Source organism: Rufibacter roseus, assembly GCF_001647285.1.
Taxonomy (GTDB): Bacteria; Bacteroidota; Bacteroidia; order Cytophagales; family Hymenobacteraceae; genus Nibribacter; species Nibribacter roseus.
Map to the genome: position 1 here is coordinate 1 of NZ_LRML01000022.1, position 52,480 is coordinate 52,480.

Below are 52,480 nucleotides of genomic sequence, written 5' to 3' on the forward strand. Positions count from 1 at the left end.
AAAAGGCCCACGCACCATGAATGCAGCTCAGTGAGAGCTGTCTTCTGTTGTAGTGGCGAAAGTCGCTAATGAATTAGCTCTCTATTGTGCCTTTTATTCGATTTCTATAGAATGGGAAAGAGCTCTACTATAGCTCCCCATTTCTAATTTCTAATTCTTAATTTCTAATTAAAGCAAGTACTAATTGCCGGGCCATGAGATCCACGGAATACGGGCCAGAATTAAAATTAAGCCAAGACCATAGAAGATGGCAATGCTCTTAAATCCGTTTTGCGTACCCACCTGACGCTTTGCTTTAGAATAACCTACGGTGATCAAAATAACGGCTAATACCATCATGAGCGGGTGCTCCAGTACATACAGTCTGCTCACGGAATTCTTCATGAAGCCTTCAGAGGCACTTTCCATGCCCAGCGGCGATACAAAATACAGGATAATGCCAATCACCCACTGTAAGTGAGTAGGAATCAAGCCCAATAGGCCAATCTTCCGGTCTTTGGTTGAAAAATGCTTGTTGCCAAAATACCCTGCCAGAGCGGCTCCTAGAGAAATAAGTAATCCTAAAAGCACCAAATAAGCCAAGTAAGAGTGCAAGTGCTGAAGTCCTGTGTACATAGTGGTCGGTTATAGTTTGCGGGTAAAGATAAGCATTAGCACCATGCGTGGCTATATTTTGATGCAGGGAAGTGAGTCAAAAGCAGAAATGGGAATTTTAGAACGGTAATATGCAATCTAAAAATGGCAAGGGTAAGGAGTGAGTTCTACTTTATGTTCTTTATTTAGTTATATTCTAAATTAATGCTTGAGTAACTGAAAATGCAACAAATTTGAGGGAGTAAGAAGTATACATATAGACTTAATGTTGAATTTAAATTAATTTGATATGGAAGCGACTTGCAATCACTGCAGCCATTGGGTGCAGGACCAAAAAATAGTAGAAGTACAAAATAATCAATTTGGTGTATGCGATGAATTGTCGGGTAAACCAGAAATGAATCCTGAGTTTGTATTACCAGTTGTGCCTGACGCAGGGGCCACGCTGAACCAGCCCAAGCCATTTGAAATGGTGACTGGTGCTCAGTTTGGCTGCAACCACTTTGAAGGCCGCCGTAGCTGGATTCAATAACCACAGAATTGACTCCAACTTTAGGTTGGGGCAATGAACACAGGAGCACTGAAAATTACTTTCAGTGGCTCCTGTGTTTTTTAGGATTTGCAAAAGACAGAGTAGAAAAAAAGATGAAGCATAGTCAATAATGGCTAATAAAGTGTAGCGCAGACGCTTGTTCCATATTTTGCAAAGAAGCCAGCTGTAAAAGGTGAGGTAAGTCCTTTTGAAGAAATAGTAAGGTGTTTTTTTTGAAAAATTCATAATTTGTGGAACAAAGAGAGTGTGGAGAATCAAAATAGTTTCCCTATTTTTAAAAACTATTTTCGTTTCTCAACATGAATTTTTTCAAGCGCTTCTCCCTTTTTGGTGTCAGTCTGGGCATACTGTTTGCCACAGGTTGCCAAAAAGAATCTTCTGAGAGTGAAATAACGCAAGCTACTGTAGAAAAGGCGGCGCCTACTCTGTTTACCCTGCTTCCGGCAGATCAAACCCACATCAGCTTTAGCAACACACTCCAGGAAACGCCTTTTGCCAACATCATGGCCTACCAATATTTCTACAACGGTGGGGGCGTAGCCATAGGAGACTTAAACCAAGATGGCCTTCCAGATATTTATTTCTCAGGAAACATGGTGCCCAACAAGCTGTACCTGAACAAAGGGCAGATGCAGTTTGAAGAAATCACCAGCATGGCAGGCGTGGCCGGGCAGCCCAATTCATGGAAAACCGGTACCACCATGGCCGACGTAAACGGAGACGGTTTGCTGGATATTTACCTTTGTTATTCAGGAAATGTGCCAGGTAAGGCACGTACAAACCAACTGTTCATAAACCAGGGAACTGGAGCAGACGGTGTCCCTACCTTTGTAGATAAAGCCAGGGAAATGGGGCTGGCAGATTCTGCTTTCAGCACCCATGCCGTTTTCTTCGATTACGACCGCGACCAAGACCTGGACATGTTCCTGCTGAACCACAACCCAGTGCAGTTCAATAACCTGGATGATGCCACCATTCAGGAAATCCTGAAAAAGCCCGCCCGTGACATGCAGGCCAAACTGTACCAAAACAACAACGGAATTTTCAAAGATGTATCAGACAAAGCCGGCCTGCACAAATCGGCCTTCTCGTATGGCTTAGGAGCGGGCATTGCCGATGTTAACCAAGACGGATGGCCAGACATTTACGTGTCTAATGATTACTCTGCGCCTGACTTTCTGCTCATCAACAATAAAAACGGCACCTTCACTGACAAATCTAAAACCAGCATTCAGCATACCGCCATTTATTCCATGGGCAATGACATTGCCGATATGAACAATGATGGGCAGCCCGACATCATGACCCTGGACATGCTGCCCGAAGATAATAAGCGCCAAAAGCTGCTATTCGGCCCCGACAACTATGAGTATTTTGACATGCTGGTGCGTGCGGGGTTCAACCACCAATACATGCGGAACATGCTACAAATGAACAACGGTGACGGCACCTTCAGTGAGGTGGGGCAGCTGAGTGGTGTCTCCAACACTGACTGGAGCTGGGCACCTCTGTTGGCGGATTTCGATAACGATGGCTGGAAAGACCTGTTCGTGAGCAATGGCTTTCTGCGCGACTTCACCAACATGGATTTTATCAAATTCCAAAGTTCATACTTTCAGCAGCTGCGGGGCAAGGTAAGGCCAGAGCACCTCATGAACCTGCTTTCTAAAATGCCAGCCTCAAATGTGAACAACTACATGTTCAAAAACACCAACGGGCTGCAGTTCCAGAACATGGGCAAAGACTGGGGCTTCAACATAGCCTCTAACAGCAACGGCGCCGCTTACGCCGATTTAGACAACGACGGAGATCTGGATCTGGTGGCCAACAACGTGAATCAAGTAGCTTTTGTGTACCAGAACCAATCTGAGAAGAGACTGAAGAATCAACACCTGCAGGTAAAACTAAAAGGTGCGGGCAAGAATACTGACGGTTTGGGCGCGAAAGTGATGGTGTACCACCAGGGGCAGCAGCAGTACCAGGAGCAGATGACCTCGCGCGGCTTCCAGTCTAGCGTGCCGCCGGTGCTGCATTTTGGGTTAGGAGGCGTGGCCACGGTAGATTCTGTGCGGGTGGTGTGGCTAAGCGGTAAACAGCAGGTATTGGCTGGTGTAATGCCAAACCAGGTGCTTACGCTGGAAGAGAAAAACGCTACTTCTACATATAGGGCCCCAAACCCCGCAAAACCATACTTCACCCAAACCGCCGCTCCGTTCACCTTTGCCCATCAGAAAAACAACCTAAACGACTTTAAGCGTCAGCCGCTTATGGTGAACCCAATCTCGTTTTCAGGCCCTTGCCTGGTGAAAGGAGATGTGAACGGTGACGGCTTGGAAGATATTTTTGCCGGTGGAGCAGCCGGTCAGGCCGGAGCCATTTACCTGCAGGGCAAGAATGGTAAATTCCCCCTAAAGCCTGTTACAGCTCTTGCCGCTGATAAAGCGAGCGAAGACGTAGACGCTCTGTTCTTTGACGCCAACAACGACAATAAACTTGATTTGTACGTGGTGAGCGGGGGTTACCATACCTTCCTACCCGATGATGCCGCCCTGCAAGATCGCCTGTACCTGAACGATGGCAACGGCAACTTCAGCAAGGCTGTTACCTCTTTGCCAAATATGCGAACCAGCGGCAGTTGCGTGAGGGCATCTGATGTCAATGGTGACGGTGCCTTGGATTTGTTTGTGGGTGGCCGTGTGGTACCCGGCCGCTATCCAGAAACGCCCCGCAGCTATGTGCTGGTGAACAACGGCAAAGGTCAGTTCACAGACCAAACCGCAGCCGTGGCCCCACAGCTGCAAAACATTGGCTTGGTCACCGACGCTGCCTGGCACGACCTGAACAATGATAATAAGGCTGAGCTGGTGGTGGTAGGCGAATGGATGCCGGTTTCTGTTTTCAGCCTGAAAAACGGAAAACTAACCGAAAACACAAATGCCTTCTTCAGCAAGAAATACAGCGGCTGGTGGAATAAACTATATGTGGGTGATTTCAACCAAGACAGGAAACCAGATCTAATTATTGGCAATCTAGGCTTAAACACCCAGTGCAAAGCCTCAGAAAAAGAGCCAGCCCAACTCATTTTCAAAGATTTTGACGACAACGGAGCCATTGATCCTATCCTCTGTTTCTACATACAGGGCAAGAGCTACCCTTACGTGACGCGTGATGAGCTGCTGGACCAAATCAGTATGATGCGCACACGGTTCCCTGATTATACCAGCTATGCCAATGCCGGTTTAGAGCACATTTTCTCTGAGCCAGAACTAAAAGACGCAGGCCGTCTATCAGCCAATTACTTACAAACTGCTTATTTCGTAGGTGGGGAGGACGGAAAGTTCAAGGAAGCGCAGCTGCCGGTGCAAGCCCAATATGCACCCGTGTTCGCCATAGCCACGCTAGACTACAACCAAGACGGTGCCATGGATTTGCTCCTGGGCGGGAACGTGAACAAAGCTCGACTGCGCTTCGGAAAGTCCGATGCCAATTACGGACAGCTGCTGCAAAACGATGGCAAGGGTAACTTTACCTATGTGCCGCAGCAGAAGTCTGGCTTTAAAGTAGTGGGCGATGTGCGTTGCATTTTGCCAGTGAGCAACACGGTGCTGTTTGGCGTGAATCAAAAACCAGTAATGGCCTACAAACTACCCTAATGAAAAAGGTATTACCGCTCTTATGGCTCTGGGTTTTATGCGGAGCCTGCTCGGCTCCTCAACAAGAGAAAAAACAAAACCTGGATTTCAGCACCGAGCAAATTAGCCAGGTCATCAACCGCATGACCGACCTGATGGTGAACGATGTGACCAATCCGCCTTTGGCTGCTCGTTTTTTCTCCTACGCTACCCTGGCCGGATACGAGGTGGTTGTTCAGAATGACAGCAGCTATGCCTCTATGCACGGGAAGCTCAAAGACTATCCTCAAATAGCCAAACCACAAGGAGTTGAGGGGTATTCTGTGGAGCTGAGCGCAGTGCTGGCCATGTTAGAGACGGCCAAGAAAATGCAGCCATCGGGTGTGCTGTTAGACAGCCTGAAAGTGCAGCTGCTGGATTCCTGCCGACAAGAAGGGTTGGCCGAAGAAGTCATTACGTCTTCTCTTGCCTACGCCCAGGCTGTGAGCAAAGAGATTCTGGCTTATGCCAAAGCAGATAAATATAACCGCATCAGTAATTATCCGCGCTACACGCCTAAAGAAGGAGAGGGGAATTGGTACCCTACGCCGCCCGGCTATTTTGCTCCGGTAGAGCCATATTTCAACACCGTTCGCTCGTTTACCTTAGATACCTGTAGCCAGTTCAAACCGGATCCTCCGGTGGCTTTCTCCACCCAAAAAAGCTCACCCTTCTTCAAGCTAATGCAGCAGGCGTATGAGGAAAGCAACAATTTGTCGAAAGAGCACCAGGACATTGCCGCCTTCTGGGATTGTAACCCTTTTGCCCTGCAGGAAAACGGCCACCTAATGTCTGGACTGAAGAAAATTTCGCCGGGTGCGCATTGGCTAGGCATCACCGGTATTGCCTGTAAAAAAGCTAAGATTGACTTTGCCAAGGCCATGAAAGTGCATGCTATGGTGTCGGTGGGCTTGATGGATGGTTTTTTAGCTTGCTGGGACGAGAAGTTCCGCAGTAACCGTATCCGCCCGGAAACCGCCATCAGAAAATACCTTGATCCTAACTTTAAACCTTTGCTACAAACTCCGCCGTTCCCAGAGTACTTGAGCGGACACTCCACTATCTCCGCGGCCTCGGCAGTGATTTTAACTCACTACTTCGGCGATAATTTTAGTTACACCGACACGGTAGAAGAACGATTCGGACTACCCGCCCGGGAGTTTCATTCTTTTCAGGAGGCAGCCATTGAAGCTGGACTATCTAGATTGTATGGCGGTATTCATTTTATGGATGCCGTTGAAAATGGTCGACTGCAAGGCCTGCAGGTAGGGGAGTGGTTAATAAGAAAAGTAGAGGGCGGACCTAAGGTTTTGGCAAAGGTGAAATAACAAATTGCCCTTTCAATATAAAAAATGCGTTTTAGGGCTGCTTTTAGAAAAACAGCCCTAAAACGCAGCTTGCATAGAAAAAGCCAATGAAGACTAGAGCTGATTGTAGTATACTATTTTCACGTCAGGCATGGTCTTGAATATTTCTTCCATCCAGGAACGGTGCGAGGAGCCTACGGCTACCACTACTTTTTTAGCTCCTTTTTCGCGGGCCTGACGCACCACGTTTTCACACATGCCCTGGTTGCGCAGGTTCCAGTAATAGATCATTTGTTTTACCTCTTCGGTGGGGAAACCGGCGGAGCCGTAAAATGCGGGGCCGCCGTAAAAATTTTGGGCGGCATCCATACGCGCGTATTCAGCGGAGTTCATAAAAGCGTACCCGCTGAGCTTGTTGGTATAGGCTTCTTTCCAGCCGGTTTCAAAGAAAGTGTTGATGCGCTTAAAAGTCTGCCCTTCGGCCGAGGTGGAGTCTGCCTTAGCCTTTTTCTCTAGCTCCTGCATCTTCACCATGGCACTGCCCCAAGCTTGGTTCCAGTTGTTGTCATACTTCTGGCAATCCATAGGGTAAATTTGTGCATGCTTCAACTCGTAAACCAGCGGGAAATAGATTTTCTGATACTCACTGTTTACACGCACCAGCCCCTGTTTCTTGAGTGAATCTGAAGCACCGAACATATTTGTATAGGCTGACTGCTCTTTTTCCAAAAATCGCTCTTTCAGTTGCGTCTCGAGCACGTAGAGTTGGTACTCACCGTTGCCGCGGTCGTGGTTCAGGTAGAGGTCGCGGGCCAGTTGCATACGTATTTGGTGCAGGTTTTCATTCTTCGCCAGCGCTTGGTAAGCTTTAGATATTTTCTTTGAAGCGTTCTTACCGCGTTTATGGGTAAGGCTCAACAAATAAGCCATCCGTTTCTCATCATTCTTTTTGTTGTAGTACCCTTTTTCTAGCGCCGCTTTAAGATCTGGAGCTGACAGATATTCCCCGAACACCATGTCTGGGTTGTACTTCTTCAGTTTCTCTACGACGGGTCTTAGTTTCTCCGGTGCCTGGGTATTCTGGTGCGCCGATGCCACAATCACAATCTCCAGTGGCTCTTGTTGCGCCCAGCCGCGCAGGGTAGCGCAACTATAAAGGCACAGGAAAAGGAGAAATTTAATGAAGGGGGAATAAGAGGAAAATGTAAGCATAAAGGGTTGTAAGGTTGGTTTGGTTTTTAAAGCTAAGAAACACAAACGCGCTGCCCAAATTGCATGATCTTTTATATGAAAAAGAATAGGGGTAGTGAGAAATTTACTGGTCAAGTAAAGTATATAATGATTTTCCTATATTTACTTCATTCAAAATGCTGTGGGTGAGCTGATAACAACTTGAATTCCATTACCTAACTCTAAACCCCTTTACAACACTATGAAACTATTGATTAGCTTAGAGGAACTAGCCAAAATGGCGGCCGCCTACCTGTTCAGTTTATACCTGGGGTATAGCTGGTGGATGTTTTTTGCCCTGTTGCTATTACCCGACCTCAGCATGCTGGGCTACCTTTTTGGCCCAAGAGTGGGAGCATGGGTTTATAACCTGTTCCATCACCAGGGGGTGGCACTCTTGACTGCCGCAGTTGGTTTTATGTTACACCATCCTGAACTGCAATTAGCAGGAGTGGTTATGTTTGGCCATAGCGCTATGGACCGGGCACTTGGCTATGGCTTGAAGTATTCAGATAATTTCAAAAATACCCATTTGGGGTGGATTGGTGGAGAGGTGAAAAAAGTTAGTTGAGGCAGTCTATCGTATCAACTTATTTTTCCTCCAGAGATCTAAGGGATCAATCAACGGTCATTGCCAGCTTGTTTCTGCCTCCCCCTAAAATTGCGTTTCTTTGAGGTTCTTTACCCCCGCAGAGGTGCTGCAAAGACCTTTGCCAACAACCTTAAAGAGAAGTTATGCAATACAAAACAATAGCCGGGGGCAAATGTCCCCAACTGCTGATCATGCTGGCGCTGGTGGGCTGCACCTCTTCGCAGCCGCAGCAACCTGCTGCTACCGCACCAGCTCCTGGCGCTACTACCCAAATGAAACAGGAATTTGACAACCCATTGCTGGCCGAGTGGACTGGCCCGTACGGCGGGGTGCCGGCCTTTGATAAAATGGATCTGGCCTACCTGCAGCCAGCCATGGAGAAAGGCATGGCCCTGCATTTGGCAGATATTGATGCCATAGTGAACAATACGGCCGCGCCTACTTTTGAGAACACCATTGTGCCTTATGAGAAAGCGGGAGAGGCGCTGAACCGCGCCTTCACCTATTACGGCATTTGGAGCAGCAACATGTCTTCGCCAGAGTTCCGGAAAATTCAGGCGGAGCTGGCTCCTAAAATCTCCGATTTCCGTTCCAAGATCTCGCAGAACACCAAGTTGTTCCAGCGCATCAAAGCGGTGTATGAGAATGCACAGAAGAACCCGCTTCCAGCCGATCAGCAGCGTGTGGTGCAGCTTGTTTACGAGGACTTCGCCATGGAAGGCGCCGGCCTGAGCACCGCTGACAAGGAGCGCTACGCTGCCATTAACAAAGAACTGTCGTCGCTTTACACCTCCTTCGCTAACAATACTCTTGCAGATGAAGAGAAGTACGTGACCTACCTGACCAAAGACCAGTTGAGCGGACTACCAGAGAGCTTTGTGAAAGCCGCCGCCAAAGCAGCTGCCGATAGGGGCCAGGCCGGTAAATACGCCGTCACCAACACCCGCTCTAGCATGGACCAGTTCCTGACTTACTCTGATAACCGCGAGATGCGGGAGAAAGTCTGGAAAACCTACTACTCGCGCGGAGATAACGGCGATGCGAACGATAACAACCAGAACATCACTAAAATTTTGGAGCTCCGCGATGAGCGGGTGAAACTGCTGGGCTACGACACCTACGCCGACTGGCGCTTGCAGAACCGCATGGCCAAGAACCCAAAGAACGCGATGGATTTGATGGAAGCCGTTTGGCCCGCAGCCTTGGCACGAGTAAAGGAAGAGGTGAGTGATATGCAGGCGGTGGCAAACAAAACTGGCGCAAAGATCACCATAGCCCCATGGGACTATCGCTATTACGCCGAGAAAGTGCGCAAGCAGAAGTATGACCTTGATTCTGAGGAAGTGAAGCAGTACCTGGAGCTAGGCAACCTGACGCAGGCCCTATTCTTTACCGCCGGTGAGCTGTTCAACTACAACTTCAAGCCAGTGCCCGAAGGCTCGGTGCCCGTGTTTCACCCAGATGTGAAGGTGTGGGAAGTGACAAACAAAACCACCGGCGAACACATCGGCTTGTGGTACTTAGATCCGTTTGCCCGCACCGGCAAGCGTTCCGGCGCCTGGGCTACCACTTACCGCAGCCACACCACCTTTGACGGCAAAAAAACGGTACTGGCTTCTAACAACTCCAACTTTGTAAAGCCTGCCCCTGGTGAGCCTGTGTTGGTATCTTGGGACGATGCCACCACGTTCTTCCATGAGTTCGGTCATGCGCTGCACTTCTTTGCTTCTAACGTGAAGTACCCAACGCTCAACAGCGGCGTGCGCGACTACACCGAGTTCCAGAGCCAGTTGCTGGAGCGGTGGTTGTCTACTGACAGGGTGATCAACCAGTTCCTGAAGCACCACAAAACCGGTCAGCCAATGCCAGCTGAATTAGTGGCCAAAATCAAGAAAGCCTCCACCTTTAACCAAGGGTTCGCGACAACTGAATTTCTGGCCTCGGCGCTCATGGACATGAAATTCCACACCCTCAAAGACCCAGCTGGGTTGGACCCCGACAAATTTGAGCGTGAAACCTTGGCCGCCCTGAACATGCCCAAAGAGATTGTGATGCGTCACCGCTCGCCGCACTTCGGGCACGTGTTTTCCAGCGAAGGCTACGCCACCGGCTACTACGGTTACCTCTGGGCCGATGTATTGACCTCTGACGCTGCCGAAGCCTTTGAAGAAGCCCCCGGCGGATTCTACGACAAAGAAGTAGCGGCCCGCTTGGTGAAATACCTGTTCGCCCCGCGTAACTCTATGGACCCCGCTGAGGCTTACCGTCTCTTCCGCGGCCGCGATGCCAAAATTGACGCTCTCATGCGCGACCGGGGCTTTCCGGTACCCGGAGAGCAGAAGAAAAAGAAATAAGCGTAAAGCGTCCTCTTGATTTAACACCCCAGCTTCCGCAAAAAAAATCTTGCGTAGGTTGGGGTGTTTTTTTAGCGAAGACTTTCTGGAATAATCCATTTTAAATGTTGGTGAAACTGGCTGATACTGGCGCAAGCGTCCGCTTGTGCCTACATGCATACCTGATCTAATACACGTGCGGACACAAGCGGACGCTTGCGCCAGTTTTGGGAGCAGATGAAAAAAACATTGGAGTGGATGGTCATATCACAAGCAAACCTTTTCAAGCTATTTTTCAGAAATCAGGCCTAAAACAGGTTCAGAGTAAATAGTATATCTACCACCCGCTCAGACGCCTGTGTTGCGGTAAATATCACTTTTCTTCCAGTTTCTCCGTATGAGGCAATGACATGTAGGCACAGGGAATTAAAATGTGGCCCAACGGCAGGCATTCGCTATTTCCCGCCTCTTTATACACCACTCATGAAAACAATTTTTACCATTCTGTTTTGCCTTTGGTCGGTGGCGTTGCTGCAGGCCCAGGTTATTGAACAAGACACCATCAACCCAAACAGAGGCAACCGAGATCTGCAGCTGAAGCAAATAAAAGAGCGCAAAAAATCATTGCTCACAGATTCTGTGGGGGGCAGTGAACCCAATACCGCCGCTATCATAGACACCACACTCTACAACAAGTACGGAGACCTGCTCAATGATGACCCAGAGTACAACCCGCGTCAGCCTCTCTGGAAGCCAGCGGTGCAGGTGCTGGGCGTGAATGCGGTGTTCATGGGCTTTAACAAATTCGTGACAAAACAAGAATATGCCAACGTGAGCCTCAGCTCCTGGAAACATAACCTAACCTCTACACCCGAGTGGGACACCGATGGCTTTAGAGTGAATTTTATCGGGCACCCGTACCAGGGTACACTTTACTATAACGCCGCCCGGTCACAGGGCTACAATTACTGGCAGTCTTTGCCCTTTGCTGTGGGCGGAAGCCTTACCTGGGAGTACTTTGGTGAGACCACGCTGCCCTCTTATAACGACATGATCTATACGCCGCTGAACGGAGCGGCCCTTGGCGAAATTCTGTACCGCATCAGCTCAAATATTCTGGACGACCGCACCACAGGGGCTGAACGAACCGTGCGCGAGATTGCCGCCGGTTTGGTAAACCCCATGCGGGGCCTGAACCGCCTTTTGCAGGGCAAAACGCGGCAGGTAACCAATAAAGAAGTTTACGAGAAAGAGCCGATCAACATTACCATAGGGGCTGGACTGCACCGCATTAACAACGAGAAAGATGATGTCTTTGGCCCCGGCGGAAACAATGGCCTGCTAACATTTCAGTTAGACTATGGTAACCCCTTTGAGTTCCGGAAGAGAAAGCCCTTTGACACCTTCCGGTTCCGGGGCGAATTCAGCATGGGCCAAGATACTGTGGGGGGTGTAATCAATAATATTACCGGTTATGGAGTGTTGGCTGGCAAGAACCTGCAAGTGGGGAAAATGACACTGTTGGCTGGTGCTTTTCAATATTATGACTACTGGGATACCCGCAATTTTGAGTTGGGCTCCCTTAGTTTCGGGGCCGGTGTGTTAAGTCGTTTGCCGCTAACCAACCAGCTAAACCTTTACACCAACTTACACGCCGGTTGGATTCCGCTGGCCGGTAACGGCACCCGTTTCGGCCCGGAAGGAGAAGGGCTCCGCGACTACGTTTACACCACCGGCTGGCAAGGTAAAATAGAGACAACCCTTAGTCTAAGCCGTTATGCTACTCTGGCGTTTGTGTACCATCATTTCTGGCTAGATACTTTTGAAGGCATTGAGGGCAGTAACAGCGTAGGCATTGTGCGGCCTAAGGCCACGGTGCGCTTATTTAAGAACGTGAGTCTGGGGTACGAACATTTCGGCTACACCACCAACCGCACCTTAGTCAACTATCCGCGCCAGCGTTCCACTATCACCGACCAAAAAATCTTCCTGCAGATCTTCTTGGAAGATCCGCAGCGGCGGGGTAGGTACCAGTAAAAATTTGAGAGAGAAAACTAGAAAGCCGTTGCTGTTTCTGGAAAAACAGGCCCAAAACGGCTTTCTAGTTCTTACGGATTTTCATTCAGGCATCAGTCTAATACTCTCTGAGTTAATACAATAACGCAAGCCACATGGCTCAGGTCCGTCTGGGAAAACATGGCCAAGGTGGCTGCTGCAAACATTGCATTGCACTTCTACCCGCTGCATTTTGTAGCTGTCATCAAACAAATACCTTAAGGCGTTTTTGGCGGCAGGCTGAGTGAAACTGGGCCACCCGGAGATGGCGTGGTACTTGGTGCCGGAATCGAAAAGAAAGCTGCCACAGCCCACACAAACATACTTGCCGACTTCATAACTGCGGCAGTAGGCATTGCGGTAGGGGCTTTCGGTGCCTTTCCCGCGTAAGATGCGGTATTGCTGCGGTGTCAGGGCCTCCTGCCATTCCTCTTCTGTTTTCTCTACCCGGCGTGGCGGCTCCGGATTGCTGTATTTGGCATAAATGATGATGTCTCTCCAACGGATCATGAGCAGATGGGGCAGGAACTAAACAGACTAATTTTATTGTACAGGAGGAAGTTTTAGATAAGATGTATTACCTTATCTAATTACTAAGAACTAGATACTAACATCTAGTTCCTATCTTTGCTTCTTTATTTTCAAACACAAATGATTTCAGTTGATTCAGTAACGGTAGAGTTTAGCGGCGCGGCTCTTTTCAGCAATATTTCCTTCAACATTAACGAGACAGATCGCATAGCCCTGATGGGAAAAAACGGTGCCGGTAAGTCTACCCTGCTCAAGATTATTGCCGGGGTGAACAAGCCTACCCGTGGCAAGGTGTCAGCACCCAAAGACGCCGTGATAGCCTACCTGCCTCAGCACCTCCTCACCGAAGACAACTGCACTGTGTTTGAAGAGGCATCAAAAGCTTTCGGCCAGATTCTGGAAATGAAAGCGAAAATGGACGACCTGAATACCCAGCTCGAGACCCGCACCGATTACGAAAGCGACGAGTACATGAAGCTCATTGAAGACGTAAGCGAGCTGAGTGAAAAATACTACTCCATTGAAGAAATCAACTTCGATGCCGAGGTAGAGAAAACATTAATGGGACTTGGTTTCCTGCGCTCTGATTTCACCCGCCCTACCAGCGAGTTCAGCGGGGGCTGGCGCATGCGTATTGAGCTGGCCAAAATCCTGCTTCAGAAACCAGATCTTATACTGCTCGATGAGCCCACCAACCACATGGACATTGAATCCATTCAGTGGCTGGAGGAGTTCTTGATCAACAACGCCAAGGCCGTAATCGTGATTTCACACGACAAGACCTTTGTAGACAATATCACCAACCGCACCATTGAGGTAACCATGGGCCGTATTTACGACTACAAGGTTAACTACACCCAATATCTGCAGTTGCGCAAAGAACGCCGTGAGCAGCAGCAGCGCCAATACGACGACCAGCAGAAAGAAATTGCCGATATCACCGCTTTCATAGAGCGCTTCAAGGGCACCTATTCTAAAACTTTGCAAGTTCAGTCCAGGGTGAAGATGCTGGAGAAGATGGAGCTGATTGAAGTAGACGAAGTAGATACTTCTGCCCTGAGCCTGAAGTTCCCGCCCGCCCCCCGCTCTGGAAACTATCCGGTTATTGCTGAAAGCCTAACCAAACGCTACGGTGACCACACGGTTTTCGCCGATGCTTCCCTGACTATTGAGCGCGGCCAGAAGATTGCATTTGTAGGCAAGAACGGACAGGGTAAATCTACATTGGTCAAAGCCATTATGGGTGAGATTGATTTTGAAGGTAGCCTGCAATTGGGTCACAACTGCATGATTGGCTACTTCGCCCAAAACCAAGCCTCTTTGCTGGACGGGGAGCTGACTGTATTTCAGACCATAGACCAGATTGCCGTAGGAGATGTGCGTACCCGCATTAAAGATATGCTGGGGGCGTTCATGTTCTCCGGCGATACCATTGAGAAGAAAGTGAAAATGCTTTCAGGCGGGGAAAAAACCCGTTTGGCCATGATCAAGCTTCTGCTTCAACCCGTGAACTTACTTATTCTGGATGAGCCCACAAACCACTTAGATATCAAAACAAAAGATATTCTGAAAGACGCCCTAAAAGCATTTGACGGTACGCTTATTCTGGTTTCGCACGACCGCGATTTCCTTGATGGGCTGGCCACCAAAGTGTATGAGTTCGGGAACAAGCGCATTAAAGAGCACTTTGAAGATATCAATGGCTTCCTGCGGAACAAGAAAATGGATAACCTCCGCGAGATTGAGAGAACAACTGCTTAAACAATGAGTAATGATTAATGAACAATGGTTAATCATTACAATTTTCTTCTTTCTATTAATCATTACTCATTGTTCATTAATCATTGAATAGTATGAAAGTAGTAGGTAACCTCCGGAACATTGGCACCAAGCGAGATAGCAAAAATGCTGGCATTGAAATTCACCTGGATCAGGTAGAATATCTTACCAGTAAAAAAGACGGGCGCTATTTTCAGGAGTATGAATATATTGATGAATTGGAGTCTTCTATGGTTATCACCGGTGACTGTCTGGCTCTGGATTCCAGTAAGAAACTGGATGAAGGTGAGTATGAATTTAAGGTGTATGACAAAATAGGGGAGGAGTACGTGCTGAATGAGAACAAGCAGCTTACGCTTACCATGGTCTATGACTTTGAAGAGAACCTGCACATATTGAGCATCGCCTCTTACCACGTAACTCTTGCCCCTGATGATTTTAAGGAGCTTAAAAAGACGAAGGAACGGGAGAAACAGACGCAAAAAGGGAAAAGCAGAAAATAGATCTATACCTGTCGCCATTTGAAATTGACAAACCTGAACACTGGGCATGTGTTCAGGTTTTTTTTATGAATGAAGGTTTAGCTACAGCAACTTTCTGCCTTAATTTAGAGTATGGAGTATCTACAAATTCAGTTACCAGGCCAGAATCTATAATATCTGCAGAAAGAGGGGGGACGATGGAAAATTTATATTTCGAGAACCTTTATGAAGATGAAGTAGTGCGTCTTCAGTTGGAGAAAGCATATTCTGTGCTTCGGTTAACCTTTCTGCAGCATCCGGAGCCTGAGCAATTCCGAAACGCCTACCGTTTGGCTATTGACACAGCGGTGGTGAAAGAAATAGAATTCTGGCTAACTGACGCCCGCAAAATCAAATCAATGCTCCCAGAAAACCAAGCGTGGCTCGTGCAGCATATGTCACCTTTGTTCAAATCGAAACGTCTGCAGAAATTTGCCATTGTCATGGCACCGGAATGTTTTGTCATGACCAATCCGAACAAGGTGTACGAAAAGCCTATCGCCCAAAAAGAAGCGGCTCCCGCTAGTCCTATCAAAGTTCATTTTGATTTAGAGGCCGGTTTTGCTTGGCTGCTCAGCCATGTAGAAGCAGTGTAGTAGTTTGATTCCTGCTGTGCTTCTGTTTTGACCCTGATTTTAGAAAAGTAGCTCCAAAATAGCTTCACCTTTCTGGTATTCTTCTCTTCGGAGGCAAGTCATTTTTTCCTAGAAATCTCATTCAAGATTCTTCTCTTTAGCCAGTCATCCTGAGCAGCGCCGAGGGATCTAACGAAGATAATCCATAGCGGATGATATGGCGTTGGCAACCGCAGCGGCAGGTCAAGCCCTATCCGTACATTATCTGCAACGATCACTTTGGCCTCTAGCCCAGATATCTCCATGCCGTTGTTGCATTTTCTCACCAACAACCATGACAGCACAGGCCTTTCTGCTTTCAAACCCAATGGAAGAAGTTTGGAAGTCTCTGTTTTACGGTCTTAAACATGTCAAAAGCTAATTCTTGCTCTGGCTGTTATTTTATGGTTCTGGGTCTATAAGTTGCCGGAACGGAGTTCCTGCGGATGTATAGAAAATTGAATTCCTTCTACAGAAGGCTACAAACAGCGGCAAAATGAGTAGTAAAATAAGTACAATTCTTCATAGCCTAAAATAACTTCTGTTTTAGACTTGTTTTCCTTAAAACGTACCAAAAACAGAAAGTAAAATTGGGCTAAAAAAGTTTGAAAAAAATAGGTGACAGATGCAACGGTTACTGCATTCATTAGTCTTTACACTATAGCTGCATTACCACCTACCACACACTAATTCTAACAAACTTTTCTATGAAAAAAAGAGCCCTCTTTTTGCTGGGTCTGCTATGCCTTTGCCTTTTCTTTTCTATGGGCAGCTGGGCGCAAACCAATTCACCCGCACCTGCGGAGGCGCCTTCTAATGCTGGCGGCACAATTTCTGGAACCCTCACCGATTCTATCAGTGGCAAACCAGTTGAGTTCGCCACGGTGGCTCTTTTAAAAAGCGGCAACACCACTGCGGTAGCCGGTACCATGACCGATGCCCAGGGCAAATTCTACTTCCAGAACGTTCCTTTTGGCACCTACATAATGTCTTTTAGCTTTATTGGGTATAAAAGCAAAACAAGCCAAGCATTTTCACTAACTCCAAGTAAGCCAAATGTAAAACTAGGGAATGTTTCTTTTGCACAAGCCTCCACAAATCTAGATGAAGTGACGGTTACGAACCTACGGCCAACCATCACGCAGGAAGCAGATAAAATGGTGGTAAGCATAGAAGGCACAGCGCTGGCCTCCGGTAGAACTGCTTTTGATGTGCTGTCCAGAGCGCCGGGTGTTTTTGTGGATCAGGACGGGAACATTCAGTTGAATGGCCGTGGCGGCGTGACCGTGATGTTAGACGGTAAACTTACCTATATGTCGGCCTCTGATATAAGAAATTTGTTGCAGAGCATGTCGGCAGAGAACATTAAATACATAGAAATAATCTCTACCCCAAGCGCCAAGTTTGATGCCGAAGGTGCCTCTGGAATTCTGAACATCAACCTGAAAAAGAACGAACTGTATGGCATGAATGGCAGTGTTTTCACCACCGGAACTTACAATTTTAAGCAATGGGCAGGCACGGTAGGCGGAAACGTAAACTATAAAGCGGGCAAATGGAATTCTTTCCTGAGTTTGGAGCACCTGAAACGTGCCTACAACCGCGACGGCACCTTTACCCGCGTGTTTTACGACGGCAAAGAGGCCACCTACTATGACCAAACCGCCTATGGGAAAAGTAAGAATCTGGGTCCGCCCAACTTCCGCGTTGGCACCGACTACAGCCTAACTGATAAGCACAGCGTAGGCGCAATGGTGTACTTCAACCAGAACAAACGCTGGGAAAATTTTAACACCGCCACTTACATAGGAGACCAGCCCCAACTGCCTGAGCAGTATATCACGGCCAACAACTTCGTAGTGAATACCTTCCGGAACTTCACCAGCAACCTGCATTACGTAGGCAAGCTAGACACCTTGGGCACCACACTCTCCGCGGACATTGACTTTGTGAATATCTCTAACTGGGGCTACTCTAACTTTTATAACTACTTCGGGGCGGTTGGGGCAGCGCAACCCGCTAGAACTGACTTTCTGTATGCCGATTCAGAGAATGGGTTTGACATCTATTCAGGCAAAATTGACTTCGCCAAAACGTTTTCTAAACTGGGTAAAGTGGAGCTGGGGCTGAAAGCTAGCCATGTAGTATCAGACAACGACTCCCGCTTTTTCTTCAACAACGATGCTCTTGTGCTAGACCCCAGACGCACGAATCACTTCCTCTTTACAGAAAATATTTACGCTGGTTATGTGAACTGGAACCGGAAATTCGGAGAGAACTTTACCCTGCAGGCTGGGCTGAGAGCGGAGAATACAGTAAACAAAGGCGAATTGCTTACCACCGGCGCAGAGAACTCACGCAATTACCTAAACCTGTTCCCCAGTCTGTTTGTGCAGCAGAAAGTTAACGATAACTACCAAATCAGCTATAGCTACAGCCGGCGTATTCAGCGCCCCAACTACGGTCACCTGAATCCCTTTGTAATTTATCGTGACCCATACACGTATTGGGAAGGCAACCCCTATCTGCAGCCCCAACTCACCAATGCCATTGGCATAACACAAACTTTCAAAAAGAACTATAGTTTGGTGCTGAACTTTCAGCAACTGCAAAACGTGATTTCAGAACTTCCAAGAATTGTTCCGGAAGACACCTTGACGGTGTACTACATGGGCAACGTAGATGATTCCAAGAACTTCAGTCTATCGGCTATAGCTCCAGTCAAAATCACGAAGAAGTGGGACACCAATAACACTTTCACCGTTTCTTACAACGAGTTCAGAATGATGGTAACTGAGGGGCAGCGGTTGGTCAATAAGAACGTGCTGTACACTTTCCAGACAAACCAGAACATTCTGCTGCCCAAAGATTTTATGCTTGAAGTAAACGGGGTAGTGCGGAGCAGAGGAGTATCCGGACTTTACGTCATTCAGCCTATGTGGTGGGTGCACCTGGGGGTACGGAAGAGTTTCATGAACAAAAAGCTGGACGTGAACCTAAACGTGAATGATGTCTTCAGAACCTACCGCCTTCGTTTTGACACAAGCTTGGGCAGAAACGTTAACAACTTTGACCAATACTTCTTCTCTCAGAACATTGGAATTACCTTACGCTACCATTTCAGCCGTGGCCAGAAGTTCGACCCCAAACGCAGAAACAACAACCTGGAAGAATTGAACCGCACCTAACATTCGCGAAGACTAAAAAGAGTTGGTTTATTTGGTTTGCTCCCGTTTTAGGCTCATTTTCCAAAAAGTAGCCGAAAAACGGGAGTTTCTCTTTTTAAGGAAACATTATGTTAGAGGGTTAGATTCTTATAAATGGCTTTCTCGCACACGCATTCCCAATATTCCCCCTTTGATGGGGGCGAAGGGGGATGTTTACACAGAAGTGTCCACGCATTGGGGATGACATTGGCACAGACACTGGCAGGTCTTTTGAGAAGAAGGTAATGAAAGGGAGAAGTATAAGTTCTGTAGAGATCAGGCACAGCCTTGTTTTCCACGCTTAACTCAAATCTGTTTTTGACCTGTTTTTCAAATAAAAGGCTGAAAATACAAAGAAACAAACTTTGATAAGAGATACTAGATCTGCAAAGGCAACTCCTCGCCAGTCATCACGAAATAAAAGTTCTGAAGTTGGTGCACGTATTCAACTGGGGCGCTGGTGGCAATGTAGCCGCCGTTAAAGACTATTTCTTTATAGTCAGGGTCTAGCGCCCATTGGCTTAGTTCTGGGAAAGAATACTCGTGCTCTAATTCGTTGTAATTGGCGCCGGTGAGCCAGTCTTTTGTGAGCGGAACCGGAGTGTAGTGCGCCCCTTCGCCCTGAATGATGGAGATAAGTTTTTCTGCATCAAGAAGTACGGGAACCCCTCCCTCATAAATTACATTCCCTAACCGTAATTCACTCGCTTGCATGCCGCAATATACACCATTCTTGTTTAGAATTCCTGAAGAGCGCTAACTTACCTGTAGTGATAAAAGGGTTTCTTTAAGTATAACTGCTTGTGTCTAAATCTTCTGAATTGTAGAAACCAAAATTACCAGGTAGCAGAGAATCAATGAGTGGCTGCTGAGTTGGCTCATATATAAGTTCGCCCTTCAGAAGGAATTTATTCACGTCCAGCATTACCTCATAAATGGGTGTATGCACGTGCATGGGAATTTTGAAAAGGCGCTCGTCGCGTTTATCAAAAGGGGTGGCCACTTTAGAATCGAACAGGTAGGGCCATAAGGTTTTGGAGCAGCTAATAGCTATACGGTGAATTTGGTGGTCTTCAAAATATTCTTGCAACCGACCATTGATGTTATCAAAAAACTCAACTGTCTCGCCAAGTCTTACCCGTGATCCTGCTCTTGATTTACCTTTTGTTTTCAGATATTTAATCTGGCTTTTACCTTGTTTCTTCCGGACCATGTACGAACGGAAAACCTTATGGTCCAGGTTGTGGCCATCTTCGTAATAACCCATGGCGCAGTTTCCAGCCTGAATCAAAACAACCACATACTGCACCCCACCTTCAGGTAAATTTTGACCAGGAGGGGACAGTACTATGGGTAACCGGAAAAATACCTGCTCATTCCCTGCTTCGTCTAATAAGACTAGGCGGTGTTTCTCATAGTCGTACTGGTAAGAAATTCCACTGTCTTGAATATGTTGAAGCAGTTGTGCAGAGGAGTCTCTGGAAAGGAAACGGTTCATGTTTTTTGCATACGGATTTCCGTGGGTGCAAATACGGAAATTGCCTCCATATCTGTAGCAGAAGGGCAAACTGTCTGGCTGTTTTCAGGCTGTTTTTCTAAAAATAGGCCTAAAACAGCTATGGCGTGGAGCATACTTCAGGAACTTGTGAACCAGTATATTCTAAACTGAAGGAAAATTCAGCAACAGAAAACCAATAATCGCCCTCTATTGCTCATGTTGTAGAGAAGAAATTTAACCTGCCGCAAGCTTCCAGCTTGTGGCTTACATGGTGAAAGCTTTCAGCTTTCGTGGCAGAGCAGGAAAAAAAGGCAAGTTGAAAAATTGTCCCATAAAAGCCCCAAGTTAAAAACTTGAAGCAGAATTGCTTCTAATAAAGGCTACAGCACTTTAAATACGGCAGCCTTTTTCAGTACAAGATCACTTAATAAGAGAAATCATTCCCCTACCTCTTTCAAAGGGGTAGGGCTGTTAAGTTCTCACCATAAGAGGTTGCTCTTCCGGATTTGCAATCCGGAAGCGTGTATCTAGGGGATTTGTAATCCCCGTTGCTGCGCCATAAAACGGAAAAGCCGCGGATTGCAAATCCGCAGGATACTCAAGTTCGGGATTGCAAATCCCGAACAGCGGAGAACTTAACGGCCCTACCTTCAAAGGGGGACGAAATGCGTAGGGACACGAGCAGATGCTTGCGCCAGGTAAATTGTCTCTAACTGTAGTTGAAGAAACATCTAAACTTAACCTAAAGCTGCTGCTCCTAGTTATCTTTAGAATGGCTCGTGGTATAGAATCGACTTGGAGCACATTTCCAACACACATTCCTGCAGCAACAGTTGGCTTGTAGACTTTTCCGCAATGACTGGGAAAACGGTGTCTACAATGGCGGGTATGCCTAGTGCCAGACCCAGTTGCTCAGCAACGGCAAATGCTCCCATAGAGTTGAAGTTGGACAGGTACACCTGATGCAGGTCTTGCCATGGGCCTTTCGCGCTGCCAGACACTGCTATAAAATCGCCTAAGGCTTGCCGTGCTTTGCCCGCTATTTGCCCAAGCAGTTGCCGCATATCTGAGGGTTCTCGCCCAATTATCTTGAACAGCTCCCGGGCTTTTTCCTCGTGCTCCTGTTCCTGAAGAGCCATTTCCGCCAGGTACTGTTTTATGTGCGGTTCCTCAATTTTCTCAACGGTGTCTTCCACCAGTTTGCGGCAAGAAGATTGCGTCAGGAGCAGGTTGTCAAACCAGGCTTTGGCGCGGTCCAGCTGGTTTTCGCGGGTTTCTTGGTCCAGTTCAACAAGGGTGATTTTGGTAGAGGATTCCATTCTGATTTATTTTCTGGTTACTTTCCATAGAACACCGGTGTGGGCAAAGGCCAGCATGTTGCCAGGCGTTACCTTGGCCACACCAAAATCTAATACATACAAACTGCCGTCGGGGCCGAACTTACAGGAAACCGGTCGCTCAATGCCGCCACCGCCTACCGATGAGGCAGGACCCATGGTTTTGTTATGGAGGAAAGGTTCTGCCGTACCCTTGTTTACATCTACCCGAATCACTCTGAAACCATGGTCTAGATCTTCGGGGCGGGGTGAGTTCAAGGGAGCTAATGTGCCCCATTCAGCCACGAAGAGTTCTCCTTTATAGCCAAAGGCATCGGAACGGCAAAAATCCATTTTGCACATACAGGAGTGGGGCTTTTCTAAGAAGGCTGCAGGACCAGCCCACTTCGGCGGATTCTCGATCAACAGCTCAGCGGCTTTCCCGCGGCTTGGCAGGTGTGAAGGGTGATTTACCGGCAGCCCGTCTCCGCAGATATCAGGGAAGCCGTACCAGTCTGGGGTTTTCACAGAACCAAATGGTTCACGTGCTTTTTTAATGTGCCATATACGGTCTGGATCATTGGCGATGGCACGCTCTCCTTTTTCCTCAAAGTCATTGTCGGTTACATACAGTTCTCCGTCATCGTTAATGGCCATGCCGAAAGGGTTGCGGATTCCCCACGCCAACAGCTCCACATCAGTTCCATCGGGGCGTGAGCGCCAGACAGCGGAGTTACAGAAGAGCTCTCCTTTTACTACTTCGCCTTTCTTAGCCGGTGTACCAAATGGTTTGAACGCCCCAGACTCCACCATGTAAGGGTAAGGCATTCTGGGGTCGCGGCTCCTAACATTGTTCCCTGTCAAGGTTACGTCTTGCCCCGGTACATCATGCGCATTTGGGTGCTTGGCTAAATCTACAGTAAAGCCAGCGGGTAGAGCCACGCCCTGTTGCGTCACTGAACCGTTCCCGAAGTACATTAGGCCATCAGGCCCAAAAACTGGCCCGCCTGGTTCATGCCAGCCTCCGCTGGGCAAGGCATCAATCAATATTTTCATTTCACCGGTTTCTAAACTGTACCGCACCACCTGCATGTGGTAGCCGCCTTTTAAGGTAAAATAGAGATCGCCATTGTGCCATGTAACGCTCCGAGGACCCGCCTGCACATTCATTGTAATGGCCTCGGTTTCGCCAGAAGGCTTGCGCACTAAAATTCGGGCGGGCATGTAAGGGCGGGTGGGCCAAGAGCTGCCGCCCTCGCTCACGAAAATGGTGCCGTCAGGGGCAAAGGAAACATCGGTGGGGAAGGAGAGGCCTACCATTACCGGCTCAACGGTATAACCTTCTGGCACTACCACGTCTGAGGCATTGATAACCGGACGGGCAGGCGTTGGTAAATTTTGTAAGATTGACCCCGAGGCGGTGCCGTTCTTCAAGGTGCTTTTGGAAATGGAGAATCCAGTGTTCTTGCGTAAAGAAGCGTAGTCAGTTGCCATGAATATAGGTTTTATATGGTTAGTACAGCTGATCTCTAGTGTTATGCTGGCTTTCTCTCCCTTTCTGCTATGCGTTTCTAGGCAATGGACTGCCCTTCTTTACCAGAAGTTGTATAAACCAGCTTAGAAAAAGAGCAAAAAGAATAACTGTGCCGGCCATTAGATTCGTGTCTAAGGTGCTGGCATAACTCCCCACGTAGGAGTAAAGCAGAGAAATGACGGTATGCCCAATAAAAGAGTATAGGAAAAAGGAGCTGAAAGCCACAGAAGTGGTGCCGGAAACTACGGAAACAGCCTCTGACAGAATAGGTATAGCCTTTGAGATGGCAATAGCGGTATCGCCGAATCTGCGGAAGAGGTGGTCGCTCATTTCCCGCTCTTTCTGTGTAAAGAGTTTATTCAGGTAGGGGGAGGCTTTGCGGCCAATTATGAACCCAAGGCAGGAGGAACATAGTCCGGCGCCAAGAGATAGCAGCATACCTGGCAGAAAACCCAACACTTTCCCGTTCAGAATCATAATTAGGCTAGAGGGCACGGGAAGTACCACATCAAACGTGAGAAAGAAAGAGCTGAAAGCAGTGTACATGAGCACAGACTGGGTATCGCCTAATTTCTCTTCTACAAAACTTTCCACACCTCCAAACAACAGAAAGGCCGAAATAATAAGTAGGCAGCAAAAGATGAACGTGAATACCAGTCTTTTCATAGGCGGTTTATGAAGGATTTGGTCATATGAAACATCAAGAAGGCTTTTGCTCCTCTTTTACTTCCTTCGGCACTACCTTAGAGCAGTTTCAGTTCTTTATATACGGGAACGATGCAATGACAGCTAAGTTTATTTCTAATTGATTAGCAGTGTATAAAAGGTATGAAACCATTGATTGTCGGTTTTATACGTTGATGTTCAATTAAATAAAATTATCCGGAGAGGAGTAGGCTGCAACTAAAGTTCTTTTCTAGCCTTCTGAACCAATTCTTTGACAAAAAGAATATCTGCCTGACTTTTCATTTCTTTTTCTGAGCCCTCTTCTAAAGCTACCAAGGACATTTCATACAGGTCTTTGTACTTATTTTCCTCATCATGTCTGCTTAATTTATGAATGAGGTCTATAAGTCTGCCTTGTAAGGTTACGTCTTGGGTGGAGTAGGCCCTGATGCTGGCTGTGCACAGGTAAAAAATGTTTTCATAAGGAATTGGCAGATAAATAATGCTGGCGGTGCCGTCTTCATGCCTCACCACTTTTTGCCCTTTTAGCTGTTGCAGCCTGCAGAGTAAATCAGAAAGATAGTCAACAGCATGTATGGCGGTGCCAGGGTCATTCACAGCTGGGCTCAGGGCTTTAACCGCTATTTCTGTCAGGTGCTTAAAGCCATAAAAGATGTTTTCATCCACGTTCTCCTGGTGCCGGATAATCACATTTTCTTCCAGTACTTCCTGAATGGTATCGGTTAGGGGCTGGTTAATTTCAAGAAACGGCTCGCCTTTGAGCAGGTACATGCCTTGGTGTTTTAGCAGCCTTATTTTCAGTTGATGTTTCTTAGATGATTTTAAAAATTCTTTCGTTGTAACGGTGTCAAAATAGCCCGAATCCCAAGCGTTGACAAGAGTGAATTCTTCTTGTTCTTTCCATTCATGATAATAGGTGCCGCTGTTCAATTCTTTGTCCAAGGCGTCTCTGGTGATGCGGTAACGGCTGTTGAGAATGTTGCCAATCTGAATTTCGTTTGAAATTTTATGAATAAAGTAAATAAAAGAGATAACGCTGGCGAAGCCCAGGATCATACCTACTTCAACCGACAGAAGCGGTACTTTGGGTCCGGTATTTAGTGTTTCAATGTTGCTGATAGCCACAGCAATAAAACAAATGCTCCCAATGATGACACCCAGTACAATTTGATTTCCCTTCTTGCTGACCAAGTCTGGCAGTAGCCTTGGTGAAAAACTTGAAGTTATCTGGCTGAGAACAATCATGACCATGGCGAACATGAACGTAACCAAACTGATAAGACCAGTCAGAAATGATGAAAGCAGGGAACGGGCAGTGTTTGGGTTGTCTATTTTCAGAAACGGAACTTTGTTCATGAGAGCTTCGCCCACCCCAATATTGTCTAAGTAAGAAATACCAAAGGAGAGTGAAATTAACCCTACGGTGATCAAGATAGGGTAGAAGGATATGCTGGTGGTAATTTGAATGTAAGCCTTTTTGAATGAGTACTTGATTTTAGCTAGAGGCATAGAATGAAATTACTCAGGTTACTTTACAGTATTAAAGGACAATCTCCATCGCGCTGCCCTAGATTATTTATTGCAGTGAGCAGCAGATGGTCATACTTGGGGTGAACCCTATAGAAAAGATTAGTTGCTCGTAAATTTTTGTTTCAGTTTTTTAACCCAACCGGGTTCACCTAATTCATCTTCTAATAAGAAGCCATACGGTTTCAAGGGGGAAACATGCTGACAAATAATTCTGATAACGGCAAACATAGGTACAAACAGAACCATGCCGGCAACGCCCCACAGCATTTGACCCAGCACAATGGCCACCACAGTGAATATTGGGCTTAAGTCCATTTTGGCACCCATCACCAGTGGTTCAATAATATTGTTATCTATGGTCTGGGCAGCGGCTAAAATGGCAACAACAGGTATAATCATGCCGGTAGACCCGCTCACAAATGACATGAGTATAGGAAACAAGCCACCCACAAACGCACCAATGTAGGGTACTATGGTGGGTAGAACGGCAATGACACTTAAAAGAAGGGCGTTGTCTAACCCTATAATAGAAAACCCGATGCTGTAACACACCCACAGAAAAAGCATGGAAATAACCCGCCCTATCAGGTACTGAGAAGAGACTTGAGTTATTTCCTCAATCGTTTTCTTGGTCTCCATGGAATTTTCAGAAGAGAAAAGCCGAAGCAGGAATTCCTGATACTTCTCCCGTCTCCACATTAGGAAGAACATGTATAAAATTACCAGAACAAATGACGTTATAAGACCCAGCGCCCCGCTTAAAAATGTTTTCACGTACGTGTTAACCGATTGGGAAAGCTTTGAGATTTGCTCTTGCATGAACTTCAGCTGTTCCTCTGGGGCTACGCCAAACTGTTGCTGAATCCATTGCTGTACATTGGATAAAGTTTCTTGCAACTTCTTCTGAATTTGAGGGAGATCCTGAGAAAAAGAAGCCGCCTGCAAAGAGATAGCCAGCAAGACAGCAGCAATAAACAATATAATAAGTAAGATGCAGATAAGGGTAGCCCACACACGACCTATGCCTTTTCGTTCCAGCCAATTACTGACAGGCGTCATGAGCATGGAAAGCAGAATGGCAAAAAACAGCGGGATAAAGAAAAGCCGACCATAATAAAGCGCCACAATGAGCAGGATGCCGAAAAGCAACACCGCACAGGCATGATAAATGGAGACGTTTTTCATAGTTGTAGCTTAAGCAAGGTACGCCGTGACACGGAGACGGCGAAGCATGTCTAAAATTCTAGGCTGTTGCATCGGCTCGTCTTGCCAATCCTTTATACTAATTACAGGCACTGGGGTTTATAAAGGCGCTGCTTAGCGTGCAAAAGGTCACTGTTTTTGGGCTGATTTGAAGAAAACAAGCCTAAAAGAGGAAATAGATAACTGCTGGGAAAAGGGGCAGGCTACTGTTTTTAAAGGAAGTAAACTGATACATTGAGGTCGGTGCATGGGAACAATTTGTTCAAGGGATTGCTGCAATACCCGCAGCCTTAATCAAAGTAAAACTACTCAGGCTTATATTTGATTGGTGACATATACCACTCTATTGCCAGTGATCTTAAAAACAATAAAACTCATAAACAGTAACGCAGACAGCATATTGCCTGCGTTACTGTTTATAAAGATAAATTACTTTGGACGCTTTCTGCCGCTCAGCGGACTTATGCGGAGTATTTTTCCTTTATCATCATCAGTGAGAACATAAATGGTTCCGTCTGGAGCCTGCTCTACATCACGCACACGCACGGTTAACGGAATGCGCTCTACTTCCTTTGCCTGTTTACCATTCATTTGCACCCGCACAAGTCCTGAACTAGTTAAACCGCCAATCAAAGCAGTTCCTTTCCATGCTGGAAATGTATTGCCGGTGTAAAAGATCATTCCCGAGGGCGAAATAGTAGGTGTCCATTTAATCACTGCATCAGTAAATTCAGGTTTTGTGGTAGGGTCTGGTATGTCTTTTCCGTCATAGTGTTTTCCCCAACTTACCAAAGGCCAGCCATAGTTTTTACCGGGTTCTACTAAATTGAGTTCATCACCGCCCAACGGACCCATCTCTGCAACCCAAAGTTGTTTTGTTTTAGGATCTATGGCGGCACTTTCAATATTACGGTGGCCGTACGACCAAATCTCATCTTTGGCGTTTGCCTTGCCTATAAATGGGTTATCTTTGGGTACTGAGCCGTCCGGATTGATTCTAATAACGGTGCCTAAGTGGTTAGAGAGGTCTTGGGCCGGGTCAAACTTAAATCGCTCGCCTAAGGCCACAAACAAGTAGCCGTCTGGTGAGAAAACCAGGCGGGAGCCAAAATGGTTAGGTCCTTCTACTTTAGGAGTCTGCCTGAAAATCACCTGAAAGTCTTTAATTTGGTCTGCTCGCAGTCTGCCCCGCCCCACAGCCGTAGAGGCCGTGCCATTCTCACCTGGTTCGGCATAAGTGAAGTAGACGTATTGGTTTTGGGCGAAGTTGGGATCAAGCGCCACATCTAAAAGACCTCCCTGGCCAGTAGCAAAAACGTTGGGAACACCCTGCAGAGGCGCCGAAAGTTTATTATTCGTATCCAATATGCGTAACTGTCCTGAACGTTCCGTCACTAACAGTCGCTTGTCCGGCAAAAATGCCATGCCCCAAGGGTGGTTCAGGTTTTCGGCCAATGTTTCTACCTGTACGGCACCAGCTTTGGTTTGCACCGTAGATTTCTGTGCAAATCCAAAGTGGGCGAGTAACAGGAATACCAGTAAAGTGGAAATTGAAAGGAATAATCGACTAGGTTTATACAAAGAAAAATTTTTCATAGTAGTGTAAAAGAGAAAGAGGTGTCAGGTGTGTTTTGGAGCTGTTTTGAAGAAAACAAGCTGAAAACACCTTATGTTTTAGAATGTTGATTAGTGGTGTCAGGCCTCTTTTTCAGCCTTTGTAAGGAAATCATATGCTACACCTGCCGCTATGGCGTAAATACCGTGGTGCAATGCGTCTGTGGCAATTTGCTTCGGCGACCATTCAGTGATAGGTTCTGATGCGTTGGCGGCCGGAAGTATAACCTGGGCAGTACCCCAGACAGCCCCAAAGTGTGCTGCCGTAGCTGCCCAGCCGGTGAGGCCGGCAATTTCCATGGCACCGCGCGCCAACCCCCAGGAGGTACCGTACTCCCAATGGATCATCTGCGAAAAGCGCTCCTGGTGCTCTTCTTTCACCTGCTTGTTGCTTTTTCCTGTTGCTACCGGCTCACCGCTCAGTTCAGCGGCCTGGTCTTTGTTGCTGGGCACCACGCCCATTACCTGACCTGCCACTTTTGCCGGAGCGCTACTGGGCTTTCGCTTGGTAAACTGCATTTCTATCAGTTGTGAGACAGTAATGGCGGCAGTGCCTACTAAGCCGGCCAATACACCTTTGCCGATGGCGCTGCTTATGCTAGTTAGCGTGTGTTGTACGTGGTCAGTAATCATGCTAGTATCATTAGGTTATGTAATTGGTATACGGTCTCTAAGGGAAACGTTAGCAATAGCATGGAAGCTCTTTTAGTTTTTTAATGGAAGAAAGGGGGATATGGTTAATTTAAAACATTGGCCTTGGTTAATTAAAATTTGGCTACTAGGCTTTGTAGAGCTGACTTAGAGCTTTCGTCTTAGCCTCTCTTTTGCGCTTCGCCCGTCATGGGTACAAACCGAACGGGAATCAATTCCCGCTCTTCAAAATAGCTTTCTGAGTGTCTGATCAGCATAACCAGTTTTTGCAGGTTAGACCCTACCGGAGCTAAAAGGCGGCCTCCAATTCTCAGCTGATGTTTAAGTGGTTCTGGAATGGCGGGAGGGGCGGCGGTAAGAATGATGGCGTCAAACGGTGCTTCCTCAGGCCAACCTCTAAACCCATCGCCGTGGCGGGTGGTGACATTGTGTATGCCAGCCTTTTGTATGTTTTCTCTGGCAAGTTGCGTTAGCCATTCAATTACTTCAATACTGTACACCTGCGCCACCAGCCTAGATAAGACGGCTGCATTGTAACCACAGCCTGTACCCACTTCCAGTACTCTTTCATTTAACGAAAGGCGCAGAGCCTGTGCCATGTAAGCTACAATGTAAGGTTGGCTAATAGTCTGCTCCATTCCAATGGGCTGAGCTTTGTCTTCATATGCCCGCTCACGCAGCTCTTCCGGGACAAAAAGGGTGCGGTCAATTTCCCACATGGCCAGCAGCACGTTAGGGTCTGAGATGTCTCTTCCTTTCAGCTGGTGTTCCAGCATTTCTTGTTTCGTAGGTCCCATAGCGGCAGGTTTTCTTTTCTTTTACGCGAGAGCAGAAAGAGGTTTCCAGAATGTTTGGCCAGAAGTGCTGCAAAACCTTGTTATTCTTCCACCTGGCCGGTTCGTCTTTGGTTAGGGTATAAAAAAAATGGTGCACCCCATAAGTTTGAGGGTGCACCAATGTAATTGCCTAGCGTTTCAGCCTATGATTGGCCTGGCAGTGGATTTGTAGGGGCTGCTACCGGGGTAGAGCCTGGTGCCGCGGAAACAGGTGGAGTTGCTACTGTAGCAGTGGGGTTGCTTACCGATGTTCTGGTAGTGCCCACGCTGCTGTTTTGTCTGCCGTTGCTATAGCTTTTCTTGGCCTGGTGGCGTCCGTTCTTCTTGGAGTTATTGTTCATTAGGGCCACAACTGCCGCACCGGCAACTAAGGCAAGTATCCCTGTTTTCATTGGGTTAGTTTTCGCGCGGGTATACAGGCTGGTTTTCATGACATAGCCTTTGTGGTCGCCCCTGATGTTGCCGTCATTGCCTGGGCTGTGGAGAGAACCTTCCTTGTTCCAGGCAGCTTCGTCGCGTAATTGTTGCTTTGACATGATTTTTGAGTTCACCCAATCCATGGCGCCTGGGAACCGTTTGTTCAAGGCACTCATGATCTTGGCGCCGCCGCCCACCATTATGTCGCGTGAAGGATGCTCTGCGGCATAAAGAATGGCATCAGCTACTTCTTCTGGAACATATACCGGTGCCGGAAGGGTAGGCGCCTTATCTGTATAGTTTTTGGCGTGTTCTGGATAAGGGGTGTCAATACCTGCGGGCTTGATCAACGTGACAGAAACGGGTGCTTTGTCCTCCATTAACTCAACCCGAAGAGCATCAGTAAATCCTTTCACGGCGTGTTTACTGGCGGAGTACATTCCCTGAAGCGGAATGGCTATGTCAGACACTTCACTTCCTAAGTTTATAATGGCGCCGCCTTTGTGTCTTAGGTGCTGAGCCGCAACCTGAGAGCCGTAGACAATGCCCCAAAAGTTGGTGTCAAATAAACGGCGATTGTCTTCGTCGCTCACCTCGTCTATGCGGCCATAGATTGAAACGCCTGCGTCATTTACCCAAGTGTCAAAACCACCGCATTCAGTTATGGCTACGTCGGCTATCCACTGTACTTCTTCTTTGCGCCCCACATCGGCCACGCAATGGAAAGCCTTGCCGCCTTCGGCTCTTATTTGCTGTTCAATTTCTTGCAGAGCTTCACGGTTACGGGAGGCTAGTATAACGGTAGCGCCCCTTTTTGCTGCTTCTTTGGCAGTAGCGAGCCCTATTCCACTAGAGGCTCCGGTTATGACAATTACCTGCTCTTTCAGAGGTTTTAATGAGATAGACATATTTTAAGCTTTAGATTAATTACTTTCAACGTTTGTTCTGTGCTTTCTTACGAGTGCATTTTTCATAAGATACAATAACAGAGGAGTGAGAGAAATTAACTGAAGAGGATTTGCTGTTTTACTCCTTTCAATTGTAAAACTGATTGCGTTTGATCTTTGAATAGGTCTTGGCTTCAGCCAAAGTTTCCTAATGAGATCATATCGGCTTTAGCCAAGCAATTTAATTGGGCTAAAGCCGAAGAATATAAACCTATAACCTTGGTCTAAAGAACCTAACGTCTAATTCTCACCTGACACCTCCCATGAGCTCAGGCTGCGGGTTAGAGACAAAATATTTCTTTCAAATACAAAGGAAAAATCATTTAATCGGATTATTTCTAGCCTCTTGCACATGTGTAGGATTTTTGGACCAGATAGCCGACCAACCGCCACCAAATCTTTCTTCTATTTTGCCCTTCACTAGTGACAAACCAATGACGAGCACCCCCACCACCGTTTCGTTTACCAAGGCTGTGTTATTGTCATAGCCCAATACCCAAGGGGCTAATATAAGCCAGAACCCCAGCGGTATGTTGTATAAACGTACCGCTCTGGTAGCTTCCCACCACGAGATAATGGCAAAAGAGGCTATAATTGGGCCTACAATCTGTTCATTGTTTGCAATGACTTTGTCTGTTTCAAAAATGGCCGGAAAGGCCATGAGCCAGATGCCCAAAAGCGCATTGATTACTTGTGCCCACATACCTAAATAACTTTTTGTTCAATTTCTTTATTCCCCCAGAAAGCTTTCCAGAGGGAGAGCCGTGCATCTTTTACGCGTCGCATGTACTGCAGGCTCGCCAGCATTTCATCCATGGCTGGGCCAATCATGATAATGGAGATTACTGCCGTGCTAAGACATAGGGTACACCAGCTGTCATACAACACGGGCTGTAGAGCCACAAGTAATATACTGATAGCTCCCAAAGGCCCAACCAGAACACCAAAGGCAATTACAATCCAAGGCATGGTGCGCCAGCGCCGAGTTCCCCCAATGGCTCCGGCCAGGGCATCGGCTAAGTAGCCAAGGGCGCCAAGCACCGCATCAGGTACGGGAAGGATTCGGGAAGTTTTTGACGTCAAAATTTTTCGGCTGCCCTCTCCAAAAAAAGGCTCCCACACATCGGCTACAATATTCAGCTGAAATAGAGATAAGTAAGTGGCAATGCCAAAACCTACCATAGCCATTCCTACAATGGGCAAACGTTGGGGCCAGCTGGCGGGGTTATAACTCCAGCCAGGTGGTATGCCATCATCAGTAAGTTTTTTGTTTGTCATGTCTTATTCAATGTTAAGAAACCGAGAAAGAAATCTACTTCTGCTCCAGCGCCTGTTGTTTCTGTAAACGTACTGGGCGTTATATCGTTAGAGAAAGATATATAACATCAATCTAAATGAACTATGGAAGACGGAACTGGTTTCTTTTTAGGCTTTGGCATTGTAGCCCTTGTGCTTGCTCTGGTAGGACTTGTCTTGTATATCTGGAGCATTGTTTGGGTGTACAATGATGCGAATCGGCGGGGCAAGCCTGGTTTAATTATTGCCATTCTGGTGGCGCTGTTTGCCTGGCCTTTTGGGTTAATACTATGGATGCTTGTCAGGCCAAATCACCCCAACCGGACCTATTGACGATAGGTGGCCGCTGTTACACAGTGGCCGCCTATCGCAAGGTGCCGCAGGTGGCTTATCTTTTCCAGAATTTATTAAGCAGTAACAAGCCACCCAAAGCTGCCGCTGAGGTCAATATCTCTTTCCGGTGGAGCGTGGCCCACAGCTGCGGACTAAAGTTGGTGGATTGGTCGCCGAAGGGTCCGTGGGCACCATGGTCTCCGGGGAGCGGTTCGTACAGGTTGTTCTTGCGGTTAGGGTCTTCTGGTTCTGACGTCTGTTGGCCTTCAATGCCATTGTTGGCCAGAACATAATCGGCAAACCAGGGAGCAATTTTATTTCCTACCACTGCTTTCAAAGTAGGCCAACCCACGTTTATTTCCCGACGGTCATGCTCAGCTGCGTAAAGAATGGCTTCGGCGGCTACTTCGGGCTGAAAGATTTTGCCCATTGGTTTGGGTTTATTGGGGAGTCTGCTTTTCACAAATCCGAACTGGGTGGTGTTCATGGCAGGTAACTGCACCATGGTAGCGGTTACCTTGCTGTTGTCGTGCATCAGTTCTGTCACCAACGAATCAAAGAAACCCTGTATGGCATGTTTTGAGCCGCAGTACGCCGACTGCAAAGGAATTCCTCGGTAAGCCAGGGCAGAGCCTACCAATACTATCTTGCCTTTGTCACGGGGCAGCATGCGTTTTAAGGCAGACAACGTGCCGTACACCTGCCCCAGATAGGTCACCTCCGTCACCCGTTTGTAATCTTCCGGGGTCATTTCCTTTATGGGAGAGAACACGCTGTTCATGGCGTTGTTAATCCAGACGTCAATTGGCCCCAGTTGCTCTTCTGTTTTGGCGGCGGCGTCTTCCACAGCATCGGCATCGGCTACGTCAACCTGAAAATAGACGGCTCTTCGGCCCATGGCTTCTACCTCTCGCTGCGCGCCCTGCAGCCCTTCCAGCCCCCGGGCCAAGAGCGAGACATCATACCCATTCTTGGCAAAGGTGCGGGCAATAGATCTGCCTAAACCGGCAGAGGCACCCGTAATCACTACTACTCCTTTGCTCTTTTTTTCTGAAGTATTTTCTTGTGGCATATTATTTCTGAATAAATTAATTCTTTAAATGGTACGCCTATTCTTTGATTGTGTTTATTGTAGTTTTGTAAATCAAGAAGTAAGGAAAGGTTTAGACTCAATAATTAGCTATAGGTGCAATAGCTATCATGTCTGTTTTGGGTCTGTTTTAAGAAAATCAGGCCTAAAACAGGGTCTGGGGCCTGTGCAATTGGAGCCGCAAATTTCAAGTAAGGGTAGCCGCTACACTGGCGCTTCGTTGTCTTTTACGCTGCTGCCTTCCGGTGGGTATTGAATAGTGTTTCTTAGTTTCTGAATCTGCTCGTAGTCAAAGTTCGGGATAGGTATTTCACCAGACTCCCGCCATTGCCGAACCTTCTCCTCAGACTGTTTTCCTTTTTCTTCTGACAGACCTTTGTCTCTGGCCAAATACAGGGTTTGCGAAGGGAAGGCAAAGCCGGTGCCGCTGGCTTCAATTATGTCCATCATGCGCAGCAGAATGTCTTCCTGCACCTCCAGAAACCCGCTGAAATCGGCAGCGTGTATGTAGGCGAATACCTCCAGGTTAAGAGAATCTGCCCCAATTTTAGTAAACCTGATGCGGGCTGGCTCCGGGTCTACTTTGGGGTGGGCGTATAAAATTGACCGGAGCTCTACCAACAGGTATCTGATTTGCTCGGGTGTAGTCTCAAACCGCAGGCCAAAAGTGGGGTTAAACAGAAACTGGTCACGATGGGCAAAGTTCTCAATCTTCAAAGAAGAAAACTCTCCATTGGGAATGGTGACAATAGTGCGGTTCAACGTCCGGAGGCGGGTAGAGCGCATGCCAATCTGCTCAACGGTACCTACTATGTCGCCTACCTTACAGAAGTCGCCCACGCGCACCGGCTGGTCGGCTATGAGCGTGACGCTGCCTACAAAATTCTCCACGGTTTTCTGGGCGCCCAGCGCAAGCGCAATACCACCAATACCCAGGGCGGCAATACCGGCGGTCACATCAAACCCCAGTGAATCGAGCAACACAATAAAACCGAAGGCAAAAAAGGCAATCTTTATCCCTCTCTTAAAAAACAGCACCGCAGAGACGCCGGCCATATTGCCCCGGCGGGTAAGCCGCCGTTCACTGAACCTTGAAACGGCATCAATCAATTGCCACAGCAGTAGCAGCAAAGCAGCCAGGCCTACAATAATAGTTACCTCGCTAAATCGTTGGCGCACAATGATAGAGATACCAATCTGCTGACTGGCAGCCACAAAAATCCACACGGCCAAATAAAGCCGTATGGGCAAGGCAAAGGCTTTGATAATGCCCTCAGTGGGTTCTTCGCCTGCCTTAGGCCAAATCATTCTTATGAGGTATAAGAGGCTGGAGGTCACAAACCAGGCGAAGGCATAGGTGAGAACGGCCAGCAGCAGAATGATTAACCAGTGCCCAATGGGTACGCCTCCCCATTTGTTTTCTTGCAGTGCAACGGGCAAAAGACTATCCACCAGCAGTTCAGACTCCTGCGGCTCAAAGCCTAGCGGAATGCGCTGCACCGTTTGTGAAGAGAACAACCACAGCGGCGCACCTTTGGGCCCTTCGGTTTTTTCCAGAATAAGGTCAAAGGTTTCCCCGTTGAGAGTGGCAGTGCCTACTTTTTCCAAGTTTGGCCCCAGGTTGTCTTCTACCAGGCCTTCGGGTGCTTCACTTAATCTGGAGTACGGATATATATTACCCTGAACATCTAAGAGGCGCTGTAGAGCCTGGGCTAACTCAGGGCCACCCCGCTTTCGTTTTAGGGTGCGGTCTAATTTAAGATAATGCGCGGCTCTAGTGTAGTTTTCGTTGGCTACTGCCTGTATAAAGCCACTGACGGTACCGCGGGGGGTGCGCCGGCCCAAAGAATCTTCAGGCCATTCAGGGGCAGCTGGAGCTTCTTCTTTTTTTGACTCAGGCAAGAGCTGCCCTTGTGCCGGAGCAACTGCTAGCAGTAAGGCCGCAACTAGCCAGAATAAACTATTCAAACGGTAAAAACAGCTGGGTTGATGGTTATATGTAGGCATGTACTTCAAATATGTTGTACTGAAATTGAGCCAAAGCAGGCGTGTTTTCAATAGTCATAAGGTGCGCCTGTCTGGTTCAGCGTATCATTTTAATACCGAAAAAAGGGGCGAAGGTTTGCTGATTTAGCAAGGTGTTTCCTAACTCGCTCTGCCTCTTTCAAAAGCATATCAGGCTGTAGTTTTATAAAATGCCTATTCATTCTGCGCAACGAAATAGACGGCCCCTAGGTAAAATAAGATAATGAGCAGCAGCAGGTGCAGCGAGTGAGATTCAAAATAAGCCTGTAGCGCTCCGAATCAACCCCCTTTAGTTGTGAGGTGGCTTTGCTAGAATAGAAGTCTGGAAGTGCAGTTTAAATGCTAGAGTCACCGCATGAAACATTATGTAAGACATATATCTACTGCAAATGGAAAAGGATCATAACCACCACCACTCAGATGACAAAGGCGGAGGCATGGGCATGCGTGGAGTCACCCGTCCAATGGCCGAAAAACAAATCCGGCAGCACAACAAAGAAATGCACCAGCACGACGATAAGCAGCAAGACAAAGGCCATGATGATTCAGGACATGATATGATGATGTCTGAAGACATGCGAAAGAAAATGCTGCACATGCACCACATGCAAACCCTGTGGGTGTATTGGATGATTATTCTGCTTGGAGCATGGGTGCTTCTTTCTCCCTTAACCTTTGACTATGGTATTGGTACCGTGCAGCCATCGGGCGGCAGAAGTGTCTGGCTATCGTTAGACAATCGCATTGCCGCCATGAAATGGAGCGACATCATCAGCGGTGCCTTGCTCATTATTTTCGGGTGGCGCGGCCTTACCCCAAACCGGCCTGTCAGCCTCTGGATTTGCTGCTTCGTGGGCGTTTGGCTCACCTTTGCGCCTTTGGTACTATGGTCGCCCACGGCGGTGGCCTACTACAATGATACTTTGGTGGGTGCCCTGATCATAGCCTTGACTATTCTCATTCCAGGCATGCCCAACATGATCATGTACATGAAAATGGGCCCTGACACCCCACCGGGTTGGAGTTACAACCCCTCCAGCTGGCCCCAGCGCTGGATTATGATGGTGCTAGGTTTTATGGGTTGGGTGGTATCCCGCTATTTGGCCGCTTTTCAGCTAGGCTACATTGATTCCGTGTGGGACCCGTTCTTTGGCCAGCAGAGCGAGCAGGTGCTCAACTCTGCCATGTCGCATTCCCTGCCTGTTTCAGACGCCGGCTTAGGGGCTATGGCGTACACTCTGGAGTTTCTGATGGGGTTCATGGGGGCACCCAGCCGCTGGCGCACCATGCCTTGGATGGTGGCCCTGTTCGGTATTCTGGTGATCCCGCTCGGGATGGTGCACATATTTCTGGTCATCAGCCAACCGGTCATTGTGGGGGCTTGGTGTACGTTCTGCCTGTTGGCGGCTATCATCATGATTCCTATGATTCCGCTGGAAGTAGACGAGGTGATTGCCATGGGCCAGTTCATGAAAAAGAAAGTGAAGCAGGGCGAGAACTTCTGGAAAGTGTTCTGGAAGGGCGGAACCATTGAGAGCGACGCCAAAGACATGTCGCCGGAGCTGATGAAATTTCCCCATAAACCTAACTCCGTTTTCAGTGCCTCCATTTGGGGCATGAGTTTCCCCTGGACGTTAACTTTCGCCACTCTGTTAGGCGCGGCCATGATGTTTGGGCCAGCCTTGTTTGGGGTGAGCATCAAAGATATGGTGGCGCATGTGTTCCATTTAGGCGGTGCCTTGATTGTGGTCATATCAGTGTTCAGCATGGGCGAGCCGCTGCGTTTGGGGCGTTACCTGAACGTGCTGCTTGGTCTTGGAGTGGCGATAGCACCTTGGTTTCTGGGAGAGAGCCCAATAGGACTTAAAATAGCAGGAGCTGCCCTTGGAGTGCTGACAGCCGTTCTTTCCATTCCGCTAGGTCCTAAAACCCAAAGTTATGCTGGTTGGGATGCCTACATCAAATAAAGCCCATGCAGCCAAACGAAGATAAGACTAGCGTTGACCCAACAGAGGATGAGGTACTGCCAGATGAGGAGATCAAGCAGCTGGTGCGGGAAGTGCTGTACAAGAACATGATAAGTGGGCGCAAAGGCGGTTTCTCCTACCATTACACCAAACCCTCGCCTGGTACTTATCCTTTTCAGTATTTCTGGGACACTTGTTTCCATGTGTTCACCTTAACCGCTTTGGGCGAGGTAGACATGGCAAAAAAGCACCTCCGTAGCCTCTTTGCCATGCAGCGGCCCGATGGCTTTGTTGGGCACATGAATTATTGGGAACGGCTATGGCCAGGTAGAACATCGGACATACTGCAGCTTAGGCCAAAAGATGCGCTGCACATGTACAAACCCCACATGTCGGCGCTGGTGCAGCCGCCCATTGCGGCGCAGGCAGTGGAACGTATTTACCGAGCCGATCAAGACATAAGCTTTCTACAGGAGCTTCTGCCAAAACTGAAGAAGTACTACCATTGGCTGGCCCAGAACAGAGACTTTGAGGGTCAGGGCCTGCTTTCCATCATAACGCCGTTTGAATCTGGCATGGACTGGAAAGCCAGCTATGACCCTGTATTGGGGTATGACAAAGGCAAAGCAGGGCCGCTGCTGTTCTGGAAAGTTCTGCAGGTAGACCGGCACAACTTCTTTCATAACTACAACCTGCCCCGCATTTATAAGAGTAACAAGTTCATTGTAAAAGATGCCGCTTTCAACACCTTGTACGCCCAGAATCTGGAGGTGCTGGAGCAACTGTGCCACATTGCCGGAGATGAAGACGGAGCAGAATTTGCCGCTCAAGCCGAAAAAACAGGCAAAAGCATTGTCAAGTATATGTATGACGAGCAGGACCAGGCTTTCTATGATCTATATGGACACCGTTACCAGAAGTTGAAAATTGCCACAGCCACTGTTCTTTTCCCAGTGGTATTGAAGACCACCCCAGATGAGGTATGCCGCAAAGTCCTGAAAAAGCACCTGCTGCAAAAAGACGGTTTTCAGGTGCCGTACCCTATCCCGTCTCTCTCGGTGAACGAGCCGGCTTTTGACCCAGACGAATCTATCTACATCTGGCGGGGCCCAACTTGGGTAGTGTTTAACTGGTTTATGCAGGGCTTTCTTTTGCAGAAAGGGTACGTTCAGGAGGCACGGCACCTGCTGCTCACGGTGAAACGACTTATCACTAAGGGCGGCTGCCGAGAATATTACAATCCGTTTACCGGCCAAGGGCACGGCGCCCACAACTTCACCTGGTCAGGGTTGGTTGTGGATATGATGAAGCGCCAGCGGGAAAAAGAGGAGGAGGGGAGCCAGAAAAATTCCGAATAGACCACTTGTATGCTAGGGCCGAAGCTTTCTCAAATGGTGGCGGACTGTAATCCAACAGATACATCTGTTGTAAAAGCTAAACTTAGAAAGTCTTGCCTACCCCTCTGGCTTGTGCGAATGGGCCGAACGCATCATTTAGGCAGCTATAGAAATATTGTTGACATCAAGTGAAGGCAAGCCTGGTCTTGTTTTGGGCCTGTTTTCCTTAAAACAAGCCTAAAACAGATTAATAACGAAACCGAATTAAAAAGTTTAGAGCAGCTGCCAATGGTAAAATTCATATACATTCTATTCTTTAAGATATCGGAATAGGAGGGTAAGTGTACCGGGGCAGTGCCCGCCATGACCTAGTCGGCAATTATTTGTTTGGGGTTTGGAGCCAACGTTACGGGAGTGCCGACGGAGCCGTTTTTATAGCTGAAGTAGCTAAAGAGCAGGGAATTTGGAAGCATAAAAAATTGCGTTTTCAGATAAAGCCCAAAGTTGAGTTCGGCCATTATCTCTTGGGGTTTGGACAGGATGATAAAGGAGAAGTATATTTGCTCACGACATATAAAAACAGGCCAAAAGGAAAAACAGGAAAGATTTACCAGATTAGGTGATCTGATAAAACTTAGTTGACCTTGTAGTTCTTCTTACTGTGCACGCAAATTTCTGATATTTTATCCTGCTCCTCGTATCAACAGAGTCTTCACTAACCCCTCTATGGTAAAACAGCTTCTTATTATCTGCATGTTGTTCTTTATTGGTGTAACAACAGCACATAGCCAAAACCTGATGACCATTTCAGGTACTGTCCAGAATAAAAATGCCGAGGGCATTTCCGGGGCTTCTGTCTCTTTGCTCAATACTTCCTTAGGAGCGGCTACTGACAGCCAGGGAAGATTCACGATCCAGCAGGTTCCGGCAGGGCCGTACACGCTGCGGGTAAGTGCCTTGGGCTTTGCTACCAGAACCATGTACGTTACGGCAGGAAACCAAGAAGTGGTGGTGCAGCTGGAGGGGGAAAGCCGACAGTTGGGAGAGGTGACGGTTACTGCCCAGAAAAAGGAAGAAGACCTGCAACGGGTACCGTTCAGTGTTTCCACGTTATCTAGCAAAGAGGTGCAGGAGTACCGCCTGTGGGATGTGCGGGAACTCACAGCCATTGTGCCTAATTTGTTTGCCGCAAATCCCGGAGATAACCGAAACGTAACCTCTATCAGGGGCATTACCACTACCTCTTATGACCCTGCGGTGACTACTTATGTTGATGGCGTAAACCAATTCAATCTGGACACTTACCTGCCCGAACTGCTGGACATTGAACGAGTAGAAGTGCTGCGCGGCCCTCAAGGCACCTTATATGGCAGAAATGCCATGGGCGGCGTAATTCACATTATCACCAAAAAGCCAGACAACCGGGTAAGTGGTTTTGCCGAGGCGAACATAGGAAACTACGGGCAGCAGCGCCACAGTGCCGGTTTGCGGGCGCCACTGGTGAAAGACAAGTTGTATGTTGGTGTGGCCGGTATGTTCCGGAAACAGAATGGGTTCTACACAAATGAATATAATAACTCTGAATTTGACCGCCAGCAGGTGTTCATGGGCAATTACTACCTTACGTTTTTACCTACCACAAATTGGGATGTTACCCTGAACGTAAAGCACAGCGCCAACCGAAACAACGGCGCTTTCCCACTGGTTTTCAGTCCTGAGGAAGCCTTGGCTAACCCATTCAGACTAAACCAAAACGCCACGGCCCAAATGGTAGATAACACGGTAAATGCGTCTCTTTCTGCTAATTATTCGGGCAGTGGTTTCAGCCTGGCTTCGCAAACCGCCTACCAGTCTAACCACCGGTACTATGACGGCCCCTTAGACGGAGATTTTTCCCCTATTGACGGTGTATCTATTCTAAACAACTACGGCGCTGACTGGAACAAAGTACAGGTGCTTACGCAAGAGGTGCGCGTGTCTTCACCTGTTGCTTCCCTTTCACCTTTAAAGTGGCTGGCGGGGGTATATGGTTTTTACAATGACAACCCGGTAAAACAGGGGCTGCACTTTGGCGAAGATGCAGAAATGGTAGGGGCTCCTTTCGCTAACTTCACCAGTATTAACTACAACATGGGGGAAGGGTTTGGAGCGGCTTTCTTCGGGCAAGGTAGCTACCAGTTCAACCCCAGTTGGGAACTAACCGCCGGCTTGCGGTATGATTATGAGCACAAAAGCCAAACGGTGCGGGGAGAGTTTCAGATGGATGGGGACGAAGCCATGGTAACGCAGGAAGACACTACCGCCTCTGCCAGCTTCAGCGCTTTTTCACCCAAAGTCAGCATTGCTTACCGCCCTGCAGAAACAAGCCAGTTGTACGCTACGTTTAGCCGGGGCTTCAGGGCAGGGGGCATTACGCAGCTATCTTCTGACCCCTCTCAACCTCCTTTATACGCCTATAAACCCGAGTTCAGCAACAACTATGAATTAGGCACCAAACATACTTTTCTGCAAAACCGACTGCGCCTTAACGTAGCCTTGTTTTATACGCAGGTGAGAGATGCCCAGGTGCCGGTGCTGGTTATGCCAGATGCGCTGGTAATTACAAGAAACGTAGGCAAGCTGAACAGCAAAGGAGCTGAACTAGAGCTGGCGGCAACAATACTTAACGGGCTGGAAGTCACCTACCACGCAGGCTATACCCACGCCAGGTATACTTCTTTAACAGGGGTAACCGAGGAAGGCGAGGTCAGCCGAAACGGCAACAGACAGATTTTCACCCCTGAGGTTACTTCTATGCTGGCTCTGCAGTATAGCTACGCGTTAGGCGGAAACCAGAACTATAAGCTGGTAGCCCGAGGGGAGTGGCACTACCTGGGTAAGCAATACTTTGACCTTGCCAACCAACTAAGGCAAAATCCTTACAGCCTGCTGAATGCCAGAGCCGGTGTGTCTGCCAGAAACTTTGAGGTGTTTTTGTGGGGCCGGAACCTGTCAGACGAAAGGTACATTCAATACGCCTATGACTTTGGTGCTGCCCGCTTGGGTAACCCCCTGACCTACGGAGTGTCTGCCAGATATAATTTTTAACTTTACTAAAAGAGGCGAGGGGTAGCTTTCCTTCGCCTCTTTTTAATACTTAAGCACTTATTGTGCTACCAAGAAGGAGAGGGTAGTGCTCTTGACGCCTGCTCTATAGCATCTGTTTTGCTAGTACTGGCTGCTTCTATAAAGAGCTTGCTTTCCCCGCAAATTACTTTTGGTAATGTATACAAGCCAAAAAAAGTCTATTCTGAATACAATCATACTTTACTTGGCGGCTATCTATATCTCATTTTCGTTTTTCTCTTTTACCGCCTGCATTTGCTTTATAAACTAGAGAGAAATGGAATTGCTCAGTTAGATAGCTATATAATGCTCAGGCTTTGCAATTAAAACATGTATTTTCTTATAAATTTCAGATGCTTTTATTTGAATTCATCTAATGTGCTAGGCTAAAAGACGAGCGATGACCTTGGCTGATATTTACAGGTTGTTGGGCGTATTATTTTTTATATTTTTCAGGCTTTTCCATTCATGCTCTATGTTTCGCATGATTAGAGCATTGTCGAACTTGACTGAGCCTTTGGGGAAAACGCTTTCGTCTTCAAAAAAGCTGGATTGAACTTGTGAAACAGCCAAAGTAGAAACTTCCCATTTTTCTGTTTTAAGTTCTAATCCGTCAAATGTTTCTCCAGCCTTGTCAGGCGAATACCCAATTGCTCCGCTTTGGAAGAAATCGGAGGCGGATGCTAGATTTTCGAAGACGCTTTCACTGTTCCATACATCGGTTTCCTGTCCCTTAATTGACAAAGTGGTTCCGTCATCACTTTTGAAGTTAACGGAGTATTGCCCGCCCTTTTCATTTACATTAAAGTCTGCCAAATGGTGAACACCTGGGAATACTCGTCCGCCAGCCAGCGAATTCAGCTTGGAGGAGGTGTCGCGTCGGGGAATGTAGACTCCTTCTTTTGTTACTCCTTCTTCCGTCCATTCAACTGCTATTCTGTGAGCGCCATTCTCTGAAGAGATACCAAATGCTTCTGGTAATCCTTTTGGTCTAATTCCTTTAAGTCGGATGAGGCAAATTCCAACGATTGCTTTGTCTTCAACCAATTTAGGTCGAAAAGGCTTTGGCAAGAATTTAGTCACAACTTCCTTGTCAACCTGGAAGTTGATTAAAATTCGCCTATCTATTGTTCCTTTAATGGTTGGAATTTTCATTTCTTAATATTTAGCCCAACGGACTCGTGTAAAAAGTGTGTTAGGCCGTCGGTTGTATCTGACGTTTAAACATTGTTGTATTGCGTTATTCTTTTAGCATTTAGTTGTTGATTTTGCATATAGCGAAAGTTTTCCTGTCCGACAGTAGATAGAAGTAATAGGTCTTGTCGTAGGCATTTTCAGTAATTGAGGATTTAGACATATTCAATATATCTAAATTATTTTGATATAGGTAATCGTTAAATTCAATATTAAAGTAGAAGGTGCCTTCTTTAAATTTGTCATTTGTTACGATTGAACTTTCCATGTTTCGAAAAGCCAATGAATCGATTGTGAAAAGGCTGTATTCCATCATAGGTTCAATGAACCCACTTTCTTTTCCTGATTTAATCAAGGTCGGCTTGTAAACATTATCAAATCCAGCCATTTCATAAACTTCATCAAACAGTTCGGTTTTTGTTTGACAACTGACAAAAAGTAACGCAGCTAATACAAAAAGAAGTCGATTCATTTTTTTATGCTTTACAACGGTTGGGCTAAAGGGCGGCTGAGGCCGTCGGCCGATGCTGGCTTTTAGGTGTTGTTATGCGGTCGTTTTTTTCTTTGCTATTACTATTGTATGTGTCTCTTTGAATGTTTCAGTTTTTACATATTCAATGTGAAATGTTTCTAATACATTAAATTCATTTTCGATTAATTGTGCTTTTATAAAATTCAGATTATGGTAGTAGAAGTACATCCTGTCGCCAGTACTTCCAACTTTAAATCCAGAATCTTTTTGGTTTCCTTCAACAAAACTTAAATATAAAAATCCTGTATCTGAAAGTAAACCATGAGTGTCATAAATCAGCTTAGTACAATCTGCTTCAGATAAATATGGCAAACAAAAACCACAGATTATTCCTTCATATTTAGTTTTAAGCTCAGATATATGCCTGCTATCCATAATGTGAAAGCTTGCTGTTGGGTTATTACTTTTTGCAAGTCTAACCATGTTGGGTGCTATATCTATCCCGTTGATTTGGAAGTCTGGTCGTTTTGATAAAAGGTATTTAGTGATATTGCCTGGACCGCAGCCAACATCTAGAATTGATGCTTCTTCCTTGATTATTGTGTTGCATAGATAATCATACGTTTCATTATACAAATCCAAGCCCATGAATTGGCCTTCGTACACCGAGGCAATTTTATTCCAAGTCTCAAAAGTTTCTATATAACTATCCATGTATGTAATATTCATGAGATGCCGCATAACGGGCTTGTGTAAAAAGTGTGCAAGGCCGTCGGCCATAGCATGGCTTATGCACTTTGTTAGCGGTTACTTTTTCTTACCAATTCAATTACTAAGTCTTCTAAATTTTCTTTAAGCAGGCTTCTGCTTTTCAATACTAACAGATGGAATATAGTCAAGAAGAACAGCGAAGAGAGTAAAGGTATCAGAACCGTTAATCCATTGGTGCTGATTAGGAGTCCCAATAAGGTAAGAAGAGCGAAAAAGAAGATGATGAAGTAAGTCCCGTAAATGTTATTTTTATAGTACGGGATGATTTCAGCTTGTATTCTTGTTTCTATTCTGTCAAGTCCGCTGACTATTTCTATTCTTATTTTTCCGTTTCCTCCGAATGGTTTGAATGTAGATGGTCGGACATTTATCTCTATTGTGTCGGTGTCAGTAAAACTAACTTCGCTGAAGTCGATGGGAACGCTTGTGAGTTTATCGAGGAAGTTTCTCTTTTTCTCTTTCTGCTGGGTAAGATAGTCAACAACAAGGTTTTTCGGCTTATCAAGGTCGAAGGTGTAGTGCCTGTGATAGTTTGAGAAAAGCTTCTTCATTATTTAAAGTTACACCTAACGTACTGGGCTAAACGGCGGCTGAAGGCCGTCGGCCGATGCTGGCGTTTAGCTGTTGTTAGCCCTAGTTTTTTCTTTGCGTATTACCAGCTTCTTTTTTTACTTTTCATAGACCAACCAATCATCGATAATTTCCCCATCTTTGATAGAGTCGAGTTGGTAATAACCTATAGGTTCTAAATCCATAAAATGAATTTTGTCTGGGTCTTTGATGTAAATCCCTATTCTTGTTCTGATGTGTGGCGTCGCCCTTAGAATGTGGTTAAAGACTAGCACTTGTTCAATAAGTCGAAAAACTAAATTAGGTAACCCATACTCATTCCACTCGCTCTGGCTATCCTGAGTTTGTTCTTCTAAAAGCTGTTTGCAATTTTCTTCAGCTATGTTTGCTAAATTTAATCGGTTAGCGTGTTCTTCTAAATAATGATTTATATCTGTTAGTTTCATTAAAATTAGGGCTAACGTACTTGGCTAAGCGACGGCGGAGGCCGTCGGCCGATGCTGGCGTTTACACGTTGTTGTTTGGTGTTTTTCTTTTACTTGAACTTACTTAAATCAATAGCTTCCTCAAAGTAGTTTCTAAAAAGTTTAGAAGTAGATTTTTTTCTAAACTTTACAATGGTATAACTGCTATCAAAACAGTCTATCTCTATTTCTGCCTCATCGTGCTGGATATTTCCAGGTTCCCAGACCTTATCGTTACCTTCTACATAAGGCAGGTTTTCCTGACTAATTTCAATCGGTATGTATTTAGGAATAGCTAGAATGGCGCCCCATATTATTTGAATTTCAGTTGATACTAAAAATTGGAATTCATCAGAAGTCAATATGAAGTATTCTTTTTCGTGGTCGATTGGCAAAGTATCTAATTTGTCTGTATTGACTTCTAAATCAGAGATAAGCCAATTGTATTTTCCTATATCCTCTCTGAAAGGTTTTGTTACCTCCTTCAAGTTCGTGTGAAATTCAATCTTTTTACTTTTATGAAGTATCCAATCCACCTTTATATTTTTAAATACCACACAACGGTCTCGTGTAAAAGACGTGCTAGGCCGTCGGCCGTAGCATGACTTTTACACAATGTTGTGCGGAGTAATTCTATTTAATATTGCTCACTTTTTCAAGAATAACCAACTGCAGGTATTCGTCCATAGAGTATTTTTTTGGCCTAAAATAGTTGAACTCCTCTAAATTCTTAGCCTCCTCCTGCAATGCAAGCTGATATTCCTTGGTTTTCTTAAATCTATTAAATTGTCTTTTCTTAAATTTCAAAAGTTCTTTGTAATCCAAGTCTAGCTTTTTTACAACATGCCCGTTCTTTATCTGGAAAACAAGGTGCTTCTCATGGTGTATGTCCGTCCAATTATTTTCTGTGACTCTTATTACCTCTCCGTAAGGTATAGTGTGGATGGAATTATAAAAGTCCATCAGCACTTTTGACTTTTCTGGAAAATAATCCTTAAAAACCGACTCCCTTACCGTTTTAGGAGGATTATTGAAATCATTTCTCTCCCCGTTTCTAACTAAAATTTCTACATCAGTGAGATACAAAGAGTCATTCTCAATTGAATAAGTCATTATGAGATTCCTATAGAGAGCGGTAGTAGTTGCGGCGTTTGCAGGGGCTTTTAGATTATTGTCTTCAAAATATTTAAAGGCTGGGCTATAACCACTCCACTCATACTTTTTCCCATTGTATAACAATATATCGGGAATCTGCTCTGTCGCAAATGCCTTACAGCTAAACAATAGTAAAAATATAAAAACAATATTCTTCATAGTTCTTATTACGCACAACGTCTAGTATAAACGACGGCGAAGGCCGTCGGCCGAGATGACGTTTATGCCTTGTTAGGGGTTAGGTATTTTTCTGACACATTTGCAGATGATATTTTCATTAGTTTGTACCCACTTTCCTTATTAAAGTAACTTGTAATACAGAATAAATTAAGGGAAACAGCCAAAACTATAAGAGCAAAGTCGGTCGGACTTATTGAGTTGAGGAGTCCAAGATTGAACAGCCCTATAATTAAAAGTATTGCTAATACTAAACTTGCTAGGCCGCTTAAGCTTATGAACATAACAGGATTCACTAAATCCTTAATTATCGGCAGTTCACGAACCAACCAAATAGTCCCAACTATAAAAAGTAAAATAGAAAAGGTTCTAATTAAGCTGTTTTTCTTTTTTCTATTTCTTTCATCACTAACTGAAGAAAGAAAAATTGGCAACTCCGATAAAAGGTCAAGTAAACCCATTCTTATATTTTCTTTATTTATTACTTACCCCTAACGTCTAGTGCAAACGGCGGCGGAGGCCGTCGGCCGATGCTGGCGTTTGCACCTTTATATTTGTTTTACTACTTGCAGTACAATTTCTTACATTAGAAAAGGGAGAGGAGAACTAAGCGTTTATATAGGATTTGATGCCCCTACATTGTGTTAGTCCTCTCCCAATTTTCTGCGGTTGAACCTTGACCAGATAGAACACTAGACCCCCATGCCTGCTAAAGGTGAGAGTCGTTCAACCTTCTTCTAACCTGAAAGAAAGATATGCAAAAAAAACTTTTCATCGGCATTGACATCTCAAAGCTCGTGATGGATGCCACCGTGCTTTTCCCTGACGGCAGGCATGACCACCACCAATTCAAGAACAGTAGGGCGGGGTTCAACCAGCTGCTCAGGTGGGTCAGGAGGCTAAGTTCGAAGGAAGCCTATGAGCTGATATTCGGATTTGAGGACACTGGCGTCTACTCGATCGGCATCGGCAGGTTCCTCTCTGGGCTGAAGCTCAGGTTCGTCTCTGAGAACGCCTACCGCATCAGGCGCTCGATGGGTATCCAAAGGGGAAAGGATGACAAGGCGGACTCCCTCTTGATCGCCAGGTACTTGAAAAGGAACCTGGAGGAGCTGAGCTTCGGCCAGGCAGCCCCTGACCTTCTGCTGGAGCTGGGGCAACTCTCCTCCCAGAGGGAGCGGCTGCTCAAAGAGAGGGCGGCGCACAAGACCCGCATCAAGGAGCTGAAGGTACTGGAGGGTTGCCTGGACATGCGGTTCCTGCTCAGGATCGAGGCCGATATGGTCAGGCTGCTGGACAAGAAGCTCAGGGAGGTGGAAGAGGAGATCGGAAAAAGGATAAAGGCCCAAGAAGGGCTACAGGAGAAGAAGGAGCTCCTTTGCTCGGTGCCGGGTGTGGGCGAGCAGATCGCCAACCAGATGCTCATCATCACAAGGGGCTTCACCAGGTTTCCCGATTGGCGCAAGTTCTCCTGCTATGCAGGGCTAGCACCCTTCAAACACACCTCCGGCACGAGCGTGAGGGGAAGGACGAAGGTGTCCAAGATCGCCAACAAGAAGATAAAGGCCCTCTTGACCATGGGCGCGCTGACCAGTATCAAATCGAAGAATGAGTACCGGCAGTACTATGAGCGGAAGACGGCGGAGGGGAAGCACCCGATGGCAGTCCTGAATGCCATAAAGAACAAGATCGTCAGCCGCATGTTCGCCGTCATCGAAAGAAACACGCCCTACGTGTGCCTGCAGGGCCGAGACTGAGTTCAGGGAGCGGTTCTTGGGATATTTATGCGGTTTTTGTTGCTTTTACCATAGAACACAATGTTGGGGTTAGTTATTTTTATTTATCGTTTCGCAACTACAAAGGTTAGGATGAGCCGCATAGGCTTTCATTGCATCCAGTTCTTTCTGAATTCTTAGATTCCATTCTTCCTGTACAAAGTCTACACCTCCATTACCTGTCCTTATATCATATTGCTTTGAAAGTTCTTCTTCCTCTAAAAGGATTTCATCAATTATTAAATCAAATTCTTTGCGGTCTCTGCTTTTTTTAGCGACTAATAAGGATAAACTCTTTCTGATTTTCCTGGCGTACAGTTCCATTATGTCGAAGTGTAACTGCTCATGTTGCAACAACTCAGAAGATGTCGTATCTGTTGTAAAAGACAAATCCTTTATAAAACATACTGTTATGTCATAATTCAGGAATCCCTTTTCATCTGAAATCGGAGTTCTTGTAAGTCTGGTTGCAGTCACCGCCCCAGCATTTGTGTTAAGAGTTGTTTTAAATTTGTTATTAGGCTCTCCTTGGAAATCGCTCCACTTTAACTTTGCATTCTCCTGCCAACAAATGAACAGATTTAATATGTTAGTACAAATAAATAAAATCATGAAAGTTTTATTATCTTAAAATAGTTAATCATCAAATTTTTTATTTGTATTAATTAACCCCAACGTCTAGTGCATGCTTAGCCCGCAGCGGAGCAAGGGTTTAGTATGCACCTTGTTGTTTGTTGCTTTTCTTTCCCAGGTTTAAGTTGTATTGCACACATATTCGGCCAATTAAGCTATAAAGCCTTGGGTTTCGTTCCTCATTCTCAAAAACAATATCACCGTCATTCAAGGAATGGGTTGTAATGAATTTAGTGGAAGGGAAAAACACTGGTATTGCACCGCCTACCTGGGCATTCAACTTAAAGCCTTTCCATAGGTAGCTATAGCTTACAGCAGGGTCTGCACTCATACCTTCTAAGCCCTCGTACCTTTTGGTAATATAACGGGTATTGGGATGACTGCTGTAAAATCCAAAGTCACTGTATTTGGAATATGCGACTCTTATTCCAAACGCCAACTCTCCAAAGCTTACTTTTTTACCCGCGTTTAATTGAACAAAGGCAGTTCTATATTGGGCTTTCGTGTATTCCCCGTGGGTGTTCCCAGGAAAATGCCAGTAATTGTCGACTTTGCTTGTTCCTGCACCGATATAGGCTTCGATAATCGTGACCAAGGGATTATCTATTTTCGAGAAATACCCTAAGCCCGCATTAAAAACATAATCATCTTTTAAGAGATGAAACCTATCTCCCATTAACTTCTGCCTACTGTGGACAGTGTTGTCGAAATTAGCTGTCGAGAAAACAGAAAGGTGATTGGTTAGTGAATAGGAAAGGTTCAGGTCGTACCCTCCACCCCAGCCTAATGATGTGTGAAGCTGGTTTTTCTGGTTGTGAAGAGGTATATGTAATGCTTTGGGGATGTAGTAATCCGTCTGAGCTAGGAGAAGTCCTGGGGAAAAAATACAAACGGATATCAGTACGAAACATAATATTTGATTTCTAATAGCATTTTTGGATTGAATCATAAATTTTTAAAGTTACATACAACGTCTAGTGCATTAGGCGTGCGAGGCCGTCGGCCGTAGCATGGCTTATGCACCTTGTTATAGCCCGTTTTTCTTTAGTGCGTTATCAATTTGCTCACGATTGCATTCTAGAATCCAGTCGTTGAATTTATGGTATATCGGCAGAAGGGTTTCCTTGTCCTTGGCCTCAATGTCTAGGCCACGGTCATCATACATGTAGTAGATTAACTTTCTGTCAATGTTCAGGAAGAAAGCCTCTTTGTGCGTGAGAAATCCCCTGCTATCCAACCTAGGTTGTCGAGGAGGGAAATCCACGACACTAATAGCCGCTAAGATGTTGCGGTAGTTTACCCTGTCAGTTCTAAGTTTTGCTATTGCCACATTCCAAATGTCTGTCTTGTCGGCTGGTTCATACAACCTATGGACTTTTGAATACGTTAATTCATCCTTTTTCAGCCCTTTGATTTGCTTGAAGCTATAATTTGAGAAGCTTATTTTTCCGCGTTTGTCCGTGCGCTCCTGAAGGACAAAGTAAATTCTGTCGTTAGGCTTGAAAGCTTCTTCAAACAAGGTTACTGCCCGCCGCTCTACTTCTTGAAAATATTCGTCCGTGTTCGTTTCACCCACCTGAAGGTCAAACCTCAAGGCATTGTCCCAGTTGAAGAACAAGGGAGCTTTGATTTTCAAACCTCTGAAATTCTCTTCAAGGAATTGTCTATATTCTTGTTTGAGTGTCAATTTTTAATTTTATAAATGGGCTATAACGTCTAGTGTAAGCGGCGGCGAAGGCCGTCGGCCGAGGTGCCGTTTACACCATGTTGGCTGAAGGACTTTTTATGTACTCTATTCTATAATAAAGGGTGCAAATCTTTTTGTCTTGACTGGCCTTTTAGGTTTGTAATCGCAGTCCCAAATCCATTTTGGCATGGCAGAGATAACTCTCTTTACTTCATTGTCAATCTCATCACCAAGTCCTTCAACTATCTTGACATCTCCAACTTCGCCTTTTTCATTGATAGTGAAGCTGGCAAGGACTTTCCCACTGATACTATCATCTTTAACATTATAGGGTAATTGAAAGCTATCAACAAAGTATTTTACTAATGCTTTATCACCTCCTTTAAACTTGATGCAGAATTCAGAGTCGTCAAAATACACTTTTGAGCTGTCGCTGTAATCCAACTGAATGTTCTTATCTAAATCTCTTAGATGTGCTGTATCATAGGTGATGTTGTGCTTGAAAGTAACCTTCTTCTGGCAGTATCCAGAAAGCGGGGCTGTAGCCATCAAGATTAGAAAGGCTATTACTTTCATTTTCTTGCTCAAAATTGTAATTCTTTATTTAGTCTTTCAGCCAACGGCTCGTATAAACGACGGCCAAGGCCGTCGGCCGTCGGCTGACGTTTATGCATTGTTGTGGCGAGTTTGTTTTACTGCAAAGCCCGCCGAGTTTTTTTATTTCTGTTTATGGCCTGTTTTCAGAAAAAGAGCGCGAAAACAGCTTGCCGAATTTTTTATCAAATATTCTCTTGTCCGTTTTTGAGCTGTTTTCTGGAAATCAAGCCGAAAACGCGTTGCCCATCCGTCGTTTTGCAAGCGTTGCTGATAAATCCTTTTGCTCAAACGCAACGTCAATTCCTCTTCTGCGACTTCTGCTACTATTGAAGGTAAAAGTCGGGCGGCGTTTTATCTCTTTTGCTAAGGTAATTTAATTTTTCTGCCGACTACTTCTGTTTTTTTGCTGGTTTTTATTGCTGGTTCTGCTACTCTAGCTGATAATTTTTTCTGCTGTGCCTGCTGATTTTTATTATTTCAATTGCGGGTAACGGACTAGTATAAAAAACGTGCAAGGCCGTCGGCCGAAGCATGATTTTTATACAATCCTATGTTTGCAAAAACCATTTAACTTGTACCAAAAGAGAAGAAAGGGAGGAACAAGATTATTTAT

General features: G+C 46.3%; 46 protein-coding genes. 16 read left to right on the top strand and 30 right to left on the bottom strand.

Annotation, left to right across the window (positions count from 1 at the left end):
• Positions 1–180 precede the first annotated feature (180 nt).
• Positions 181–615 (bottom strand): hypothetical protein, encoded by a 435-nt coding sequence (locus tag A8O23_RS20060; RefSeq protein WP_066625569.1) that lies wholly within the window; start codon positions 613–615, stop codon positions 181–183.
• Between the two features lie 268 nt (positions 616–883).
• On the opposite strand from A8O23_RS20060, the gene A8O23_RS20065 reads away from it, so the two are divergent.
• The 3 genes from A8O23_RS20065 (at position 884) to A8O23_RS20075 (ending at position 6,146) form a co-directional block, all read left to right on the top strand.
• Positions 884–1,126, top strand: a complete 243-nt coding sequence (locus A8O23_RS20065) for a hypothetical protein (protein ID WP_066625572.1) — start codon at positions 884–886, stop codon at positions 1,124–1,126.
• 320 nt (positions 1,127–1,446) lie between these two features.
• Positions 1,447–4,800: a VCBS repeat-containing protein gene (locus tag A8O23_RS20070; RefSeq protein ID WP_066625574.1), complete on the top strand. Its 3,354-nt coding sequence runs from the start codon at positions 1,447–1,449 to the stop codon at positions 4,798–4,800.
• Positions 4,800–6,146 carry a vanadium-dependent haloperoxidase gene (locus A8O23_RS20075; protein WP_066625576.1) on the top strand — a complete coding sequence of 449 codons (1,347 nt, stop codon included), beginning with the start codon at positions 4,800–4,802 and terminating at the stop codon, positions 6,144–6,146. Before A8O23_RS20070 ends, A8O23_RS20075 begins: the two co-directional genes overlap by 1 nt.
• Positions 6,147–6,239: 93 nt before the next feature.
• Here A8O23_RS20075 and A8O23_RS20080 read toward each other — a convergent pair whose 3' ends face one another.
• Positions 6,240–7,337 (bottom strand): DUF5694 domain-containing protein, encoded by a 1,098-nt coding sequence (locus A8O23_RS20080; RefSeq protein WP_153042302.1) that lies wholly within the window; start codon positions 7,335–7,337, stop codon positions 6,240–6,242.
• Between the two features lie 220 nt (positions 7,338–7,557).
• On the opposite strand from A8O23_RS20080, the gene A8O23_RS20085 reads away from it, so the two are divergent.
• The 3 genes from A8O23_RS20085 to A8O23_RS20095 all read left to right on the top strand — a co-directional run bounded on the left by A8O23_RS20085 (position 7,558) and on the right by A8O23_RS20095 (position 12,317).
• A complete protein-coding gene (locus A8O23_RS20085; RefSeq protein ID WP_066625582.1) occupies positions 7,558–7,926 on the top strand; it encodes a DUF4260 domain-containing protein in 369 nt (122 codons plus the stop codon).
• A gap of 164 nt (positions 7,927–8,090) precedes the next feature.
• On the top strand, positions 8,091–10,301 hold the full coding sequence (locus tag A8O23_RS20090; protein ID WP_066625584.1) for a M3 family metallopeptidase: 2,211 nt from the start codon (positions 8,091–8,093) through the stop codon (positions 10,299–10,301).
• Positions 10,302–10,763: 462 nt separating this feature from the next.
• The gene (locus tag A8O23_RS20095) at positions 10,764–12,317 is read left to right on the top strand and encodes a DUF3943 domain-containing protein (RefSeq protein WP_066625586.1); all 1,554 of its coding nucleotides are present in this window, start codon (positions 10,764–10,766) and stop codon (positions 12,315–12,317) included.
• An 81-nt stretch (positions 12,318–12,398) separates the two neighbouring features.
• Here A8O23_RS20095 and msrB read toward each other — a convergent pair whose 3' ends face one another.
• Positions 12,399–12,845 carry a peptide-methionine (R)-S-oxide reductase MsrB gene (msrB, locus tag A8O23_RS20100; RefSeq protein WP_066625587.1) on the bottom strand — a complete coding sequence of 149 codons (447 nt, stop codon included), beginning with the start codon at positions 12,843–12,845 and terminating at the stop codon, positions 12,399–12,401.
• Between the two features lie 141 nt (positions 12,846–12,986).
• On the opposite strand from msrB, the gene A8O23_RS20105 reads away from it, so the two are divergent.
• From A8O23_RS20105 to A8O23_RS20125, 4 genes are all read left to right on the top strand, one after another.
• Entirely contained in the window at positions 12,987–14,627 is a 1,641-nt protein-coding gene (locus A8O23_RS20105; RefSeq protein WP_066625588.1) for an ABC-F family ATP-binding cassette domain-containing protein, read from the top strand.
• Between the two features lie 92 nt (positions 14,628–14,719).
• Entirely contained in the window at positions 14,720–15,148 is a 429-nt protein-coding gene (locus A8O23_RS20110) for a hypothetical protein (RefSeq protein WP_066625589.1), read from the top strand.
• A gap of 176 nt (positions 15,149–15,324) precedes the next feature.
• Complete coding sequence (locus A8O23_RS20115; protein WP_066625597.1) at positions 15,325–15,762, top strand: hypothetical protein; 438 nt, start codon at positions 15,325–15,327, stop codon at positions 15,760–15,762.
• A 725-nt stretch (positions 15,763–16,487) separates the two neighbouring features.
• Positions 16,488–18,968, top strand: coding sequence for an outer membrane beta-barrel family protein (locus A8O23_RS20125; protein ID WP_066625601.1), 2,481 nt, complete (start codon positions 16,488–16,490; stop codon positions 18,966–18,968).
• Between the two features lie 396 nt (positions 18,969–19,364).
• Here A8O23_RS20125 and A8O23_RS20130 read toward each other — a convergent pair whose 3' ends face one another.
• From A8O23_RS20130 to A8O23_RS20190, 13 genes are all read right to left on the bottom strand, one after another.
• Positions 19,365–19,700 carry a hypothetical protein gene (locus tag A8O23_RS20130; RefSeq protein WP_066625604.1) on the bottom strand — a complete coding sequence of 112 codons (336 nt, stop codon included), beginning with the start codon at positions 19,698–19,700 and terminating at the stop codon, positions 19,365–19,367.
• A gap of 73 nt (positions 19,701–19,773) precedes the next feature.
• Complete coding sequence (locus A8O23_RS20135; RefSeq protein WP_066625607.1) at positions 19,774–20,484, bottom strand: hypothetical protein; 711 nt, start codon at positions 20,482–20,484, stop codon at positions 19,774–19,776.
• Between the two features lie 767 nt (positions 20,485–21,251).
• The gene (locus A8O23_RS20140; protein WP_066625610.1) at positions 21,252–21,803 is read right to left on the bottom strand and encodes a hypothetical protein; all 552 of its coding nucleotides are present in this window, start codon (positions 21,801–21,803) and stop codon (positions 21,252–21,254) included.
• A gap of 6 nt (positions 21,804–21,809) precedes the next feature.
• Positions 21,810–23,294: a PQQ-dependent sugar dehydrogenase gene (locus A8O23_RS20145; protein WP_066625613.1), complete on the bottom strand. Its 1,485-nt coding sequence runs from the start codon at positions 23,292–23,294 to the stop codon at positions 21,810–21,812.
• Between the two features lie 67 nt (positions 23,295–23,361).
• Positions 23,362–24,000, bottom strand: coding sequence for a TVP38/TMEM64 family protein (locus tag A8O23_RS20150; RefSeq protein ID WP_066625616.1), 639 nt, complete (start codon positions 23,998–24,000; stop codon positions 23,362–23,364).
• 237 nt (positions 24,001–24,237) lie between these two features.
• Positions 24,238–25,530: a DUF2254 domain-containing protein gene (locus tag A8O23_RS20155; RefSeq protein ID WP_066625619.1), complete on the bottom strand. Its 1,293-nt coding sequence runs from the start codon at positions 25,528–25,530 to the stop codon at positions 24,238–24,240.
• 120 nt (positions 25,531–25,650) lie between these two features.
• Positions 25,651–26,736: an AI-2E family transporter gene (locus tag A8O23_RS20160; RefSeq protein WP_066625621.1), complete on the bottom strand. Its 1,086-nt coding sequence runs from the start codon at positions 26,734–26,736 to the stop codon at positions 25,651–25,653.
• A 447-nt stretch (positions 26,737–27,183) separates the two neighbouring features.
• Positions 27,184–28,350 carry a PQQ-dependent sugar dehydrogenase gene (locus tag A8O23_RS20165; protein ID WP_066625624.1) on the bottom strand — a complete coding sequence of 389 codons (1,167 nt, stop codon included), beginning with the start codon at positions 28,348–28,350 and terminating at the stop codon, positions 27,184–27,186.
• A gap of 99 nt (positions 28,351–28,449) precedes the next feature.
• Positions 28,450–29,001, bottom strand: a complete 552-nt coding sequence (locus A8O23_RS20170; protein WP_066625628.1) for a hypothetical protein — start codon at positions 28,999–29,001, stop codon at positions 28,450–28,452.
• Positions 29,002–29,180: 179 nt separating this feature from the next.
• Positions 29,181–29,816, bottom strand: a complete 636-nt coding sequence (locus A8O23_RS20175) for a protein-L-isoaspartate(D-aspartate) O-methyltransferase (RefSeq protein WP_066625631.1) — start codon at positions 29,814–29,816, stop codon at positions 29,181–29,183.
• A gap of 182 nt (positions 29,817–29,998) precedes the next feature.
• Positions 29,999–31,180 carry an SDR family oxidoreductase gene (locus A8O23_RS20180; RefSeq protein WP_066625634.1) on the bottom strand — a complete coding sequence of 394 codons (1,182 nt, stop codon included), beginning with the start codon at positions 31,178–31,180 and terminating at the stop codon, positions 29,999–30,001.
• A 358-nt stretch (positions 31,181–31,538) separates the two neighbouring features.
• On the bottom strand, positions 31,539–31,922 hold the full coding sequence (locus tag A8O23_RS20185) for an SPW repeat protein (protein ID WP_066625636.1): 384 nt from the start codon (positions 31,920–31,922) through the stop codon (positions 31,539–31,541).
• Positions 31,923–31,924: 2 nt separating this feature from the next.
• Positions 31,925–32,497, bottom strand: a complete 573-nt coding sequence (locus A8O23_RS20190) for a vitamin K epoxide reductase family protein (RefSeq protein WP_066625638.1) — start codon at positions 32,495–32,497, stop codon at positions 31,925–31,927.
• A 123-nt stretch (positions 32,498–32,620) separates the two neighbouring features.
• Between A8O23_RS20190 and A8O23_RS20195 the strand changes: the two genes are divergently transcribed.
• Positions 32,621–32,848: a hypothetical protein gene (locus A8O23_RS20195; protein WP_066625640.1), complete on the top strand. Its 228-nt coding sequence runs from the start codon at positions 32,621–32,623 to the stop codon at positions 32,846–32,848.
• A gap of 55 nt (positions 32,849–32,903) precedes the next feature.
• Here the strand turns inward: A8O23_RS20195 and A8O23_RS20200 are convergent, their stop codons facing one another.
• Both A8O23_RS20200 and A8O23_RS20205 read right to left on the bottom strand, forming a co-directional pair.
• Complete coding sequence (locus A8O23_RS20200) at positions 32,904–33,920, bottom strand: SDR family oxidoreductase (RefSeq protein WP_066625642.1); 1,017 nt, start codon at positions 33,918–33,920, stop codon at positions 32,904–32,906.
• A gap of 222 nt (positions 33,921–34,142) precedes the next feature.
• Positions 34,143–35,945: a mechanosensitive ion channel family protein gene (locus A8O23_RS20205; RefSeq protein WP_066625650.1), complete on the bottom strand. Its 1,803-nt coding sequence runs from the start codon at positions 35,943–35,945 to the stop codon at positions 34,143–34,145.
• 407 nt (positions 35,946–36,352) lie between these two features.
• Between A8O23_RS20205 and A8O23_RS20210 the strand changes: the two genes are divergently transcribed.
• The 3 genes from A8O23_RS20210 to A8O23_RS20225 all read left to right on the top strand — a co-directional run bounded on the left by A8O23_RS20210 (position 36,353) and on the right by A8O23_RS20225 (position 42,354).
• Positions 36,353–37,930: a vitamin K epoxide reductase family protein gene (locus A8O23_RS20210; protein WP_066625653.1), complete on the top strand. Its 1,578-nt coding sequence runs from the start codon at positions 36,353–36,355 to the stop codon at positions 37,928–37,930.
• Positions 37,931–37,935: 5 nt separating this feature from the next.
• Complete coding sequence (locus tag A8O23_RS20215) at positions 37,936–39,288, top strand: amylo-alpha-1,6-glucosidase (RefSeq protein WP_239693463.1); 1,353 nt, start codon at positions 37,936–37,938, stop codon at positions 39,286–39,288.
• 705 nt (positions 39,289–39,993) lie between these two features.
• Complete coding sequence (locus A8O23_RS20225; RefSeq protein WP_066625657.1) at positions 39,994–42,354, top strand: TonB-dependent receptor; 2,361 nt, start codon at positions 39,994–39,996, stop codon at positions 42,352–42,354.
• Between the two features lie 435 nt (positions 42,355–42,789).
• Here the strand turns inward: A8O23_RS20225 and A8O23_RS20235 are convergent, their stop codons facing one another.
• The 8 genes from A8O23_RS20235 to A8O23_RS20270 all read right to left on the bottom strand — a co-directional run bounded on the left by A8O23_RS20235 (position 42,790) and on the right by A8O23_RS20270 (position 47,636).
• The gene (locus tag A8O23_RS20235; RefSeq protein ID WP_066625663.1) at positions 42,790–43,527 is read right to left on the bottom strand and encodes a DUF2071 domain-containing protein; all 738 of its coding nucleotides are present in this window, start codon (positions 43,525–43,527) and stop codon (positions 42,790–42,792) included.
• A gap of 100 nt (positions 43,528–43,627) precedes the next feature.
• On the bottom strand, positions 43,628–44,038 hold the full coding sequence (locus A8O23_RS20240) for a hypothetical protein (protein ID WP_066625666.1): 411 nt from the start codon (positions 44,036–44,038) through the stop codon (positions 43,628–43,630).
• Positions 44,039–44,110: 72 nt separating this feature from the next.
• Complete coding sequence (locus A8O23_RS20245) at positions 44,111–44,767, bottom strand: class I SAM-dependent DNA methyltransferase (RefSeq protein WP_204377725.1); 657 nt, start codon at positions 44,765–44,767, stop codon at positions 44,111–44,113.
• A 71-nt stretch (positions 44,768–44,838) separates the two neighbouring features.
• Positions 44,839–45,360: a hypothetical protein gene (locus A8O23_RS20250; RefSeq protein ID WP_066625669.1), complete on the bottom strand. Its 522-nt coding sequence runs from the start codon at positions 45,358–45,360 to the stop codon at positions 44,839–44,841.
• A 117-nt stretch (positions 45,361–45,477) separates the two neighbouring features.
• Positions 45,478–45,825 carry a hypothetical protein gene (locus tag A8O23_RS20255; protein WP_066625672.1) on the bottom strand — a complete coding sequence of 116 codons (348 nt, stop codon included), beginning with the start codon at positions 45,823–45,825 and terminating at the stop codon, positions 45,478–45,480.
• An 89-nt stretch (positions 45,826–45,914) separates the two neighbouring features.
• Positions 45,915–46,379: a hypothetical protein gene (locus A8O23_RS20260; RefSeq protein ID WP_153042303.1), complete on the bottom strand. Its 465-nt coding sequence runs from the start codon at positions 46,377–46,379 to the stop codon at positions 45,915–45,917.
• Positions 46,380–46,476: 97 nt separating this feature from the next.
• Positions 46,477–47,157 carry a hypothetical protein gene (locus A8O23_RS20265; protein WP_066625684.1) on the bottom strand — a complete coding sequence of 227 codons (681 nt, stop codon included), beginning with the start codon at positions 47,155–47,157 and terminating at the stop codon, positions 46,477–46,479.
• A 62-nt stretch (positions 47,158–47,219) separates the two neighbouring features.
• Complete coding sequence (locus tag A8O23_RS20270; RefSeq protein WP_066625687.1) at positions 47,220–47,636, bottom strand: hypothetical protein; 417 nt, start codon at positions 47,634–47,636, stop codon at positions 47,220–47,222.
• 294 nt (positions 47,637–47,930) lie between these two features.
• Between A8O23_RS20270 and A8O23_RS20275 the strand changes: the two genes are divergently transcribed.
• Positions 47,931–48,932 (top strand): transposase, encoded by a 1,002-nt coding sequence (locus tag A8O23_RS20275; RefSeq protein WP_066625690.1) that lies wholly within the window; start codon positions 47,931–47,933, stop codon positions 48,930–48,932.
• A 69-nt stretch (positions 48,933–49,001) separates the two neighbouring features.
• On the opposite strand, the gene A8O23_RS20280 is transcribed toward A8O23_RS20275, so the two are convergent.
• The 4 genes from A8O23_RS20280 to A8O23_RS20295 form a co-directional block, all read right to left on the bottom strand.
• Positions 49,002–49,562 (bottom strand): DUF922 domain-containing protein, encoded by a 561-nt coding sequence (locus A8O23_RS20280; RefSeq protein ID WP_066625693.1) that lies wholly within the window; start codon positions 49,560–49,562, stop codon positions 49,002–49,004.
• 100 nt (positions 49,563–49,662) lie between these two features.
• On the bottom strand, positions 49,663–50,532 hold the full coding sequence (locus A8O23_RS20285; protein WP_066625695.1) for a hypothetical protein: 870 nt from the start codon (positions 50,530–50,532) through the stop codon (positions 49,663–49,665).
• Between the two features lie 78 nt (positions 50,533–50,610).
• Positions 50,611–51,270, bottom strand: coding sequence for a DUF3885 domain-containing protein (locus A8O23_RS20290; protein ID WP_066625696.1), 660 nt, complete (start codon positions 51,268–51,270; stop codon positions 50,611–50,613).
• 105 nt (positions 51,271–51,375) lie between these two features.
• Positions 51,376–51,846 (bottom strand): energy transducer TonB, encoded by a 471-nt coding sequence (locus tag A8O23_RS20295; protein ID WP_066625698.1) that lies wholly within the window; start codon positions 51,844–51,846, stop codon positions 51,376–51,378.
• 92 nt (positions 51,847–51,938) lie between these two features.
• Here A8O23_RS20295 and A8O23_RS21505 point away from each other — a divergent pair, with 92 nt between their 5' ends.
• A complete protein-coding gene (locus A8O23_RS21505) occupies positions 51,939–52,244 on the top strand; it encodes a hypothetical protein (protein ID WP_153042304.1) in 306 nt (101 codons plus the stop codon).
• Positions 52,245–52,480 lie beyond the last annotated feature (236 nt).

What these genes read in the sequence shown, in the direction of transcription:
- A8O23_RS20080 (WP_153042302.1), bottom strand. Translation starts at nt 7,337, where the DNA reads ATGCTTACATTTTCCTCTTATTCCCCCTTCATTAAATTTCTCCTTTTC.
- A8O23_RS20270 (WP_066625687.1), bottom strand. Translation starts at nt 47,636, where the DNA reads ATGGGTTTACTTGACCTTTTATCGGAGTTGCCAATTTTTCTTTCTTCA.
- A8O23_RS20105 (WP_066625588.1), top strand. Translation starts at nt 12,987, where the DNA reads ATGATTTCAGTTGATTCAGTAACGGTAGAGTTTAGCGGCGCGGCTCTT.
- A8O23_RS20255 (WP_066625672.1), bottom strand. Translation starts at nt 45,825, where the DNA reads ATGAAACTAACAGATATAAATCATTATTTAGAAGAACACGCTAACCGA.
- A8O23_RS21505 (WP_153042304.1), top strand. Translation starts at nt 51,939, where the DNA reads ATGCATTGTTGTGGCGAGTTTGTTTTACTGCAAAGCCCGCCGAGTTTT.
- A8O23_RS20235 (WP_066625663.1), bottom strand. Translation starts at nt 43,527, where the DNA reads ATGAAAATTCCAACCATTAAAGGAACAATAGATAGGCGAATTTTAATC.
- A8O23_RS20265 (WP_066625684.1), bottom strand. Translation starts at nt 47,157, where the DNA reads ATGAAGAATATTGTTTTTATATTTTTACTATTGTTTAGCTGTAAGGCA.
- A8O23_RS20205 (WP_066625650.1), bottom strand. Translation starts at nt 35,945, where the DNA reads ATGCCTACATATAACCATCAACCCAGCTGTTTTTACCGTTTGAATAGT.
- A8O23_RS20165 (WP_066625624.1), bottom strand. Translation starts at nt 28,350, where the DNA reads ATGAAAAATTTTTCTTTGTATAAACCTAGTCGATTATTCCTTTCAATT.
- A8O23_RS20115 (WP_066625597.1), top strand. Translation starts at nt 15,325, where the DNA reads ATGGAAAATTTATATTTCGAGAACCTTTATGAAGATGAAGTAGTGCGT.
- A8O23_RS20135 (WP_066625607.1), bottom strand. Translation starts at nt 20,484, where the DNA reads ATGAACCGTTTCCTTTCCAGAGACTCCTCTGCACAACTGCTTCAACAT.
- A8O23_RS20140 (WP_066625610.1), bottom strand. Translation starts at nt 21,803, where the DNA reads ATGGAATCCTCTACCAAAATCACCCTTGTTGAACTGGACCAAGAAACC.
- A8O23_RS20145 (WP_066625613.1), bottom strand. Translation starts at nt 23,294, where the DNA reads ATGGCAACTGACTACGCTTCTTTACGCAAGAACACTGGATTCTCCATT.
- A8O23_RS20130 (WP_066625604.1), bottom strand. Translation starts at nt 19,700, where the DNA reads ATGCAAGCGAGTGAATTACGGTTAGGGAATGTAATTTATGAGGGAGGG.
- A8O23_RS20110 (WP_066625589.1), top strand. Translation starts at nt 14,720, where the DNA reads ATGAAAGTAGTAGGTAACCTCCGGAACATTGGCACCAAGCGAGATAGC.
- A8O23_RS20155 (WP_066625619.1), bottom strand. Translation starts at nt 25,530, where the DNA reads ATGCCTCTAGCTAAAATCAAGTACTCATTCAAAAAGGCTTACATTCAA.
- A8O23_RS20160 (WP_066625621.1), bottom strand. Translation starts at nt 26,736, where the DNA reads ATGAAAAACGTCTCCATTTATCATGCCTGTGCGGTGTTGCTTTTCGGC.
- A8O23_RS20210 (WP_066625653.1), top strand. Translation starts at nt 36,353, where the DNA reads ATGGAAAAGGATCATAACCACCACCACTCAGATGACAAAGGCGGAGGC.
- A8O23_RS20180 (WP_066625634.1), bottom strand. Translation starts at nt 31,180, where the DNA reads ATGTCTATCTCATTAAAACCTCTGAAAGAGCAGGTAATTGTCATAACC.
- A8O23_RS20200 (WP_066625642.1), bottom strand. Translation starts at nt 33,920, where the DNA reads ATGCCACAAGAAAATACTTCAGAAAAAAAGAGCAAAGGAGTAGTAGTG.
- A8O23_RS20295 (WP_066625698.1), bottom strand. Translation starts at nt 51,846, where the DNA reads ATGAAAGTAATAGCCTTTCTAATCTTGATGGCTACAGCCCCGCTTTCT.
- A8O23_RS20185 (WP_066625636.1), bottom strand. Translation starts at nt 31,922, where the DNA reads ATGTGGGCACAAGTAATCAATGCGCTTTTGGGCATCTGGCTCATGGCC.
- A8O23_RS20075 (WP_066625576.1), top strand. Translation starts at nt 4,800, where the DNA reads ATGAAAAAGGTATTACCGCTCTTATGGCTCTGGGTTTTATGCGGAGCC.
- A8O23_RS20250 (WP_066625669.1), bottom strand. Translation starts at nt 45,360, where the DNA reads ATGAAGAAGCTTTTCTCAAACTATCACAGGCACTACACCTTCGACCTT.
- A8O23_RS20245 (WP_204377725.1), bottom strand. Translation starts at nt 44,767, where the DNA reads ATGAATATTACATACATGGATAGTTATATAGAAACTTTTGAGACTTGG.
- A8O23_RS20215 (WP_239693463.1), top strand. Translation starts at nt 37,936, where the DNA reads ATGCAGCCAAACGAAGATAAGACTAGCGTTGACCCAACAGAGGATGAG.
- A8O23_RS20225 (WP_066625657.1), top strand. Translation starts at nt 39,994, where the DNA reads ATGGTAAAACAGCTTCTTATTATCTGCATGTTGTTCTTTATTGGTGTA.
- A8O23_RS20085 (WP_066625582.1), top strand. Translation starts at nt 7,558, where the DNA reads ATGAAACTATTGATTAGCTTAGAGGAACTAGCCAAAATGGCGGCCGCC.
- A8O23_RS20060 (WP_066625569.1), bottom strand. Translation starts at nt 615, where the DNA reads ATGTACACAGGACTTCAGCACTTGCACTCTTACTTGGCTTATTTGGTG.
- A8O23_RS20065 (WP_066625572.1), top strand. Translation starts at nt 884, where the DNA reads ATGGAAGCGACTTGCAATCACTGCAGCCATTGGGTGCAGGACCAAAAA.
- A8O23_RS20125 (WP_066625601.1), top strand. Translation starts at nt 16,488, where the DNA reads ATGAAAAAAAGAGCCCTCTTTTTGCTGGGTCTGCTATGCCTTTGCCTT.
- A8O23_RS20195 (WP_066625640.1), top strand. Translation starts at nt 32,621, where the DNA reads ATGGAAGACGGAACTGGTTTCTTTTTAGGCTTTGGCATTGTAGCCCTT.
- A8O23_RS20150 (WP_066625616.1), bottom strand. Translation starts at nt 24,000, where the DNA reads ATGAAAAGACTGGTATTCACGTTCATCTTTTGCTGCCTACTTATTATT.
- A8O23_RS20070 (WP_066625574.1), top strand. Translation starts at nt 1,447, where the DNA reads ATGAATTTTTTCAAGCGCTTCTCCCTTTTTGGTGTCAGTCTGGGCATA.
- A8O23_RS20175 (WP_066625631.1), bottom strand. Translation starts at nt 29,816, where the DNA reads ATGGGACCTACGAAACAAGAAATGCTGGAACACCAGCTGAAAGGAAGA.
- msrB (WP_066625587.1), bottom strand. Translation starts at nt 12,845, where the DNA reads ATGATCCGTTGGAGAGACATCATCATTTATGCCAAATACAGCAATCCG.
- A8O23_RS20285 (WP_066625695.1), bottom strand. Translation starts at nt 50,532, where the DNA reads ATGATTCAATCCAAAAATGCTATTAGAAATCAAATATTATGTTTCGTA.
- A8O23_RS20190 (WP_066625638.1), bottom strand. Translation starts at nt 32,497, where the DNA reads ATGACAAACAAAAAACTTACTGATGATGGCATACCACCTGGCTGGAGT.
- A8O23_RS20095 (WP_066625586.1), top strand. Translation starts at nt 10,764, where the DNA reads ATGAAAACAATTTTTACCATTCTGTTTTGCCTTTGGTCGGTGGCGTTG.
- A8O23_RS20170 (WP_066625628.1), bottom strand. Translation starts at nt 29,001, where the DNA reads ATGATTACTGACCACGTACAACACACGCTAACTAGCATAAGCAGCGCC.
- A8O23_RS20240 (WP_066625666.1), bottom strand. Translation starts at nt 44,038, where the DNA reads ATGAATCGACTTCTTTTTGTATTAGCTGCGTTACTTTTTGTCAGTTGT.
- A8O23_RS20275 (WP_066625690.1), top strand. Translation starts at nt 47,931, where the DNA reads ATGCAAAAAAAACTTTTCATCGGCATTGACATCTCAAAGCTCGTGATG.
- A8O23_RS20090 (WP_066625584.1), top strand. Translation starts at nt 8,091, where the DNA reads ATGCAATACAAAACAATAGCCGGGGGCAAATGTCCCCAACTGCTGATC.
- A8O23_RS20280 (WP_066625693.1), bottom strand. Translation starts at nt 49,562, where the DNA reads ATGATTTTATTTATTTGTACTAACATATTAAATCTGTTCATTTGTTGG.